The 55,734-nt window shown below is 71.7% G+C and carries 53 protein-coding genes (1 of these 53 only partly in view); 24 read left to right on the top strand and 29 right to left on the bottom strand.

Going from position 1 to position 55,734, the window contains the following annotated elements:
- Positions 1-297: the final stretch of a TerD family protein gene (locus FGW31_RS24145; protein ID WP_142195596.1), read on the top strand. 645 nt of this gene lie to the left of the window's left edge; the window shows 297 of its 942 coding nt (coding positions 646-942); its start codon lies off the left edge, out of view; the stop codon is at positions 295-297.
- 251 nt (positions 298-548) lie between these two features.
- Here FGW31_RS24145 and FGW31_RS24140 read toward each other — a convergent pair whose 3' ends face one another.
- From FGW31_RS24140 to FGW31_RS24115, 6 genes are all read right to left on the bottom strand, one after another.
- Positions 549-1,286, bottom strand: a complete 738-nt coding sequence (locus FGW31_RS24140; RefSeq protein ID WP_142195595.1) for a TerD family protein — start codon at positions 1,284-1,286, stop codon at positions 549-551.
- Positions 1,287-1,423: 137 nt separating this feature from the next.
- Positions 1,424-2,563 carry a DUF475 domain-containing protein gene (locus FGW31_RS24135; protein ID WP_142195594.1) on the bottom strand — a complete coding sequence of 380 codons (1,140 nt, stop codon included), beginning with the start codon at positions 2,561-2,563 and terminating at the stop codon, positions 1,424-1,426.
- A 49-nt stretch (positions 2,564-2,612) separates the two neighbouring features.
- Positions 2,613-3,188: a TerD family protein gene (locus tag FGW31_RS24130; protein WP_142195593.1), complete on the bottom strand. Its 576-nt coding sequence runs from the start codon at positions 3,186-3,188 to the stop codon at positions 2,613-2,615.
- A gap of 126 nt (positions 3,189-3,314) precedes the next feature.
- The gene (locus tag FGW31_RS24125) at positions 3,315-3,890 is read right to left on the bottom strand and encodes a calcium homeostasis/redox stress adaptation protein (RefSeq protein WP_142195592.1); all 576 of its coding nucleotides are present in this window, start codon (positions 3,888-3,890) and stop codon (positions 3,315-3,317) included.
- A gap of 113 nt (positions 3,891-4,003) precedes the next feature.
- A complete protein-coding gene (locus tag FGW31_RS24120) occupies positions 4,004-4,462 on the bottom strand; it encodes a peroxiredoxin (RefSeq protein WP_142195736.1) in 459 nt (152 codons plus the stop codon).
- Between the two features lie 117 nt (positions 4,463-4,579).
- On the bottom strand, positions 4,580-5,017 hold the full coding sequence (locus FGW31_RS24115; protein ID WP_167530103.1) for a DUF3052 domain-containing protein: 438 nt from the start codon (positions 5,015-5,017) through the stop codon (positions 4,580-4,582).
- Between the two features lie 403 nt (positions 5,018-5,420).
- Between FGW31_RS24115 and aceE the strand changes: the two genes are divergently transcribed.
- On the top strand, positions 5,421-8,168 hold the full coding sequence (aceE, locus tag FGW31_RS24110; protein WP_142195590.1) for a pyruvate dehydrogenase (acetyl-transferring), homodimeric type: 2,748 nt from the start codon (positions 5,421-5,423) through the stop codon (positions 8,166-8,168).
- 253 nt (positions 8,169-8,421) lie between these two features.
- Here the strand turns inward: aceE and FGW31_RS24105 are convergent, their stop codons facing one another.
- Complete coding sequence (locus FGW31_RS24105) at positions 8,422-10,041, bottom strand: MFS transporter (protein ID WP_142195589.1); 1,620 nt, start codon at positions 10,039-10,041, stop codon at positions 8,422-8,424.
- A 112-nt stretch (positions 10,042-10,153) separates the two neighbouring features.
- Between FGW31_RS24105 and FGW31_RS24100 the strand changes: the two genes are divergently transcribed.
- From FGW31_RS24100 to FGW31_RS24090, 3 genes are all read left to right on the top strand, one after another.
- Entirely contained in the window at positions 10,154-10,816 is a 663-nt protein-coding gene (locus FGW31_RS24100) for a TetR family transcriptional regulator (RefSeq protein ID WP_142195588.1), read from the top strand.
- Positions 10,817-10,897: 81 nt separating this feature from the next.
- A complete protein-coding gene (locus FGW31_RS24095; RefSeq protein ID WP_142195587.1) occupies positions 10,898-12,115 on the top strand; it encodes an alpha/beta hydrolase in 1,218 nt (405 codons plus the stop codon).
- A gap of 66 nt (positions 12,116-12,181) precedes the next feature.
- Entirely contained in the window at positions 12,182-13,030 is an 849-nt protein-coding gene (locus tag FGW31_RS24090; RefSeq protein ID WP_142195586.1) for a DUF4429 domain-containing protein, read from the top strand.
- Positions 13,031-13,039: 9 nt separating this feature from the next.
- Here FGW31_RS24090 and FGW31_RS24085 read toward each other — a convergent pair whose 3' ends face one another.
- On the bottom strand, positions 13,040-14,056 hold the full coding sequence (locus FGW31_RS24085; RefSeq protein WP_142195585.1) for an aldo/keto reductase: 1,017 nt from the start codon (positions 14,054-14,056) through the stop codon (positions 13,040-13,042).
- Entirely contained in the window at positions 14,053-14,517 is a 465-nt protein-coding gene (locus FGW31_RS24080) for a MerR family transcriptional regulator (protein WP_142195584.1), read from the bottom strand. The genes FGW31_RS24085 and FGW31_RS24080 overlap by 4 nt, the downstream gene beginning before the upstream one ends.
- A 160-nt stretch (positions 14,518-14,677) precedes the next feature.
- Here FGW31_RS24080 and FGW31_RS24075 point away from each other — a divergent pair, with 160 nt between their 5' ends.
- Positions 14,678-15,499, top strand: a complete 822-nt coding sequence (locus FGW31_RS24075) for a serine hydrolase domain-containing protein (protein ID WP_142195583.1) — start codon at positions 14,678-14,680, stop codon at positions 15,497-15,499.
- Positions 15,500-15,550: 51 nt separating this feature from the next.
- Here FGW31_RS24075 and FGW31_RS24070 read toward each other — a convergent pair whose 3' ends face one another.
- Positions 15,551-16,207, bottom strand: coding sequence for a pirin family protein (locus tag FGW31_RS24070; protein ID WP_142195735.1), 657 nt, complete (start codon positions 16,205-16,207; stop codon positions 15,551-15,553).
- A gap of 62 nt (positions 16,208-16,269) precedes the next feature.
- On the opposite strand from FGW31_RS24070, the gene fasR reads away from it, so the two are divergent.
- From fasR to fabF, 5 genes are all read left to right on the top strand, one after another.
- Positions 16,270-17,475 carry a fatty acid biosynthesis transcriptional regulator FasR gene (fasR, locus tag FGW31_RS24065; protein ID WP_142195582.1) on the top strand — a complete coding sequence of 402 codons (1,206 nt, stop codon included), beginning with the start codon at positions 16,270-16,272 and terminating at the stop codon, positions 17,473-17,475.
- A gap of 89 nt (positions 17,476-17,564) precedes the next feature.
- Positions 17,565-18,476, top strand: coding sequence for an ACP S-malonyltransferase (locus tag FGW31_RS24060; RefSeq protein ID WP_142195581.1), 912 nt, complete (start codon positions 17,565-17,567; stop codon positions 18,474-18,476).
- A gap of 22 nt (positions 18,477-18,498) precedes the next feature.
- Positions 18,499-19,500, top strand: a complete 1,002-nt coding sequence (locus FGW31_RS24055) for a ketoacyl-ACP synthase III (protein ID WP_142195580.1) — start codon at positions 18,499-18,501, stop codon at positions 19,498-19,500.
- 80 nt (positions 19,501-19,580) lie between these two features.
- Positions 19,581-19,829 carry an acyl carrier protein gene (locus FGW31_RS24050; protein WP_004931691.1) on the top strand — a complete coding sequence of 83 codons (249 nt, stop codon included), beginning with the start codon at positions 19,581-19,583 and terminating at the stop codon, positions 19,827-19,829.
- A gap of 84 nt (positions 19,830-19,913) precedes the next feature.
- The gene (fabF, locus tag FGW31_RS24045) at positions 19,914-21,185 is read left to right on the top strand and encodes a beta-ketoacyl-ACP synthase II (RefSeq protein WP_142195579.1); all 1,272 of its coding nucleotides are present in this window, start codon (positions 19,914-19,916) and stop codon (positions 21,183-21,185) included.
- A gap of 58 nt (positions 21,186-21,243) precedes the next feature.
- Here the strand turns inward: fabF and FGW31_RS24040 are convergent, their stop codons facing one another.
- The gene (locus tag FGW31_RS24040; RefSeq protein ID WP_142195578.1) at positions 21,244-21,738 is read right to left on the bottom strand and encodes a DUF3145 domain-containing protein; all 495 of its coding nucleotides are present in this window, start codon (positions 21,736-21,738) and stop codon (positions 21,244-21,246) included.
- A gap of 269 nt (positions 21,739-22,007) precedes the next feature.
- Between FGW31_RS24040 and FGW31_RS24035 the strand changes: the two genes are divergently transcribed.
- The 3 genes from FGW31_RS24035 (at position 22,008) to FGW31_RS24025 (ending at position 25,430) form a co-directional block, all read left to right on the top strand.
- Entirely contained in the window at positions 22,008-22,910 is a 903-nt protein-coding gene (locus FGW31_RS24035; RefSeq protein WP_142195577.1) for an SGNH/GDSL hydrolase family protein, read from the top strand.
- 15 nt (positions 22,911-22,925) lie between these two features.
- Complete coding sequence (locus tag FGW31_RS24030) at positions 22,926-23,897, top strand: aldose epimerase family protein (protein ID WP_142195576.1); 972 nt, start codon at positions 22,926-22,928, stop codon at positions 23,895-23,897.
- 288 nt (positions 23,898-24,185) lie between these two features.
- Positions 24,186-25,430, top strand: coding sequence for a pyroglutamyl-peptidase I (locus tag FGW31_RS24025; protein ID WP_142195575.1), 1,245 nt, complete (start codon positions 24,186-24,188; stop codon positions 25,428-25,430).
- Here the strand turns inward: FGW31_RS24025 and FGW31_RS24020 are convergent.
- Entirely contained in the window at positions 25,402-26,016 is a 615-nt protein-coding gene (locus tag FGW31_RS24020) for a LysE family translocator (RefSeq protein ID WP_142195574.1), read from the bottom strand. The two genes, FGW31_RS24025 and FGW31_RS24020, sit on opposite strands and share 29 nt — an antisense overlap.
- Positions 26,013-26,807: an EI24 domain-containing protein gene (locus tag FGW31_RS24015; RefSeq protein ID WP_142195573.1), complete on the bottom strand. Its 795-nt coding sequence runs from the start codon at positions 26,805-26,807 to the stop codon at positions 26,013-26,015. The genes FGW31_RS24020 and FGW31_RS24015 overlap by 4 nt, the downstream gene beginning before the upstream one ends.
- Before the next feature lie 63 nt (positions 26,808-26,870).
- On the opposite strand from FGW31_RS24015, the gene FGW31_RS24010 reads away from it, so the two are divergent.
- Positions 26,871-27,464, top strand: coding sequence for a hypothetical protein (locus tag FGW31_RS24010; RefSeq protein ID WP_142195572.1), 594 nt, complete (start codon positions 26,871-26,873; stop codon positions 27,462-27,464).
- A 103-nt stretch (positions 27,465-27,567) separates the two neighbouring features.
- Here the strand turns inward: FGW31_RS24010 and FGW31_RS24005 are convergent, their stop codons facing one another.
- Positions 27,568-28,590 (bottom strand): NADP-dependent oxidoreductase, encoded by a 1,023-nt coding sequence (locus FGW31_RS24005; protein ID WP_142195571.1) that lies wholly within the window; start codon positions 28,588-28,590, stop codon positions 27,568-27,570.
- Positions 28,591-28,683: 93 nt separating this feature from the next.
- Between FGW31_RS24005 and FGW31_RS24000 the strand changes: the two genes are divergently transcribed.
- Positions 28,684-29,124, top strand: a complete 441-nt coding sequence (locus FGW31_RS24000; protein ID WP_142195570.1) for a MarR family winged helix-turn-helix transcriptional regulator — start codon at positions 28,684-28,686, stop codon at positions 29,122-29,124.
- Between the two features lie 491 nt (positions 29,125-29,615).
- On the opposite strand, the gene FGW31_RS23995 is transcribed toward FGW31_RS24000, so the two are convergent.
- Positions 29,616-30,674 carry an SCO2400 family protein gene (locus tag FGW31_RS23995; RefSeq protein WP_142195569.1) on the bottom strand — a complete coding sequence of 353 codons (1,059 nt, stop codon included), beginning with the start codon at positions 30,672-30,674 and terminating at the stop codon, positions 29,616-29,618.
- A gap of 240 nt (positions 30,675-30,914) precedes the next feature.
- Between FGW31_RS23995 and FGW31_RS23990 the strand changes: the two genes are divergently transcribed.
- From FGW31_RS23990 to FGW31_RS23950, 8 genes are all read left to right on the top strand, one after another.
- On the top strand, positions 30,915-32,078 hold the full coding sequence (locus tag FGW31_RS23990; RefSeq protein ID WP_142195568.1) for a mandelate racemase/muconate lactonizing enzyme family protein: 1,164 nt from the start codon (positions 30,915-30,917) through the stop codon (positions 32,076-32,078).
- Between the two features lie 34 nt (positions 32,079-32,112).
- The gene (locus FGW31_RS23985) at positions 32,113-33,117 is read left to right on the top strand and encodes a zinc-dependent alcohol dehydrogenase (RefSeq protein ID WP_142195567.1); all 1,005 of its coding nucleotides are present in this window, start codon (positions 32,113-32,115) and stop codon (positions 33,115-33,117) included.
- Positions 33,118-33,332: 215 nt separating this feature from the next.
- On the top strand, positions 33,333-34,301 hold the full coding sequence (locus FGW31_RS23980) for a glycosyltransferase family protein (protein WP_142195566.1): 969 nt from the start codon (positions 33,333-33,335) through the stop codon (positions 34,299-34,301).
- A 138-nt stretch (positions 34,302-34,439) separates the two neighbouring features.
- On the top strand, positions 34,440-35,552 hold the full coding sequence (gene chvE, locus FGW31_RS23975; protein ID WP_182674577.1) for a multiple monosaccharide ABC transporter substrate-binding protein: 1,113 nt from the start codon (positions 34,440-34,442) through the stop codon (positions 35,550-35,552).
- A gap of 32 nt (positions 35,553-35,584) precedes the next feature.
- On the top strand, positions 35,585-37,135 hold the full coding sequence (mmsA, locus tag FGW31_RS23970; protein WP_142195564.1) for a multiple monosaccharide ABC transporter ATP-binding protein: 1,551 nt from the start codon (positions 35,585-35,587) through the stop codon (positions 37,133-37,135).
- Complete coding sequence (gene mmsB, locus FGW31_RS23965) at positions 37,132-38,376, top strand: multiple monosaccharide ABC transporter permease (protein ID WP_142195563.1); 1,245 nt, start codon at positions 37,132-37,134, stop codon at positions 38,374-38,376. The genes mmsA and mmsB overlap by 4 nt, the downstream gene beginning before the upstream one ends.
- 55 nt (positions 38,377-38,431) lie before the next feature.
- The gene (locus FGW31_RS23960; protein ID WP_142195562.1) at positions 38,432-39,577 is read left to right on the top strand and encodes an aldose epimerase family protein; all 1,146 of its coding nucleotides are present in this window, start codon (positions 38,432-38,434) and stop codon (positions 39,575-39,577) included.
- Between the two features lie 515 nt (positions 39,578-40,092).
- Positions 40,093-41,739, top strand: coding sequence for a pyridoxal phosphate-dependent aminotransferase (locus FGW31_RS23950; RefSeq protein WP_142195561.1), 1,647 nt, complete (start codon positions 40,093-40,095; stop codon positions 41,737-41,739).
- A 192-nt stretch (positions 41,740-41,931) separates the two neighbouring features.
- On the opposite strand, the gene FGW31_RS23945 is transcribed toward FGW31_RS23950, so the two are convergent.
- The 14 genes from FGW31_RS23945 to FGW31_RS23880 all read right to left on the bottom strand — a co-directional run bounded on the left by FGW31_RS23945 (position 41,932) and on the right by FGW31_RS23880 (position 55,687).
- A complete protein-coding gene (locus FGW31_RS23945) occupies positions 41,932-43,212 on the bottom strand; it encodes a lytic transglycosylase domain-containing protein (protein ID WP_142195560.1) in 1,281 nt (426 codons plus the stop codon).
- 74 nt (positions 43,213-43,286) lie between these two features.
- On the bottom strand, positions 43,287-44,117 hold the full coding sequence (locus FGW31_RS23940; protein WP_142195559.1) for a hypothetical protein: 831 nt from the start codon (positions 44,115-44,117) through the stop codon (positions 43,287-43,289).
- A gap of 56 nt (positions 44,118-44,173) precedes the next feature.
- The gene (locus tag FGW31_RS23935) at positions 44,174-44,722 is read right to left on the bottom strand and encodes a nuclear transport factor 2 family protein (RefSeq protein WP_142195558.1); all 549 of its coding nucleotides are present in this window, start codon (positions 44,720-44,722) and stop codon (positions 44,174-44,176) included.
- 254 nt (positions 44,723-44,976) lie between these two features.
- Positions 44,977-45,561 carry a hypothetical protein gene (locus FGW31_RS23930; RefSeq protein WP_233452568.1) on the bottom strand — a complete coding sequence of 195 codons (585 nt, stop codon included), beginning with the start codon at positions 45,559-45,561 and terminating at the stop codon, positions 44,977-44,979.
- On the bottom strand, positions 45,558-46,073 hold the full coding sequence (locus tag FGW31_RS23925) for a hypothetical protein (RefSeq protein WP_142195557.1): 516 nt from the start codon (positions 46,071-46,073) through the stop codon (positions 45,558-45,560). Before FGW31_RS23925 ends, FGW31_RS23930 begins: the two co-directional genes overlap by 4 nt.
- Entirely contained in the window at positions 46,070-47,347 is a 1,278-nt protein-coding gene (locus FGW31_RS23920; protein ID WP_142195556.1) for an MCE family protein, read from the bottom strand. Before FGW31_RS23920 ends, FGW31_RS23925 begins: the two co-directional genes overlap by 4 nt.
- Positions 47,344-48,693: an MCE family protein gene (locus tag FGW31_RS23915; protein ID WP_142195555.1), complete on the bottom strand. Its 1,350-nt coding sequence runs from the start codon at positions 48,691-48,693 to the stop codon at positions 47,344-47,346. The genes FGW31_RS23920 and FGW31_RS23915 overlap by 4 nt, the downstream gene beginning before the upstream one ends.
- Positions 48,690-49,730, bottom strand: coding sequence for an MCE family protein (locus FGW31_RS23910; RefSeq protein ID WP_142195554.1), 1,041 nt, complete (start codon positions 49,728-49,730; stop codon positions 48,690-48,692). Before FGW31_RS23910 ends, FGW31_RS23915 begins: the two co-directional genes overlap by 4 nt.
- Positions 49,731-49,734: 4 nt before the next feature.
- Positions 49,735-50,805 carry an MCE family protein gene (locus FGW31_RS23905; protein ID WP_142195553.1) on the bottom strand — a complete coding sequence of 357 codons (1,071 nt, stop codon included), beginning with the start codon at positions 50,803-50,805 and terminating at the stop codon, positions 49,735-49,737.
- Positions 50,802-51,860, bottom strand: a complete 1,059-nt coding sequence (locus FGW31_RS23900) for an MCE family protein (RefSeq protein WP_142195552.1) — start codon at positions 51,858-51,860, stop codon at positions 50,802-50,804. The genes FGW31_RS23905 and FGW31_RS23900 overlap by 4 nt, the downstream gene beginning before the upstream one ends.
- Positions 51,857-53,107 carry an MCE family protein gene (locus FGW31_RS23895; protein WP_142195551.1) on the bottom strand — a complete coding sequence of 417 codons (1,251 nt, stop codon included), beginning with the start codon at positions 53,105-53,107 and terminating at the stop codon, positions 51,857-51,859. Before FGW31_RS23895 ends, FGW31_RS23900 begins: the two co-directional genes overlap by 4 nt.
- A gap of 1 nt (position 53,108) precedes the next feature.
- Positions 53,109-53,915, bottom strand: coding sequence for an MlaE family ABC transporter permease (locus FGW31_RS23890; protein ID WP_142195550.1), 807 nt, complete (start codon positions 53,913-53,915; stop codon positions 53,109-53,111).
- Positions 53,916-53,921: 6 nt separating this feature from the next.
- Positions 53,922-54,686 carry an MlaE family ABC transporter permease gene (locus FGW31_RS23885; protein ID WP_142195549.1) on the bottom strand — a complete coding sequence of 255 codons (765 nt, stop codon included), beginning with the start codon at positions 54,684-54,686 and terminating at the stop codon, positions 53,922-53,924.
- On the bottom strand, positions 54,683-55,687 hold the full coding sequence (locus FGW31_RS23880; RefSeq protein ID WP_167530101.1) for an ABC transporter ATP-binding protein: 1,005 nt from the start codon (positions 55,685-55,687) through the stop codon (positions 54,683-54,685). Before FGW31_RS23880 ends, FGW31_RS23885 begins: the two co-directional genes overlap by 4 nt.
- Positions 55,688-55,734: the final 47 nt, after the last annotated feature.

Raw genomic sequence — 55,734 nt, 5'->3', positions numbered from 1 at the left:
CACCCCCCGGTCGTCCCGCCGTCACCCGAGGTGTCCCGGCCGCTTCCGCCCGAGCAGCCGCCGGGCGTGCCCGCACAGCCCGCGTACGGCTACCCGCCGCAGCAGCCCCCGGCCGTCCAGCCGGCCTACGGCTATCCGCACCCGGCCGCGCAGCCCGCCTACGGCTATCCGCCGGCGCCCGCCGCCCCGGCCGCCACGGCCGCGCCGTCCGGCTACGGCTTCCCGCCGCCGCCCACCGCCGCCCCCGACCCGGACTTCCGGCTTCCGCCGCAGGGGCCGCAGTTCATCGGGCGCTAGGGTCTGTCGTTTGGATCAGGTCGGCTGGGAGACGCAGCGCTTCTCAGCCCACCCGAGCGGGGCGTGGTGCGTGCAGCTGCAAGGCGGAGGAGGGCGGCGACGCGGAGCGTCGACAACCGACGACAACGCAGCAGATGTGCGTGCCACGCCCCGCGAAAACCGACATGATCCAAACGACAGGCGCTAGCCGGGCAGACACCGCTGCGCGGGCTCGGCCTCCGTCCCGGAAGGGAGCGGAGGCCGGGTGCTCCTCAGCGATCGGCCTTCGTCTTGAAACCGCGGCCCCACTGCAGGCCCCACCCGTACAGCCGGTCCAGCTCCGCCTGGAAGCCGTAGACGAACTTCACCTCGCGCCGCACGATGATCTCGTTCTTGACGTTCTCGATCATCACTACCGCGCAGGAGCGGGCCTGCGGATGGCGCTCGTCGAGGCCGATCTCGATCCGCGGGCCGTTGCTGGGGTAGAGCGTGACCATGGCGTGCGTGCGGTCGAAGGCGGGCGTCTGGTCGTAGATGTAGGCGAAGACCAGCAGGCGTTTGATGTTCTCCCGGTGGTCCAGGTTGACGTACATCGTCTCGCCGGAGCCCGAGCCGAACCGGTCGTCGCCGCTCAGCTTGACGTACGGCGGTTCGTTGACGTCGCCGAGGAAGCCGCCGAGGGGCTGCACCACGCCCTTGGTGCCGTCCTGCAGCTCGTACAGACAGCCCAGGTCGAGGTCGACGTTGACCATGCTCTGGCTGTGCCCGACGACCTCCGGCGGCTTGAGCGCCTTGAGCGGGTGGCGCAGCAGGCTCTCCCGCTGGGTGCCGCCGAAGTCGGAGGTGCGCATCCGCCAGCTCAGGTTGATCCGCAGGTGGCCGGTGGCCGCGCTCTGTTTGGTCAGGGATATCTGACCGTGCCGTTTGGTCAGTTCGATGGCGTTGGTGGCCGCGTTGCCCGAGTCGAAGGCGCTCTCGCGGCCGCCCCGCAGTCCGTCCAGGAAACCCATTCCCGCCCCAAGTCCAGTTGCCGAACCCCGCCCGGGCCGGCCGGGGACCGTGTGGTCCCGGACGGCCGACGGGGCGGCTGCCGAGGAGTGGTCCTCGGTGGCCGCCCCGTCGAGAGCGTTCCTCACGCCGAGGGCTGTCACACCCCGGAGGAGACCTCAGTCTTGTCGTCGGCGTTTCCCTCGGCCGCCGCCAGCCTCTTGTTGCGGCGGACGGAGGACCAGAAGGAGGCGCCGATCAGGATGACGCCGATGGAGCCGGTGATGAGCTCGTGGATCTCGTACCGGATGGTGACGAGCAAAATCATCGCCAGCGCGCCGATGGCGTAGTGCGCACCGTGCTCCAGGTAGACGTACTCGTCCAGGGTGCCCTGGCGGACCAGGTAGACGGTGAGCGACCGGACGTACATGGCGCCGATGCCCAGGCCCAGGGCCATCAGGACGATGTCGTTGGTGATGGCGAAGGCGCCGATCACGCCGTCGAAGGAGAAGGACGCGTCCAGGACCTCGAGGTAGAGGAACATGAAGAACGCGGCCTTGCCGGCCAGGGCGACCGCCGAGCGGGGCTTGCCCTCGCGTGCGGCCTTCTCCTCCTCGTCGTGTTCGCGTTCCTCCTCCTCTTCGAGCTTGTCCTCGAAGTAGCCGGACAGACCGCCCACGATCATGTAGGTGATCAGACCGGCGACACCGGACAACAGGACCGTGGACGACTTGTCGACGTGCGCCCCGCCGTGCTGGTGGGCGTGGGTCGCGAACGCCATGGCGGCGATCATCAAGAAGATCAGCGCGATGCAGACCGACAGCATGTCGACCTTGCCGAGCTTGGCCAGCGGGCGCTCCAGCCAGCCGAGCCACTTGATGTCCCGGTCCTCGAAGATGAAGTCCAGGAAGATCATCAGCAGGAACATGCCACCGAACGCGGCGATCGCCGGGTGGGCGTCGGTGACGAGCTCCTGGTAACGGTCCTTGTCACTGAGCGCGAGGTCGACCGCCTCGATCGGACCGAGCTGAGCACTGACGGCGACGATCACGACGGGGAAGACCAGTCGCATACCGAAGACGGCGATCAGGATGCCGATGGTGAGGAAGATCTTCTGCCAGAAGGCATTCATCTTCTTCAGGATTCCGGCGTTGACCACCGCGTTGTCGAAGGACAGCGAGATCTCGAGGATGGAGAGGATCGCCACGATGCCGAAGGCGGTCCACCCCCCGAAGAGAACCGCTGCGACCAGGCCGAGCGCGGTGACCGCGAACGACCAGCCGAAGGTTTTCAGAACCACTGGCTACCCCAGGTGTGTTAACGGGTCTCCCCCGCTGCCGTGATCGGCTTTACGAAACGTTGACTCCGAAGTCTAGAGCGATGCCCCGCAGCCCCGACGCGTACCCCTGTCCCACTGCACGGAACTTCCACTCTGCCTGATAGCGGTACAGCTCGCCGAAGATCATCGCCGTCTCGGTGGAGGCGTCCTCGCTCAGGTCGTAGCGGGCCAGCTCCTGGCCGTCGGCCTGGTTCACCACGCGGATGAAGGCGTTGCTGACCTGTCCGAAGGTCTGACCCCGCTCGTCGGCCATGTGGATGGAGACCGGAAAGACGATCTTGTCGCACTGGGCCGGCACCCTGGACAGGTCGACCAGCAGGGACTCGTCGTCGCCGTCGCCCTCGCCGGTGAGGTTGTCGCCGGTGTGCTCCACCGAGCCGTCCGGGCTCGTGAGCTGGTTGTAGAAGACGAAGTACTCGTCCCCCATGACCCGGCCGCCGGTGCACATCAGCGCACTGGCGTCGAGGTCGAAGGGGGCTCCGGTGGTGGAGCGCGCGTCCCAGCCGAGCCCGACCATCACCTGCGTGAGGTTCGGTGCGGCCTTGGACAGGGAGACATTGCCCCCCTTGGCGAGCGTGACGCCCATTCTGGTCCCTCCCCAGGTGATGTTTCTCTGCTCGTACTGCGCGTCCGGCGCCGCACGTAAACGTGCGGCGCCGGGCGGTGCGGCCGTGCGGCCGTGCTCGGGCGTGGCCGCCCGGGCGTGGCCGTCTCAGACGTTCACGCCGAAGTCCTGCGCGATGCCGCGCAGGCCGGAGGCGTAGCCCTGGCCGATGGCGCGGAACTTCCACTCCGCGCCGTGCCGGTACAGCTCGCCGAAGACCATGGCGGTCTCGGTGGAGGCGTCCTCCGACAGGTCGTAGCGGGCGATCTCGGCGCCGCCGGCCTGGTTGACGACGCGGATGAACGCGTTGCGCACCTGGCCGAAGGACTGCTGGCGGGTCTCGGCGTCGTAGATGGAGACCGGGAAGACGATCTTCTCGATGTCCGCCGGGACGCCGGCCAGGTTGACCTTGATCTGCTCGTCGTCGCCCTCGCCCTCACCGGTGAGGTTGTCACCGGTGTGCTCGACCGAGCCGTCGGGGCTCTTCAGGTTGTTGAAGAAGATGAAGTGCTGGTCGCTGGAGACCTTGCCCGAGCTGTTCAGCAGCAGGGCGCTGGCGTCCAGGTCGAAGTCGGTGCCGGTCGTGGTGCGGACGTCCCACCCCAGTCCGACGATGACCGCGGTCAGGCCGGGCGCCTCCTTGGTCAGCGATACGTTGCCGCCCTTGCTGAGGCTGACTCCCACGAGTCCTCCATTGGTGTCCAGGGGCGGGAAGCCCCGTAGTGCGTTGGATGTCGGATCAACGAGTCGATCCTAGTGACGGGTTCCCGGCGCCCGCAGGCCCTGGAACCGAACAATCACAGGGTGTCGAGCGCCTTGACGTACTCGTTCAGGTCACGGGCGTCCGGCAGGCCGTTGACGACGGTCCAGCGCACGACGCCCTCCTTGTCGATGACGAAGGTCCCGCGCACCGCGCATCCCTTGTCCTCGTCGAAGACGCCGTAGGCACGCGAGACGTTGCCGTGCGGCCAGAAGTCGCTGAGCAGCGGGTACTCGAGGCCCTCCTGCTCACCGAAGACGCGCAGGGTGTGGATGGAGTCGTTGGAGACGGCGAGCACCTGGGTGTCACGGTCGGAGAACCGCGGCAGGTTGTCGCGCAGCTCGCACAGCTCGCCGGTGCACACGCCGGTGAAGGCGAACGGGTAGAAGAGCAGCACCACGTTCTTCTGTCCGCGGAAGTCGGACAGCTTCACGGTGGCGCCGTGGTTGTCCTTGAGCTCGAAGTCGGGGGCCTTGTCGCCGACCTGGATCGCCATCGTCGTGTTCATCCCTTCGGAGGGTGGTTCGCTCGGAAACACCCTACGCAGGGGGTACGACAGGCCGGCGGACGGGCCGACGCGCGATGCGGCCGGCCCGTCCCGACGACGTACTGCCTACCGCTTCGACTTGGCGGCCTTCGGCGTCGCCAGGCGGCTGCCGCTCCAGTCCTTGCCCACACTGACGCTCTTGGACGCCGTCAGGCCGGCCGTGGTGGCCGCTTCCGAGATGTCGCTCGGCTCGACGTATCCCGAACGGCCGGTCTTCGGCGTCAGCAGCAGGATCGCGCCGCCCTCTTCGATGTACGTGGTGGCATCCACCAGCGCATCCGTCAGGTCGCCGTCGTCGTCGCGGAACCACAACACAACGGCGTCGGCCACGTCGTCGTAGTCCTCATCGACAAGATCGCTCTCGATGACGCCCTCAATGGCCTCGCGGAGCTCCTGGTCGACGTCGTCGTCGTAGCCGATCTCCTGGACCACCTGCCCGGGCTGGAACCCCAGCCTGGCGGCAGGGTTCGTCCGCTCCTCCGCGTGGTCCGCGGTCGCGCTCACGGGTTGCCTCCTGATCATGTCTTGGGAATAACTCAGCCACGCGCGTGCGCGAAGCATTGGCCGTAGTCCACACGGGCGGGACGGATCGCGCAAGTACCCGGCCGTCCAGACCGCCGAACCGGTGACGATCCCCGCCGGGTCACCGCGACTCCAGGCACACCATGATGGCCCGCAGTGACGTGCACCACACCTTTGTGCCCCGTTTGGGCGTTTGGGAACCGTCTGTGGGTACGAGACTCGATGGTATTCGCCCCATGCGTCACCGTACCGGTCCCGCCTGCGGATTACCTCCCGGTAGAGATGACGTCCGCGGCCCCGGGGTGGACCATGGGGAGCGGCGCAAATCCGGCCGTATCAGCGAAACAGCGGCCCCCTCACGGCCCTCTGACAGGTAAGGAACAGCGTGGCTTCCGCATCAGATCGCAACCCGATCATCATTGGCGGCCTTCCGAGTCAGGTTCCTGACTTCGATCCCGAGGAAACGCAGGAGTGGCTCGACTCCCTCGACGCCGCGGTGGACGAGCGCGGCCGGGAGCGGGCCCGCTACCTGATGCTGCGACTGATCGAACGTGCCCGCGAGAAGCGTGTGGCCGTGCCCGAGATGCGCAGCACGGACTACGTCAACACCATCCCGACCCGGGCCGAGCCGTTCTTCCCGGGCAACGAGGAGATCGAACGCAGGATCCTCAACGCGACCCGCTGGAACGCCGCGGTGATGGTCTCGCGCGCGCAGCGGCCGGGCATCGGCGTCGGCGGCCACATCGCCACCTTCGCCTCCTCCGCGTCGCTGTACGACGTGGGCTTCAACCACTTCTTCCGCGGCAAGGACGAGGGCGACGGCGGCGACCAGGTCTTCTTCCAGGGGCACGCCTCGCCCGGCATCTACGCCCGCGCGTACCTGCTGGACCGGCTCAGCGAGCGGCACCTGGACGGCTTCCGCCAGGAGAAGTCGAAGGCGCCGTACGCGCTGTCGTCGTATCCGCACCCGCGGTCGATGCCGGACTTCTGGGAGTTCCCGACGGTGTCGATGGGGCTCGGCCCGATCGGTGCGATCTACCAGGCGCGGATGAACCGCTACATGCACGCGCGCGGGATCGCGGACACGTCGAAGTCGCACGTGTGGGCGTTCCTCGGCGACGGCGAGATGGACGAGCCGGAGTCGCTGGGCCAGCTGACAATCGCCGCGCGGGAGGGCCTGGACAACCTGACCTTCGTCGTCAACTGCAACCTCCAGCGGCTCGACGGGCCGGTCCGCGGCAACGGCAAGATCATCCAGGAGCTGGAGTCGGTCTTCCGGGGCGCCGGCTGGAACGTGATCAAGCTGATCTGGGACCGCAGCTGGGACCCGCTGCTCGCGCAGGACCGGGACGGGATCCTGGTCGACCGGATGAACACCACGCCGGACGGCCAGTTCCAGACGTACGCCACCGAGTCCGGCGCGTACATCAGGCAGCACTTCTTCGGCGACGACCACCGGCTGCGCGCGATGGTCGAGGGCATGACCGACGACCAGATCCTGCACCTGGGCCGCGGCGGCCACGACCACCGCAAGATCTACGCGGCGTACAAGGCGGCGGTCGAGCACAAGGGCCAGCCGACGGTGATCCTCGCCAAGACGGTCAAGGGCTGGACGCTGGGCCCGAACTTCGAGGGCCGCAACGCCACGCACCAGATGAAGAAGCTGACGGTCGACGACCTCAAGCGCTTCCGGGACCGGCTGCACCTGCCGATCCCCGACAAGGACCTCGAGTCCGGTGTGCCGCCGTACTACCACCCGGGCCCGGACACCGAGGAGATGCAGTACATGCACGACCGCCGCAGGTCGCTCGGCGGCTACGTGCCGACGCGGGTGGTGCGGTCGAAGCCGCTCGCCCTGCCGGACGACACGGCGTACGCGACCGTGAAGAAGGGGTCGGGTCAGCAGTCCATCGCGACCACCATGGCCTTCGTCCGGCTCCTCAAGGACCTCATGCGGGACAAGGAGATCGGCAAGCGGTTCGTGCTGATCGCACCGGACGAGTACCGCACGTTCGGCATGGACTCGTTCTTCCCGAGCGCGAAGATCTACAACCCGCTCGGCCAGCAGTACGAGGCGGTGGACCGGGATCTGCTGCTCGCCTACAAGGAGGCGCCGAACGGTCAGATGCTGCACGACGGCATCTCCGAGGCCGGCTGCACGGCCTCGCTGATCGCCGCCGGATCGGCGTACGCCACGCACGGCGAGCCGCTGATCCCGGTGTACGTCTTCTATTCGATGTTCGGTTTCCAGCGCACCGGCGACCAGTTCTGGCAGATGGCCGACCAGCTGGCGCGCGGTTTCGTCCTGGGCGCGACCGCGGGACGTACGACGCTGACCGGCGAGGGGCTCCAGCACGCGGACGGGCACTCGCAGCTGCTGGCGTCCACGAACCCGGCCTGCGTCGCCTACGACCCGGCCTTCGGCTTCGAGATCGCGCACATCGTCAAGGACGGTCTGCGCCGGATGTACGGCTCCGACGAGAAGCACCCGCACGGCGAGGACGTCTTCTACTACCTGACCGTCTACAACGAGCCGATCCAGCACCCGGCCGAGCCGGAGAACGTCGACGTCGAGGGCATCCTCAAGGGCCTGTACCGCTTCAGCGAGGGCCCGGCGGGCGCACTGCCGGCGCAGATCCTGGCCTCCGGTGTCGCGCTGCCGTGGGCGATCGAGGCGCAGCAGATCCTCGCCGAGGAGTGGAACGTCAAGGCGGACGTCTGGTCGGCGACCTCCTGGAACGAGCTGCGGCGCGACGCGGTGGCCTGCGAGGAGCACAACCTGCTGCGTCCCGAGGAGGAGCAGCGCGTGCCGTACGTGACGCGCAAGCTGGCGGGGGCGCAGGGGCCGGTGGTGGCGGTGTCCGACTGGATGCGGTCGGTTCCGGACCAGATCGCGCGCTGGGTGCCGGGGACGTACCAGTCGCTGGGCGCGGACGGTTTCGGGTTCGCGGACACGCGCGGGGCGGCGCGGCGGTTCTTCCACATCGACGCGCAGTCGGTGGTGGTCGCGGTCCTCACCGAGCTGGCCCGGGAGGGCAAGGTCGACCGGTCGGTGCTGAAGCAGGCCGTCGACCGCTACCGGCTCCTCGACGTCGCCGCGGCCGACCCGGGCGTGGCGGGCGGGGACGCGTAGGGCTGTCCCGAAGGTCGCAGTGGCGGCCCTGACGCGGACGGGCCCCCGGCGCACTCGCCGGGGGCCCGTCCGTGTCGGAACGTCCGCCTGCTGCCGGCGCGCTGCCCCCCTCCGGCAGCGCGCCGCAGCCCGCGTCCTCCGCGTCCCCCGTGTCCTGCGGAGGACGTGACCCACTGTGACCTGCGGTGCCTTCCGGAGGGGAGGGATCACCGCGCCGGTTCACCCTGATGAGGGAACTCGGCCACCGGGTCCGTCAGATGTGGCCGACGCCCGCGCCGGCCTCCGCGTTCTCACCGCGCTTGGTGAGGAACGCGACCAGCACCGCCACCGCGGCGACACCGGCGGCCGTGAGGGACGCCAGGCTCATGCCGGAGATGAAGGTGTCGTGGGCGACGTCGGTGATCTTCGCGGCGATCTGTGCCGGAGTGCCCTCGGCCACGGGCGCCACACCGACCTGGACGGCCTCGGAGGCCTGGCCGGCCTGCTCCGGGGTGAGCGGCGGAAGACCCGCCTTCGCCCAGTTGCCCTCGAGGTCGCTGTCGACCTTGGAGGCCATCACGGCGCCGAGCACGGCCGTGCCGAGGCTGCCGCCGATCTGCATGGCGGCCTGCTGGAGACCGCCCGCGACACCGGAGAGCTCCATCGGCGCGTTGCCGACGATGACCTCGGTGGCGCCGACCATCACCGGGGCGAGGCCGAGGCCGAGCAGCGCGAACCACAGGGACATCACGCCGCTGCCGGTGGTCTTCTCCAGCGTCGACATGCCGTACATGGCGAGCGCGGTGAAGGCCATGCCGCCGGCCAGCGGGATGCGCGGGCCGACCTTGGTGATCACCGCGCCGGCCAGCGGCGAGCCGACGATCATCATGCCGGTGAGCGGCAGCAGGTGCAGACCGGCGTCGACCGGGCTCATGCCGTGCACGTTCTGCAGGTAGAAGGTGACGAAGAACAGGCCGCCCATGAAGGCGATGGCCATCAGGACCATCAGCACGACACCCGCGGACAGCGGGACGGAACGGAACAGCCCCAGCGGGATCAAGGGCTCACCGACCTTGGTCTCCCAGAAGGCGAAGAGCGCGAACCCGACGGCCGAGACGGCGATGAACGTCCACGTGGTGAGGTCGCCCCAGCCCCATTCGGGCGCCTTGATCAGGGCCCAGACGAGGCAGAACATCGCGGCCGACAGCAGGGCTATGCCGAGGATGTCGAAGGAGCGCGGGGCGTTCTCCGCGCGGTGGTCGAGCAGGATCCACACACCGAGGGCGACGGCGAGGACACCGACCGGCACGTTGATGAAGAACACCGACTGCCAGTTGACGTGCTCGACGAGGACACCGCCGAGGATCGGGCCGCCCGCGGTGGAGGCACCGATGACCATGCCCCAGATGCCGATCGCCATGTTGAGCTTCTCGGCCGGGAAGGTCGCCCGCAGCAGGCCGAGCGCGGCCGGCATCAGCAGTGCGCCGAACAGGCCCTGCAGCACACGGAAGACGATGACCAGCGCGATGCTGTCGGACAGGCCGATGGCGCCCGAGGCGGCGGCGAAGCCGACGACGCCGATGAGGAAGGTCTGGCGGTGTCCGAAGCGGTCACCGAGCTTGCCCGCGGTGATCAGGGAGACCGCGAGGGCGAGGAAGTACGCGTTGGTGATCCACTGCACCTCGGCGAACGTGGCGCCCAGGTCGCTGGCGATGGCGGGGTTCGCGATGGCCACGATGGTGCCGTCGAGGGCCACCATCATGACCCCTACGGCGACGGTGAAGAGGGTGAACCAGGGGTGCCCGCGCAGCCCCTTGCCCGGCGTCGCGTCCGACGGGGCGGCCGGTGTCCCGTCCCCCGGCCCCGCCTTGTCGATGGTGGTCTGACTAGTCATGTGTTCGAGGCTAATGACAGCCACTGACAGTTGACAAACCAATTCACTAGTCGGTAACTGACACGACATCCGCCTATAGCCTGAACTGGAGAAACAGTTCGAGGAGGACCCAATGGAGACGGTCGGGACCGTCGTGGGCGCGCCGCCGCGGCCGGGTCTGCGGGAGCGCAAGAAGCAGCGCACCCGGGACGCGCTGGTCCGCACCGCTCTGGAGCTGATCGCCACGCGCGGGTACGAGGGGACGACCGTCGACGACATCGCCGAGGCCGTCGACGTCTCGCAGCGCACCTTCTTCCGCTACTTCGCCAGCAAGGAGGAGGTGGCCCTGTTCGTGCCCCGGCTCGCCGAGTCGCACGTCGTCGACGCCGTGCACCGGCGCCCGCCGGACGAGGTCCCGCTGGAGGCGCTGCGCCGGGCCGTGCTGGACAGCTGGGACGGGATCACCGAGGCCGTCGAACGGCTCGTCCCGCTGGAGCTGCACATGCGGGTCTACCGGGTGATCGAGTCGACGCCCGCCCTGCTCGCCGCGCATCTGCGCCGCGCGACGGAACTGGAGGAGGAGCTGGCGCGGATCATCGCCGAGCGGGAGGGCCTCGACGTGGACGCCGACCCCCGGCCGCGCATCCTGCTGGCCGCGTTCGGCGGGGTGGTCCGGGTGGCGGAACGGCAGTGGTCGACCGGGGACGACTTCGGGGTCGACGCGATGCGCGAGCTGCTGGCGACCTACCTGGACCATCTGGGACCGGCCCTCGCGGGGAACTGGCGTACGGAGTGATCCCCGAAGCGACGCACCAAAACGTGATCCCGGTCACTTGATTCACGCGAGACCCGCTCGTTCTCCTAGTGTGTCCTCCCAGTGACTTCCTTCGACACCTCCCCGCAACTGAACGTCTGGCGGGCGCTGCTCGCGCTCGCCGTCGTGTTCGTGATGCTGGCGACCACCGGCTGGACGGCACTGCGCCACCAGCGCCACCCCGCTCCGCTGCAGGCGTCGCTCAGCGCCTGGGAGCACGGCCGGATAGCCGGTCACCGGCTGCCGGACCCGCAGTCGGCGCCCGCGCGGCTGGCCCGGTTCTTCGCCTCGCTCACCGAGGGGCAGCGCGCGTCGCTCGCCCGCCGCTATCCGCTGGCGGTCGGCAACATGAACGGCGCGCCGGTCGAGCTGCGCTACCTGGCCAACCGCATCGCGCTGGGGCAGGCCCGCCAGGTCGAGGTCAAACGCGTGCACGACAAACGGCTCACGGCCGCGGGCCAGCACCAGGCGGGCCGCCGGATGAACCGCCTCGACGCGCTGATGCACCCGGGCCGGAAGATCCTCGCCTTCAACCCGTCCGGCGGCGGCCGGGTCGCCGAGGTCTTCGGCGACCTGCGCACGGCGCAGCGGGTCTCGGTCGTCGTCCCCGGCGTCGACACCGATCTGCTCACCTTCCAGCGCACGCAGCGCAAGTACTCGGCGCCCGTCGGCATGGCCGAGTCCCTGTACGCCGCGGAGCGCGACGCCGCCCCCGGCACCCGTACCGCCGTGATCGCCTGGGCCGACTACACCGCCCCCAGCGGGCTCGGCATGGACGCGGCGACGGCGATGCGCGCCGAGGACGGCGCGGTGCGGCTGGAGGCGCTGGTGCGCGCGCTGCCGGGCCGGGCGCCCGTCTCGCTGTTCTGCCACAGCTACGGCTCCGTGGTGTGCGGGGTCGCCGCGCCCGCGCTGCCGGAGCGGGTGTCCGACATCGCGGTGGCCGGCAGCCCCGGCATGCGCGTGGAGAAGGCGTCCCAGCTGCGCACCGGCGCACGGGTGTGGGCGATGCGGGACGCGGACGACTGGATCCAGGACGTGCCCTATCTGGAGCTCGGCGGTCTGGGGCACGGCGCGGACCCGGTGGCCACCGGGTTCGGTGCGCGGGTGCTGTCGGCGCGGGAGGCGAAGGGCCACGCCGGGTATTTCGAACCGGGCACGGACAGTCTGCGGAACTTCGCCGAGATCGGCGTTGGCGCATACCGCGCGGTTTCCTGCGCGGGCGGGAACGACATGTGCCGGGCGGATCTGTCCGGTACGACGGCTATCGGACGCGCGTAGAAGCGGAGATACTGCGGTATGCGCGGGGAGGGGACGAGGAAGCTCATGCCGCATACGATGAGCCGCATGGGTGACGTACTGGCCGGATTTCATGCCGCCTGGGAGTTCGAGTCCGACTCCGTGCTCATCCGTTACGAACGAGGAATCCGAACACCCAAGCTGTTCCAGGCGCTCGGTGAGCGGCGTGTTCCGCTGGAGGCGATCGAGGCTGTGACCCTCGCGCCCGGCAAGCGCGGCACCGTGGTCCTGCGGATCGAGCCCCGGCCCGGCGCGGATCCGCTCATGGAGGCCGCCGCCGGGCAGCTGAAGGAGAGCGGCGACCCGTACCGGCTGGTGCTGCCCGCCGAGCGCGAGACCCTCGCCGAGTACTACGCCGACGAACTGCGCGCCCTGCTCACCGAGTCCGGCCCCGCCGAACGCCACCTCGTGCCCGCGCCCGAGGCGCCGCTGCAGTTCAAGGCGTACGACGGCAAGGCCGTGTTCGACGGTACGTCGGTGTCGTTCCGCTGGTTCTGGACCGGCGCCTCGTCGGCGAAGTGGAAGGCCGGCGACCAGCGGTTCCCGATCGGCGAGCTGAGCGGGGTGGAGTGGCGGTCGCCGGAGGTGTTCGAGGGACATCTGCGGCTGCTGCGGCGCGACGCGGCAGTACCGCCGCCCGCGCAGGCCGACCAGGATCCGGCGGCGGTGGTCTTCGGGCTGGGCTACGGGCCCGTGCACGAGTCGCTGCCGTTCGCGGCGGCGGTGCTGGCGGCGGTGCGCAACTGTGCGCCGGTGCCGGCGATGTCCGCGGTCACGCGTCGCGATCCCGCGGACATCGCCGAGCGGATCCGGCACCTCGGGGAACTCCACCAGGCGGGCCTGGTGACGGACGAGGAGTTCGCCTCCAAGAAGGCGGAACTGCTGGCGGAGCTGTAGCGGTGTCCGCTACTCGCGGCCCGCGGAGGTGAAGGACATGTCCGGGTAGCGGGTGCCGGCCACCTGGGCGGCGATCGGCTCCAGCAGGGCCAGCTGCTCCTCGGTCAGGGTGATGCGAGTCGCCGCCGTGTTCTCCTCCACCCGGTCCGGCCTGCGGGTGCCCGGGATCGGGACGACGGGAAGGCCGTGGACCTGCGCCCGCTGCTGCACCCAGGCCAGGGCGATCTGGCCGAGGGAGGCGCCGTGCGCGTCGGCGACCGCACGGACCGGTTCCAGCAGGGCCGCGTTGGCCGCCGCGTTGTCGCCGGTGAAGCGGGGCTGCCGGCGGCGGAAGTCGTCGTCCGTCAGCTCCTTCTCGGCGTTGACGAAGGCGCCCGTGAGGAAGCCGCGGCCGAGCGGCGAGTACGGCACCAGGGTCACGCCCAGCTCACGCGCGGCCGGCACCACCTTCGCCTCGATGTCCCGGCTGAACAGCGACCACTCCGACTGCACGGCGGCGATCGGGTGCACGGCGTGCGCGGCGCGCAGCTCGTCGGCCGTGACCTCGCTCAGCCCCAGCTGCTTGACCTTGCCCTGGCGCACCAGGTCCGCCATGACTCCGACGGTCTCCTCGATCGGCACGTCCACGTCGCGCCGGTGCATGTAGTAAAGGTCGATCACGTCGACGTCGAGGCGCTTCAGGCTCGCCTCGACGGCCTCGCGGATGTAGGGCTCGTCGTTGCGGATGATCCGCCGGGTGGGGTCGTCCGGCGGGATGGACAGGGCGAACTTGGTGGCGACGGCCACCTCGTCGCGGTGCGCCTTGAGAAACGGCGCCAGGAACCGCTCGTTCTCGCCCGCGCCGTAGGCGTCCGCCGTGTCGTACAGCGTGACGCCGAGTTCCAGGGCCCGCTCCAGGGTCGCCCGGGAGGCGTCCACGTCCACCGGGCCGTAGGCGAAGCTCATGCCCATGCAGCCGAGGCCCTGCACGCCCACCTGGGGGCCGCCGTCGCCGAGAGCCGCCGTACCGATCCTGCCGTTGGTCATCGTGTCCTCTCCGAAGCCAGGGCGCGCCCGGCGTCCGCGTAGAAGCTGATCTTGCGGTCGAGCACGGCGAGCGTGCCCTGCAGTTCGGCGATCCGGGACAGCACGTCCTCCCGGGTGCGCTGGAGCAGTTCGAAGCGCTCGCCGTAGGTGTGGTCGCCGGCGCGGACCAGTTCCGCGTACCGCACCATGTCCGCGACCGGCATGCCGGTCAGGCGGAGCTTGCCGACGAGGGCCAGCCAGTCCAGGTCGCGGTTGGTGTAGCGCCGCTGCCCGGTGTGGGAGCGGTCGATGTGCGGCATCAGCCCGATGCGCTCGTACCAGCGCAGGGTGTGCGCCGTGAGGCCGGTGAGGGCGGCCACCTCGCTGATCGTGTACTTGTCGGCGCCGTCCGGCCGCCGGTTGCCCTGCGGCGGTCCGGCGCAGGTGTCGGTTGGGGTACCCGTGGTCTCCATCACCGTCATGGCCCTTACGCTAGAACGCTGGAGTGCACTCCAAGCAAGCGACATCGGTGGGAAAGCGGCCGACATGACGGCCGGTCGCCAACGGGCCTGTCCGTCCCGCGGGGCTCCCCGGGCCCTCCCCCTGCCGGAGCCGTCCCGGTGACCGCTTAGGCTCGACGGCATGTCGCTGAAGAGCCTCGCGCTGATCGAGAACTGGCCGGTTCCCACCGCCGCGACGGGTGTCGTCCGGGCGGACGGCACGGTACTCGGCACCCACGGGCCGGTCACCCACCGCTTCCCGCTCGCCTCGGTCACCAAGCCCCTCGCCGCCTACGCGGTGCTCGTGGCGTACGAGGAGGGCGCGATCGAGCTGGACGAGCCGGCGGGCCCGGACGGCTCGACGGTCCGGCACCTGCTCGCGCACACCTCGGGCCTCGCCTTCGACGAGCACCGGGTGCAGTCCGCGCCCGGGGAGCGGCGGCTGTACTCCAACGCCGGTTTCGAACAGCTCGGCGACCACGTCGCGAAGGCGACGGAGATCCCGTTCGGCGAGTACCTGCGGCAGGCGGTGCTGGAGCCGCTGGGGATGACGTCGACGTCGCTGGAGGGCTCCCCGGCGAAGGACGCCGTCTCCACGGTGGACGACCTGCTGCGGTTCGCGGCCGAGGTGCAGGCGCCGCGCCTGCTCGACCCGCGCACGGTCGCCGAGGCGATGACGGTGCAGTACCCGGGCACCAAGGGCGTCCTGCCGGGCTACGGCCACCAGAACCCCAACGACTGGGGCCTCGGCTTCGAGATCCGCAACGCCAAGTCCCCGCACTGGACGGGCGCGGCGTCCTCGCCGCGCACCTTCGGCCACTTCGGCCAGTCGGGCACGTTCCTGTGGATCGACCCGGACGCGGGCGTGGCCTGCGCGGCCCTCACCGACCGCGCCTTCGGCCCGTGGGCGGCCGAGGCGTGGCCACCGCTCACGGACGCGGTCCTGACGGAACTGCGCGGCTGAGCCCCGGGCGCCCCGTCGAAGCCGGGCCGTGCCGGCGCCGGCGGGGCCGCGTCACCTCGCCGTCATCTCCCACACGAGCAGTTCCGCCTCCGTCGCCGCGGTCGCGTCCACTCCCTCGGCGTCCGTGAGGCGGGCCGCGTCGCCCGGGCCCAGGTCCTCGCCGTCCAGGCGGACGGTGCCGCGCACCACATGGACGTACGCGTACGCGGCGTCCGGCACCGCCGTGCGCCCGCCCGCCGCCAGTCGCCGCACGTGGAGCATCGCGCCCGCCTCCGGGAGGGCGTACGGGGTGGAGTCGGCGATGCCGCGGACGACCTCGTAGGACGGCTCGCCGCCCGGTTGCAGCGGGGCCAGCCACATCTGGAGGAAGGTGAGGGGGGCCGGGCCCGCGTTGCGTTCCACGTGGCGGATGCCGGACGCGGCGCTCAGGCGCTGCACGTCGCCGGGGCGGATCACCGTCTCGCGGCCCGTGGAGTCGCGGTGGGTCAGCTCGCCCTCCACCACCCAGGTCACGATCTCGGTGTGGCTGTGCGGGTGCTCGTCGAATCCGGCGCCGGGGGCCAGCCGCTCCTCGTTGCAGGCGATCACCGCGCCGAAGCGCAGGTTGTCCGGGTCGTAGTGCGGGCCGAAGGAGAAGGCGTGCCACGTCTCGATCCCGGCCGCCGGATCACCGCCCTGGTAGCGCCGGTGCGCGCGCCGTACGTCCATCACACCGTCCACCGTAGGCCCTGCGGCACGGACTCCCGTCCGGATAAGGCAGTCTTGTCCCCGTGCCCGAACCAGAAACCAGCACCGGTAAAGCCGCAGCACGCTCCGCCCATCCCCATACCGCGACGCTGAAGCGGCTGGAGAAGTCGTCCGGCAGTCTCGCCGCGCAGGCGATCGCGCGGATGGACGAGACGCTGCCCTGGTACCGGGCGATGCCCCCGGAGAACCGTTCCTGGATCGGCCTGGTCGCCCAGGCGGGCATCGCCGCCTTCACCGAGTGGTTCCGGCGCCCGGACGCCCCACAGGCCATCTCCACGGACGTCTTCGGCACCGCGCCGCGCGAACTGACCCGGGCCATCACCCTGCGGCAGACCGTGGAGATGGTGCGCACCACCATCGAGGTGATGGAGTCCGCCATCGACGAGGTGGCCGCGCCGGGTGACGAGTCCGTGCTGCGCGAGGCGCTCCTCGTCTACGCGCGGGAGATCGCCTTCGCCACCGCCCAGGTGTACGCGCAGGCCGCCGAGGCACGCGGTGCCTGGGACGCGCGGCTGGAGTCGCTGGTGGTGAACGCCGTGCTGAGCGGCGAGGCCGACGAGGGCGCCGTGTCGCGGGCCGCCGCGCTGGGCTGGAACTCGCCGGAGCACGTGTGCGTGGTGCTGGGCACCGCCCCGGACGGCGACTCGGAGCTGACCGTGGAGGCCATCCGGCGCGCCGCCCGGCACGCCAAGCTGCAGGTGCTGACCGGGGTGCTCGGGGACCGGCTGGTGGTGATCGCCGGCGGCAGCGACAACCCGCTGGCCGTGGCGAAGTCGCTGATCGGGCCGTACGCGGCGGGCCCGGTGGTGGCCGGCCCGGTGGTGCCGGACCTGCTGGCCGCGACCCGGTCCGCGCAGGCCGCCGCGGCCGGCCTCAAGGCGTGTTCCGCCTGGCAGGACGCCCCGCGTCCGGTGCTGGCGGACGATCTGCTGCCGGAGCGCGCGATCGCCGGAGACCCCTCCGCCCGCGAGCAGTTGGTGGAGGAGATCTACAGACCGCTGGAGGAGGCGGGTGCGGCGCTGCTGGAGACGCTCAGCGTGTATCTCGAACAGGCGAGCAGTCTCGAGGGCGCGGCGCGCATGCTCTTCGTGCATCCCAACACCGTCCGCTACCGGCTCCGACGTGTGACTGATGTCACCGGTTGGTCGCCGTCCGATGTACGCTCGGCGTTCACACTGCGCATCGCGCTGATCCTGGGACGTCTGGCCGACGGCGATCTTCATCTCTAACCTTTTGTCGGGGCCCAACAAAACCCTTTCCGGTTCTTCGTCCTTGTCCCCACGGGCGGCCGTGGCCGTCCCCAAGAGAGAGTGTGAGAGTGCTCGTACTCGTCGCTCCCGGCCAGGGCGCCCAGACGCCCGGCTTTCTGACCGAATGGCTCGACCTCCCCGGTGCCGCGGACCGCGTCGCCGCGTGGTCCGACGCCATCGGACTCGACCTCGTCCACTACGGCACGAAGGCCGACGCGGACGCGATCCGCGACACGGCCGTCGCGCAGCCGCTGCTGGTCGCGGCCGGACTGCTGTCCGCCTCCGCGCTCGGGGACGTGGCACCCGGTGCCGTCGCCGGTCACAGCGTCGGTGAGATCACCGCGGCCGCCTTCGCGGGCGTCCTCGACGACACCGCCGCGCTCGGTCTGGTCCGCAAGCGGGGTCTGGCCATGGCCGACGCCGCCGCGATCACCGAGACCGGCATGGCGGCGCTGCTCGGCGGCGACCCCGACGTGACCGTGGCGCACCTGGAGAAGCTCGGCCTGACCCCGGCGAACATCAACGGCGCCGGGCAGATCGTCGCGGCCGGCACCAAGGAGCAGCTCGCCGCGCTGGAGGCGGACAAGCCCGAGGGCGTGCGCAAGGTCGTCGCGCTCAAGGTGGCCGGCGCCTTCCACACCTCCCACATGGCCCCCGCGGTCGACACCCTCGCGCGGGCCGCCGCGGACCTGACGCCGGTCGACCCGAAGGTCACCTACGTGTCGAACAAGGACGGCAAGGCCGTCGCGACCGGCGACGAGGTGCTCCGGCGCCTGGTCGGCCAGGTCGCCAACCCGGTCCGCTGGGACCTGTGCATGGAGACCTTCAAGGAGCTCGGCGTCACCGCCCTCCTGGAGGTCTGCCCCGGCGGCACCCTGACCGGTCTCGCCAAGCGCGCGCTGCCCGGGGTCAGGACGCTGGCCCTGAAGACCCCCGCCGACCTCGACGCGGCCCGCGAGCTCGTCGCAGAGCACGTCTGACGCCCTTAAGGAGCCGACCCGCATGGCGAAGATCAAGCCCAGCAAGGGCGCCCCGTACGCGCGCATCCTCGGCGTGGGCGGCTACCGTCCCACCCGGGTCGTGCCGAACGAGGTGATCCTGGAGACGATCGACTCGTCGGACGAGTGGATCCGCTCCCGCTCCGGCATCGAGACCCGGCACTGGGCGTCGCCCGACGAGACCGTCGCGGCGATGTCGCTGGAGGCGTCCGGCAAGGCCATCGCGGACGCCGGGATCGACGCCGAGCAGATCGGCGCCGTGGTCGTCTCGACCGTGTCCCACTTCAGCCAGACCCCGGCCGTCGCCACGGAGATCGCCGACAAGCTGGGCACGGACAAGGCCGCCGCCTTCGACATCTCCGCGGGCTGCGCGGGCTTCGGCTACGGGCTGACCCTCGCCAAGGGCATGGTGGTGGAAGGTTCCGCCGAATACGTCCTGGTCATCGGCGTGGAGCGGCTGAGCGACCTGACCGACCTGGAGGACCGGGCCACGGCCTTCCTGTTCGGCGACGGCGCGGGCGCGGTGATCGTCGGCCCGTCGCAGGAGCCCGCGATCGGCCCGACCGTGTGGGGCTCGGAGGGCGACAAGTCCGAGACCATCAAGCAGACCGTGCCGTGGACGGACTACCGCGACGGAACCGTCGAGAAGTTCCCCGCGATCACGCAGGAGGGCCAGGCGGTGTTCCGCTGGGCCGTGTTCGAGATGGCGAAGGTCGCCCAGCAGGCGCTGGACGCGGCCGGGATCACCGCGGACGACCTGGACGTCTTCATCCCGCACCAGGCCAACGTGCGGATCATCGACTCGATGGTGAAGACGCTGAAACTGCCGGAGCACGTCACGGTCGCCCGTGACATCCGCACCACCGGCAACACCTCGGCCGCCTCGATTCCGCTCGCGATGGAGCGGCTCCTGGCGACCGGCGAGGCGAAGAGCGGCGACACCGCGCTCGTCATCGGCTTCGGGGCGGGTCTCGTCTACGCCGCGACTGTCGTTACCCTCCCCTAGGCACTCCGTGCCGGATCATGCGTCCGGTACGCGAGGAAACACCGCCACATCCTCTGGAATCACAAAGAAGGAGCGCCATCATGGCCGCCACTCAGGAAGAGATCGTCGCCGGTCTCGCGGAGATCGTGAACGAGATCGCCGGCATCCCGGTTGAGGACGTCCAGCTGGACAAGTCCTTCACCGACGACCTGGACGTCGACTCGCTGTCCATGGTCGAGGTCGTCGTCGCCGCCGAAGAGCGCTTCGACGTCAAGATCCCGGACGACGACGTCAAGAACCTCAAGACCGTCGGCGACGCGACCGACTACATCCTCAAGCACCAGGCCTGAGCCCTGCTCGGCCGGGGCTCCCGGCCCCGCCACCCGGCGGTGGCGCCGTACGAATCCTCGTAATCCGTTGGAGAAAGAATTCCGATGAGCCCGACCAATCGCACCGTGGTCGTCACCGGTATCGGCGCAACCACACCGCTGGGTGGCGACGCAGCCTCTACCTGGGAGGGCCTGGTCGCCGGACGTTCCGGCGTCAAGCCCCTGGAGCAGGACTGGGCCGCCGAGCAGGCGGTCCGCATCGCGGCCCCGGTGGCCGTGGAGCCCACCGAGGTCATCCCCCGGCCGCAGGCCCGCCGCCTGGACCGCTCGGCGCAGTTCGCGCTGGTCGCGGCCAAGGAGGCGTGGGCCGACGCCGGTTTCGAAGCCAAGGCCGGTGAGGACCCGAACGTCGACCCGGACCGGCTCGGCGCGGTCATCGCCTCCGGCATCGGCGGCGTGACGACCCTGCTGGACCAGTACGACGTGCTGAAGGAGAAGGGCGTCCGCCGCGTCTCCCCGCACACCGTGCCGATGCTGATGCCGAACGGCCCCTCGGCGAACGTGGGCCTGGCCGTGGGCGCCCGTGCGGGCGTGCACACGCCGGTCTCCGCCTGCGCCTCGGGTGCGGAGGCCATCGGCTACGCCATCGAGATGATCCGCACCGGCCGTGCCGACGTCGTCGTCGCGGGCGGCACGGAGGCGGCGATCCACCCGCTGCCGATCGCCGCGTTCGGCAACATGATGGCGATGTCCAAGAACAACGACGACCCGCAGGGCGCCTCGCGTCCGTACGACACCGCCCGGGACGGCTTCGTCCTCGGTGAGGGTGCGGGCGTCATCGTGCTGGAGTCCGCCGAGCACGCCGCCGCGCGCGGTGCCCGCGTCTACGCGGAGGCGGTCGGCCAGGGCATCTCGGCCGACGCGCACGACATCGTGCAGCCGGAGCCGGAGGGCCGCGGCATCTCGCACGCCCTGCAGAACCTGCTGGACCGCACCGACCTGGCGCCGTCCGAGATCGTGCACGTCAACGCGCACGCCACCTCGACGCCGGCCGGTGACATCGCCGAACTGAAGGCGCTGCGCAAGGTCTTCGGTGACGACGCGGACCACATGGCGGTCTCCGCGACCAAGTCGATGACGGGTCACCTCCTCGGTGGCGCGGGCGGCGTGGAGTCGGTGGCGACGGTGCTGGCGCTGTACCACCGGGTGGCTCCGCCGACCATCAACGTGGAGAACCTGGACCCGGAGGCGGAGGCGAACGCCGACGTGGTCCGCGGTGAGGCGCGGAAGCTGCCCGCCGAGGGCCGGATCGCCGCGCTGAACGACTCGTTCGGGTTCGGCGGGCACAACGTGGTGCTGGCGTTCCGGACGGTGTGACCGCCGTAGTTCGTCGCGAGGGCTCTCACCCTGTCGGGGTGGGAGCCTTTTCGCTTCGCTAGACGACCTGGTGCAGCCAGCGGACCGGGGCGCCCTCGCCCGCGTACCGGAAGGGTTCCAGTTCGTCGTCCCAGGGCTTGCCGAGGAGCTTGGCGATCTCGGCCTCCAGGTCGGTCTCGCCGGCCCGGGAGCGGACCAGCGCGGCGCGCAGCCGGTCCTCGGGGATCAGGATGTCGCCGTGGATGCCGGTGACGGCGTGGAAGATGCCGAGGTCGGGGGTGCAGCTGTAGCGCTCGCCCTCGGCGCCGGGGCAGGGCTCGGCGGTGACCTCGAAGCGGAGCATCTGCCAGCCGCGCAGCGCGGAGGCGAGCTTGGAGGCGGTGGCGGCCTGGCCCTGCCACGAGAACTCCGAGCGCCAGGTGCCGGGCGCGGCGGGCTGGCGGATCCAGTCCAGGCTGACACGCGTGCCGAGCACCCCGGCGACGGCCCACTCGACGTGCGGGCACAGCGCGCGCGGCGCGGAGTGCACGTACAGAACTCCACGAGTCGTCACCGGAACCTCCGGGCTGAGCGGGTCGTCTTGACAGGGGTGGATCGGCCGCGGCCCGGGCGGGTCGCGTTGATGGCGAGGCTACCGTGCGACGGCGCAAGGAGTGTGACGTACGGTCGGTCCCGGTGCCGGGAAACTGCCGCCATTCACCCGGCAGGACGCCTGTGCGGGTGTGGGACGTTCCTCCGGAGGGGCCCGTGCGGGGGCGGGAACCCTTGTGCGTTGTTCATGGTTGGGGGACGGACACACCACGACGCGCGGGGAGGCGACCGATGGCGCAGGCGATGCGGAGGCGGGCCCGCCGTGCGCGGGCGGTGCTCGCCGTGGTGACGGCGGCCGCGCTGGGCGTGGCCGGCTGCGACGCGGTCGGCGGTGACTCCCCCGCCCCGTCCGGCTCGCAGGCCCGTCCCTCGCCGAGGCCGACGCCGCTGTGGGACACCCGCCCGGACTCCGTCGCCGCGGTCGGGGACTCCATCACGCGGGGTTTCGACGCCTGCGCGGTGCTGACGGACTGTCCCGAGGTGTCCTGGGCGACGGGTGACAGCGAGCGGGTGGACAGTCTGGCCGTGCGGCTGCTCGGGCGGGCGGGTGCGGCCGAGCGGAGCTGGAACTACGCGGTGACCGGGGCGCGGATGGCCGACCTGCCCGGTCAGATGGCGCGGGCGGTGCGGCGCGGCCCGGAGCTGGTGGCGGTGATGGCCGGGGCGAACGACGCCTGCCGGGAGACCACGGCGGCGATGACACCGGTGGCGGACTTCCGCGCCGACTTCCGGGAGGCGATGCGCACGCTGCGCGCGGCGCTGCCGAAGGCGCAGGTGTACGTGGCGAGTGTGCCGGACCTGAAGCGGCTGTGGTCGCAGGGGCGGACCAGCGCGCTGGGCAGACAGGTGTGGAAGCTGGGCATCTGCCCGTCGATGCTGGGCGACGCGGACGCGCTGGACGCGGCGGCGACGCTGCGGCGCGAGACGGTGGACCGGCGGGTGGAGGACTACAACGAGGTGCTGGAGGAGGTGTGCGCCGAGGACCGCCGCTGCCGTTACGACGGCGGTGCGGTCCACGCGTACCGTTTCGGCACCGGGCAGTTGAGCCGCTGGGACTGGTTCCACCCGAGTGTCGACGGGCAGGCCAGGCTGGCCGAGATCGCGTACCGGACGGTCACCGCGAAGCGACCGTGACCTATTGTTTCGCACATGAACGAACTCTTCGGCACACTTTCCGACGGCACCGAGGTGCACCGCTGGACCCTGGAGCGGGCGGGCGTACGGGTGCGGGTCCTGTCGTACGGCGGGATCGTGCAGGCCGTCGAGGTGCCGGACCGGGACGGGCGGGCCGGGAACGTGGTGCTGGGGTTCTCCGACCTGGACGGTTACCTCCGGCATCCGGAACCCTTCCTGGGCGCCCTGATCGGCCGGTACGCCAACCGGATCGCGGGCGCCCGCTTCTCCCTGGACGGGCGCTCCTACGCGCTGGAGCCGAACGACGGCCCCAACTCGCTGCACGGTGGCGCCCGGGGCTTCGACAAGCGCGTGTGGGACGTGACGCCGGTCGAGCACGGGCTGCGGCTCTCCCTGGTCGGCGCGGACGGCGAGGAGGGCTTCCCGGGCCGTCTGGAGGTCTCCGTGACGTACTCGCTGGACGAGCGGGGTGCGCTGGGGATCGCGTACGAGGCGGTGGCGGACGCCCCGACGCATGTGAACCTGACGAACCACTCGTACTGGAACCTGGCCGGCTCCGGCAGCGCGGGCGGACACGAACTGCGGCTGGCCGCCTCGCGCTTCACCCCGTCCGACGCGGAGCTGATCCCGACCGGTGAGCTGGCGGACGTCTCCGGCACCCGCTTCGACTTCCGCACGGCGCGCACGGTGGGCGCCGGGTACGACGACAACTTCGTGCTCGACAAGGGGGTGACGGAGCGGCCGGTGGAGGTGGCCGAGCTGCACGACCCGGCGTCGGGCCGGGTGCTGACGGTGGCGACGACCGAGCCGGGCATCCAGCTGTACACCGCGGACCAGATCACGGAGCCGTTCACGCCGGGCGCCGGCATCGCCCTGGAGACCCAGCACTTCCCGGACTCGCCGAACCGGCCGCAGTTCCCGAGCACGGTCCTGCGCCCGGGCGACACCTTCCGCTCGGCGACGGTCTACGGCTTCGGCGTGCGGTAGGCCGCCGCGTCGGCCGCACATGAGCGGCCCCGGTCCGGGGTCAGGGTCCCGGGCCGGGGCTGCTCATGTGGGTGATACCCGTACCAGACGTTAATCGCTGCGGTGACCCGGCGGCCGGTGATGGAGGGCCCCGCGTGGATTCCGTACGAACCCTTCACATGTGGCCAAGCCGGCGCGCACCGAGGGCGGACGGGCGGCCGGGGACCATGGCGTGGCCGCCCGCCGGCGGGTGATACTGCCGCCTCCGGCATCCCCCGTGCCCCACGACGAACGGAAGGCCCGAACCCCTTGAGATCCCTCAGTGTGCGCATCGGCGTCCTCGGTCTGGCCCTGCTGACCGCTCTCACCGCCCCCACGACCGCGACCGCCGCCGAGCCGACGGCCCCCACCGTCGAGGAACGCCGTCTGGACGGGGCGGTCCCGCAGGAGATACTGCGCCGCTCCGGTTTCGACTCGGTGGCGCCCGACTTCGCCCGTGCCCTGGACCGGGCACGTTCCTACGCCGAGGCGCGCCGTGCCGTGGTACGCGGGGGCGGGGAGGTGTGGCGCAGGGCCGTGGACCGGGCGCAGGGGCGTGGTCCGGCGGGCGGTGACCTCAGCCGGGACGACGACCGGCCGCTGTACTGGGCGCGGCTCGGGATGACCCGTGAACTGCGCGCCTGGCAGCCGGAGTTCGCGCTGGACGAGGCGCGGCGGGCGCGGCTGCTGGAGGAGCTGGAGCGGACCTCGCGCGGGCAGGACGCGATCCGGTACCCGCAGGGCGGGGCCGTGAAGCGGATCCTGGTGACCGGTTTCGACCCGTTCACCCTGGACCGGGACATCCGCATCTCCAACCCGTCCGGTGCCGTCGCGCTGGCCCTGGACGGCACGGTGATCGAGACGGCGGACGGTCCGGCGCGCATCGAGACGGCCGTCTTCCCGGTGCGCTGGCGGGACTTCACGGACGGCGCCGTGGAGCGGGCGCTGCGCCCGCACCTGCCGGAGGTGGACCTGTTCACGACGGTGAGCCAGGGCCGGGTGGGCCGCTTCGACATCGAGCGGACCAACGGGGCGTGGCGGGGCGGCTTCGGCGACAACGAGAACGTGGGCCGCACGGAGACCGTCCCGGTCACCGACCCGGCCACGCAGCCGCAGTGGACGTCCACGACGCTGCCGTACGCGGAGATCGTCGCCGCGGACAGCGGCCGGTTCCCGGTGTACGACAACACCAGTGTGACGGAGATCCCGGCGGGCGGCACCGAGCCCGTCGTGCGGCCGGAGGGTCCGACGCCCGGTTCGACGGCGCGGGCCGGTGGCGGCGGCGACTACCTGTCCAACGAGATCGCCTACCGGGCGACGCTGCTGCGGGACCGGCTCGGGCTGCACGACACGCTGCCGGGCGGCCATGTGCACACGCCCGTCCTGCAGTTCGGCGCCGGCAACACCACCGAGGTCACCGATCCGGAGTTCGTGCGGAACCGGCTGGACATCATCGGCCAGGTGCGGTCGATCGTGACCGTGGCGGTCAGTGCGACGGAGCGAACGCGAGGCTGACGCCGAGGCCGGCCAGGGCGGTTCCGATCACCTTGTTGAGGACCTTCTGGCCGCGCAGCATCAGGCCGCGCATCCGGTCGTGGCCGAAGAACACCGCGACGACACCGAACCACAGCAGGTGGGCCAGCGACATGAACAGCCCGTAGCCCACCTGCTGGAGGACCGGGGTGTCGGGGCCGACGACCTGGGCGAAGGTCGAGACGACGAACAGGGTCGTCTTCGGGTTGAGGACGTTGGTGAGGAAGCCGGTGCGCAGCGCCGCGAACGGGGTCAGGCCGGTCCTGTGCTCCAGGTCGACGGTGACCTCGCCGCGGGTGCGGAAGGTGCGGACGCCGATGTACACGAGGTAGGCGGCGCCGACCAGTTTGACGACGGTGAACAGGAAGGCGGAGGACGCGATCAGCAGTCCGACGCCGAGCATGGTGTAGGTGACGTGCACCAGCACGCCGGCGGCGACGCCGAGCGCGCCGAGCAGTCCGGTGCGGCGGCCGTAGAGGTAGCTGTTGCGCACGATCATGGCGAAGTCGGCGCCCGGTGCGATCACCGCGAGGACGGTGATGACGGCGACGGCGGCCACCTCGCTCATGGCGTGACGCCCTCCTGCTCGGTCTCCTCGGCGCCGTCCCCGACGGTCTCCTCGCCCAGCAGTTCACGCGCCATGAGGGTGGCTCCGGCGACCGCGCCCGGCATCAGGAACACGGCGACGAACGGCACCAGGAAGGCCACCGCCAGCGGTGTGCCGAAACCCCAGACGAGCATCCTGCGGGACCGCAGCAGCCGCAGCCGCTCGCGCAGTTCGACCCCGCGCCGCTGGAGCGCGACGGCGGCGAGCTCCTCGGTGAGGAAGAACCCGGTGACGAAGAAGCCGATCACCGGTACGACGGTCTGGCCGGCGACCGGGATGAAGCCGAGCGCGAAGAGCAGCACGCCCCACACCAGGGCACGGAGGACGATGCGGAGGCTGTCGCGGCCGGAGATCCACAGCTCGCGCCAGAGCGGCAGGTTCGACTCGGGCGCGGTGCCGTCCGGCGACACGTCCCGGTCGACTTTCTCGGAGAGGCTCTCGTAGAAGGGCTGTCCGACGAGCAGGGTCACGGCCGTGAAGGTGAGCACGGACAGCAGGAGTGCGAGCGCGAACAGCACCACGGTGAGGAAGCCGCGGAACAGGCCGGCCCAGGTGTCGGACCAGTCGTCGGCGAACGGTGTCGCCCACGTGACGACGTCCTGCCCCCACAGGGCCAGTGCGACGAGCGCCGCCGCGTACAGCACCAGCGTGATCAGCCCGGGCAGCAGCCCGAACCCGTACTGCTTGCCGTGCCGGGCCACCCAACGCTGGCCCTTCGTCAGAAACTTGAAACCCGCCCCGAGATCGCGCATGAGGAAGACTGTAGCGGGGGCGGGGCAGGCGGCCTCGACCCGCGTCCGGCACGGGGGAGACAGATGACCACCAGGCAGTTCCGGCTCGTCCACGCGGGTGCGTCCCACGGGCGGCTGCGCCGTCGGCCGACGTACACCTGGGCCGGGTCGCTGCCCGGTCTCGGGGCGGTCGAGCTGGTGTGCCCCGCGGAGGAGCACATCGAGCGGGAGTCTCTCGTCGCATGGGTGTCGGGCCCGGTCGTGCCGCCGATGTCCTTCACCGGCATCGCGTTCCGCGGCCTCCCGCGCATGGCCGGCATGCAGCTCACCGCCGACGGCTGGACGGCCCGGCTGCGCCGCCGCCACCTCGCCGTCACCGAGCGGGGCCGTGCCCTGCGGATCGAACTCTCCGGGCGCTCCTACCGGTACCGGGTGCTGGGCGGCAAGCTCCGGCACGAGCTGCGGCGCGAGGGGGCCGTCGTGACGACGACGCGCTCGGAGTGGCGGTTCCCGCAGACGATCTCCGGCGTCTCGGAGGGCGACGCCGACGCGCTGGACGTCGGGCTCGTGATCCTCATGGAGGGCGTCTACACGCGCAATCTCTCCTTCGGCGGGGCCGTGTACTCCTGGCCCGGGCGTTTCCTGAGCCGGGTGGACGACCTGGACTTCGGCGTCTGATCCGGCCCGGCACGGGACGGGGCCGCATCCCACGTCCAAGGATGCGGCCCCGCCGTGGGCAACGACCCGGTCGGGCCGGCGTCACGGTAAGGGTGCCGAGGCGTCAGAGCTTGACGATCATCTTCCCGGTGTTGTCGCCGCGCAGGACGCCGAGGAACGCCTCCAGGTTGTTCTCGATGCCCTCCACGACGGTCTCGCGGTACTTCAGCTCGCCCGAGCGCACCCAGGGGCCGACCTCCTGGACGAACTGCGGCTGGAGGTCGTAGTGGTCGCCGACGAGGAAGCCCTCGATGCGGCCGCGGGTCTGGATCAGACGGGCGAGGTTCTTCGGGCCGGGCGCGGGCTCGGTGTTGTTGTAGACGGAGATCATGCCGCAGACGGCGATCCGGCCGTCCCGGTTGAGCGATCCGATGGCGGCCTCCAGGTGGTCGCCGCCCACGTTGTCGAAGTAGACGTCGATCCCGTCCGGGGCGGCGGCGCGCAGCTGCTCGCTCACGGGGCCGTTGCGGTAGTTGAAGGCGGCGTCGAAGCCGTACTCCTCGACGAGCAGCTTCACCTTCTCGTCGGACCCGGCGGAGCCGATCACCCGGGAGGCGCCCTTGAGCTTCGCGAGCTGCCCGACCTGGCTGCCGACGGCACCGGCGGCACCGGAGACGAATACCGCGTCGCCCTCCTGGAACGCGGCGGTGCGCAGCAGACCGGCGTAGGCGGTGAGCCCGGTCATGCCGAGCACGCCCAGGTACGCCGAGAGGGGCGCGGCCTCCGGGTCGACCTTGACGGCGTTCCTGGCGTCCACGACGGCGTACTCCCGCCAGCCGAAGAAGTGCAGCACGTGGTCGCCGACGGCGATCCCCTCGGCGTTCGACGCGACGACCTCGCCGACGGCGCCGCCCTGCATGACCTTGCCCAGCTCGAACGGGGCGACGTAGGACTTGGCGGCCGACATCCTGCCGCGCATGTACGGGTCGACGGAGAGGTAGGCGTTCCGTACCAGCACCTGTCCCTCACCCGGGGTGCGGACCTCCGCCTCGACCAGGGCGAAGTCCTCCGGCTTCGGCCAGCCGACGGGCCGGCTCAGCAGATGCCACTCGCGGCCGGTGGTGGGGAGCGTGGGGGCGTCGGACATGACCTGGCACCTTTCCTCGTAATACTTCATTACCTGAAACAACCATGCGGCTGAATATTTCAGGATGTCAAGCAAGTGGGTACCCTGGAGACCATGGCCACACCGCACACGTCCCGCCGCCCCGACGCCCTCACCCTGGAGGTCGTGGAGCTCATCGGCTCGGTGGTGGCCCGCTACCACGAGGAGTACGAGGAGGCCGCCGCCGGCCATGCGCTGACCGGCGCGCAGGCGAGGCTGCTGAGCCTGCTGTCCCTCGAACCGCTGCCCATGCGGAGGCTGGCGCAGCGGCTGAAGTGCGAGCCGTCGAACGTCACGGGCATCGTCGACCGGCTGGAGTCCCGGGGCCTGGTGGAGCGCCGCCCGGACCCGGCGGACCGGCGGGTGAAGCTGGCGGCGGCGACGGACGAGGGGCGGCGGGTGGCGCGGAGCCTTCAGGACTCGCTGCGGTTCGCGCGCGAGCCGCTGGCGGGGCTCTCGGACGAGGAGCGGGTGGCGCTGCGGGACGCGCTGCGGAGGATGCTCGGCGAGGAGTGAGCGGGCCCGCCGGGCGGTCCGAGGGCCGCAGTGCCAGCGGATGCCGGGCGATCCGTGCGCGGCGGTAGCGGCGGATGCCGGGCGGCCCGTGCGCCGACGTAGCGGCGAACGCCGGGCGATCCGTGCGCCGCCGTGCCAGCGGATGCCGGGCAGCTCGTGCGCCGACGTAGCGGCGAATGCCGGGCGGTGCGAGGGCGGCCGTAGCGGCGGATGCCGGGCGGTCCGTGCGCCGACGTTCCGGCGGATGCCGGGCGGTCCGTGCGCCGACGTGCCAGCGGATGCCGGGCAGCTCGTGCGCCGACGTTCCGGCGGATGCCGGGCGATCCGAGGGCCGCCGTGCCAGCGAATGCCGGGCGGTGCGAGGGCGGCCGTAGCGGCGGATGCCAGGCGGCCCGTGCGCCGCCGTGCCAGCGGATGCCGGGCAGCTCGTGCGCCGCCGCTCCGGCGGATGCCGGGCGGTCCGTTTCAGCTGGGAGCGGGTCGGCCGGGCGTTACGTGCACCACCACAGGAACCGCTCGCACGTCGGTGTGGGCTCGGGCTCCGGTTCGGGCTTCTCGGTGGTCGGTTCCGGCTGCGGGGGATCCGGTTGCGACGGGGGCTGCTCGGGCTGGGGCGGTGCCTCGTCGGTCGTGGGCGGTTCCGCCGGGGCGGACGAGGTGCTCTCTTCCTTGTCGTCCTCGGCGTCCTTGTCGTCCTTCGCCTTGCCGGACTCCTTGTCGTCGGGTGACCCGGAGGCCGACGGGGAGCCGGAGGTGTGTGCGCCGGGCGACCTGCCGGGCGCCGGTGCGCCCGCGCCCGGCGTCCGGGTGTCCTCCAGTTCCGTGCCACCGCCGTCCGCCGTCTCGTCCCCGGAGGCGGACGGTTTCGACGCCGATCCGGGCGCGTCCATCCCGAGTTCCGCCAGGCTCAGTCCGCCCGCGGCGAGGACGAAGCCGCCGACGACCAGCAGCGCCCGCCGGCGCCGGCGCCGGTGCGCGGCGGCCTTGCGGTCCCGGCGGCTCGCGCCCGCCGCCCGGCCCTCGTCGCCCGCCTCGCGCCCCCGCCGGGCCGCACGCCGCCCCGGCGGCTCCTCCTCGCCCTGCGCGCCCTCGTACGCGTCGCCTCGGTCGTCGCCACGCGCGTCATCCCGGTCGTCGCCGTACGCGTCGCCCCGGTCGTCGCCGTACGAGGCCCGGCGGTCGCCGTCGTACGCGCCCCCGGGGTCGTCGCCGTACGCGTCGCCGGGTCCCTCGCCGTACGCACCGCCGTAGCCGTGCGCGTACCCGTCGCCGGGTCCCTCGCCGTACGCACCGCCGTACCCGTGCGCGTACCCGTCGCCGTGCCCGGCCGTGTACGCGTGGCCGGGATGTGCGGTGTACGCGGTGCCGGGTCCGTCGCCGGGTTCCTCGCCGCCGTCCTCGGCGGCCCCGGCGGTGCCCCCACCGCCCCCGTACGCCGACGGCGCGGCAGGCTCTCCCGACCGGGCGCGGACCGCCTCGACGGGCGAGCCGCACCCGGGGCAGGCGAGGGCGCCGTTGAGGTGCCGTCGGCACGGGTGGCAAAAGTCCATGACGCGGGAAGGTTAGGTTCCGTTCGGGTCCGAGTCATAGGCCTTGCGGTGAAGGTTTGGTGCGGACCGGCACTCATTGGTTTCGAAACTGCCGAAACCGATTATGTGCGTGACCCATTGACACCCCCGCCACCCCGTCCTTACTGTCACGCCAGCATTTCGAACGTGTGCCGAAATATCGAACGCGTCGAACTGCAGACACCGATGAAGGGTCCACTACCGCAGCGAGGGGCAACTGCCGTGCGCATCACCGGAATCAGCACACACGTGGTCGGGACGCCGTGGCGCAACCTGACGTACGTCCAGGTGCACACCGACGAGGGGATCACGGGAGTCGGCGAGACCCGGATGCTCGGACACACCGACGCACTCCTGGGTTACCTGAAGGAGGCCGAGGTCAACCACATTCTCGGCTCGGACCCGTTCGCTGTCGAGGACCTCGTCCGCCGGATGAAGTACGGCGACTACGGGCGCGCCGGCGAGATCGTGATGTCCGGTATCGCCGTCGTCGAGATGGCCTGCTGGGACATCAAGGGCAAGGCGCTCGGCGTGCCGGTCTGGCAGCTGCTCGGCGGCAAGGTGACCGACAAGGTGAAGGCGTACGCCAACGGCTGGTACACCACCGAGCGCACCCCGGAGGCGTACCACAAGGCCGCGCAGGCGGTGATGGAGCGCGGCTACCGGGCGCTGAAGATCGACCCCTTCGGCACCGGGCACTTCGAACTCGACCACCAGGAGAGCCTGTACGCCGTCTCCCTGATCGAGGCGGTCCGCGACGCGATCGGCCCCGACGCGGAGCTGATGCTGGAGATGCACGGCCGCTTCTCCCCGGCGACCGCCGTCCGCCTGGCCAAGGAGCTGGCGCCGTTCAAGCCGGCCTGGCTGGAGGAGCCGGTGCCGCCGGAGAACCTCAAGGCGCTGGAGAAGGTCGCCGCGAAGGTCGACATGCCGGTGGCGACCGGTGAGCGCATCCACGACCGGATCGAGTTCCGCGAGCTGTTCGAGAACCAGGCGGTCGACATCCTCCAGCCGGACGTCGGTCACATCGGCGGCATCTGGGAGACGCGCAAGCTCGCCGCGACCGCGGAGACCCACTACATGCTGGTCGCGCCGCACAACGTCGGCGGCCCCGTGCTGACCGCCGCCTCGCTCCAGGTCGGCTTCACCTCCCCGAACTTCAAGATCCTTGAGCACTTCAACGACTTCGCGGACGCGGAGATCAAGAAGGTCGTCAAGGGCGCGCCCCAGGTGAACCCGGAGGACGGCTGCTTCCACCTGTCCGACGCGCCCGGCCTCGGCGTGGAGCTGGACGTCGATGCGGCGGCCGAGTTCCCGCAGCAGCAGGCCCGGTTCGACCTGTGGGCCGAGGGCTGGGAGCAGCGCAAGCCCAAGGGCACGAAGTGAGCGCCGCCGGTCGCCTGCGACGCGGGGAGGCGCGATGAGCACCGCCGTCGTCGTCGAGGGCCCCGGTGAGCACCGTCTCGTGCCGCACGAGCCGCGCGAGCCCGGCGCGGGCGAGGCCCTGATCCGGGTGCACGCGTCCGGCATCTGCGGCAGCGACCGCGAGGTGTACCAGGGCAACCGGCCCGAGGGGTACGTGCGGTACCCGCTGACGCCGGGCCACGAGTGGTCCGGGACCGTGCAGCGGGTGGGCGCGGGCGTGCCGGAGTCGCTCGTCGGCCGGAAGGTGGTCGGCGAGGGCTTCCGCAACTGCCAGGTCTGCGACCGCTGCCACGCCGGTGAGACGACGCTGTGCTCGGCCGGCTACGAGGAGACCGGCTTCACGCAGCCGGGCGCGATGGCCGCCACGCTGACCCTTCCGGCGCGTCTGCTGCACGTCCTCCCGGACGACGCCGACCTCGGTGCCGCCGCACTGCTGGAGCCGGCCGCCTGCATCGCCGCCGCCGCGCTGAAGGCGAACGCCGTGCCCGGTGAGCGGGTGGCCGTGGTCGGCACCGGCACCCTGGGCATGTTCGCCGTGCAGTTCCTGCGGGCCGGCTCCCCCGCCGACCTGCTGGTGGTGGGCACCCGGCGGGACCGCGAGGCGCTGTCCCGGCAGTTCGGCGCGACCGGCTTCCGCACCAAGGACCAGGACCTGCCGGGCGGTTTCGACGTGGTGATCGAGACCGCCGGGTCGGCCGACGCGGCCCGCACGGCGGCCTCGCTGCTGCGGCGCGGCGGGCGGCTGGTGCTGACCGGCATCCCGGCGCCGGGCGCCGACGGCCTCGACCCCACGGACCTGGTCGTACGGCAGCTGGAGGTGCACACCGTCTTCGGCGCGCCGCCGGACGCCTGGGCGCACACGGTGCGGATGTTCGCCGCCGGACTGCTCGACCCGCTGCCGCTGGTGACCCACGAACTGCCGCTCGCCGAATTCCCGCAGGCCATCGAGCTGGTGGGGTCCGGCGACCCGAAGGTGGGCAAGGTCCTGCTGCGGCCCTAGCGTCTGCCGTTCGGACCAGCCCGGCCGCGAGGTGCGGTGCCTTGCGACCCCGGGATGATCCAGACGACAGCCTTCAGCCGTACGCCGGTACGGGGGCGACCTGACGGCCCCCGTACCGGTGTGCACCCGGGACACCGGCCTGCACTGCTCGCTCCGCCCGACTCGCACCCCGAGCCGCGAACTTCGTCCGATATTTCGAACACTAAGGACACCTTGTGACCGACGCTTCCGCCACGGCGCCCCGCAGGCCCGGTGAGCAGGCGCTCACCGCCCTCGGTCTGGGCGCACCCGCCCTCGACCCCGCCGACGCCTCGCCGCACACCTTCCCCGGCGGTGGCCGCTGGCGCACCGAGATCCCCTCGTGCGAGGGTCCCGAGGCGCTGGCGGTGGTACTGAAGGAGGCCTCCCGCCTCGACGTGCCGGTCCACCGGATCAGCCAGGGCAGCGGTGTCTGGATGCTGACCGACGCCGAGATCACCGAGATGGTCGAGGCCACCGCGGAACGGGACATCGAGCTCTGCCTGTTCACCGGCCCGCGCGGCACCTGGGACATCGGCGGCTCCACCCGTACCGACTCGCACGGCGCCGGACTGCGCGCGCGGGGCCACGACGCGGTGGCCGGCTGCGTCGAGGACGCCGTGCGCGCCACGGAGCTGGGCGTGAAGTGCCTGCTCGTCGCGGACGAGGGCGTGCTGTGGACGCTGCACCGGGCACGGGCGGCCGGCATCCTGCCCGCCGACACCACGCTGAAGGTCTCGGCACTCGTCGGGCCGGTCAACCCGGCCTCGTACGCGGTCTACGAGCGGCTCGGCGCGGACTCCATCAACGTGCCCAGCGACCTGACACTGGATCACCTCACCGAGATACGACGGGTTTCGGCCACCCCGATGGACATGTACATCGAGGCCCCCGACGACCTCGGCGGCTATGTGCGGATGTACGAGGTCGCCGAGCTGATCCGGCGCGGCGCCCCGCTGTACCTGAAGTTCGGCCTGGCCAAGGCGCCCGGGATCTACCCGTACGGACACCACATGCGGGAGCTGACCCTGGCGACCGCGAAGGAGCGCGTGCGCCGCGGCCGGCTGGCCCTGGATCTGCTGGCCCGGCACGGCGCGGACGGCGAGATGGCACCGCTCGGTTCGCGGCTTCCGGGCGATCTGAGCCGGTTCGAAATTTCGTCATAACGTTCCGGAAACTCAGCTTCACACAAGTAGACACAGCCGCGCACAATCGCACACACCTCTCTCGGTCTCTCCTGGTTCCCTCCCGGAAGCGTCCTCGCTCGACCGGACCGACCTGCCCACACATCAAGGATGATGATCATGCGTAATCGCAGAGCCGCCATCGCCGCCGTGGCCACAGCCGCCTCCCTCGCCCTCACCCTGACCGCCTGCGGCCAGAACAGCGAGGGCGGCAGCGAGGAGGGCAAGGGCGGGTCCGACGGGGCCACGATCGGCATCGCGATGCCGACGAAGTCCTCCGAGCGCTGGATCGCCGACGGCAACTACGTCAAGAAGGACCTGGAGTCCAAGGGCTACAAGACCAAGCTGGTCTACGGCGAGGACGACCCGGACCAGCAGGTCTCGCAGATCGAGAACCTGATCACGCAGGGCGTCGAGGCGCTGATCGTCGCGGCCATCGACAACAAGTCGATGAACAACGTCCTGCAGCAGGCCAAGGACGCCGACATCCCGGTCATCTCCTACGACCGCCTCATCCTCGGCACGGAGAACGTCGACTACTACGCCTCCTTCGACAACGAGAAGGTGGGCGAGCTCCAGGGCACCTACATCGTCGAGAAGCTCGGCCTGAAGGACGGCAGCGAGAAGGGCCCCTTCAACATCGAGCTGTTCGCCGGCTCCAACGACGACAACAACACCCGCTACTTCTTCCAGGGCGCCATGAACGTCCTGCAGCCGTACATCGACAAGAAGCAGCTCGTCGTCCGCTCGAAGCAGACCGCCCTCAACCAGGTCACCACCCTGCGCTGGGACGGCGGCACCGCGCAGAAGCGCATGGACGACATCCTCACCTCGTCCTACAAGAGCGCCCGCGTCGACGCGGTCCTCTCCCCCTACGACGGCATCTCCATCGGCATCCTCTCCGCGCTGAAGTCCGACGACTACGGCTCCAAGAGCAAGCCGCTGCCGGTCGTCACCGGCCAGGACGCCGAGGTCGCCTCGGTGAAGTCGATCATCGCCGACGAGCAGGCGATGACCGTCTACAAGGACACCCGCGAACTCGCGAAGGTCGCCTCCAACATGGTCGACGCGCTGCTCAACGACAAGAAGCCCGAGGTCAACGACACGAAGACCTACGACAACGGCGCGAAGGTCGTCCCGGCCTACCTGCTGGAGCCGGTCGCCGTGGACAAGGCCAACTACCGGCAGACCGTGGTCGACTCCGGCTACATCAAGGAAAGCGACCTCAAGTAACCGCCGACCCCCACGGATTGGAAGGCACGACCATGGCGGGACCCGTCCTGGAAATGCGCTCGATCGTCAAGACCTTTCCCGGCGTCAAGGCGCTGTCGGACGTCACCCTGACCGTCCAGCGGGGCGAGGTCCACGCCATCTGCGGCGAGAACGGCGCCGGCAAGTCGACCCTGATGAAGGTCCTCTCCGGCGTCCACCCGCACGGCACCTACGACGGGGACATCCTCTTCGAGGAGGAGGTCTGCCGGTTCAAGGACATCCGGGCCAGCGAAGAGCACGGCATCGTGATCATCCACCAGGAGCTGGCCCTGGTGCCGTACCTGTCGATCGCGGAGAACATCTTCCTCGGCAACGAGCACGCCACGCGCGGGTTCATCAACTGGAACGAGACGCTCAGGCACGCCGCCGAGCTGCTGCGCCGGGTGGGCCTCGACGAGCACCCGGAGACCCGCGTCGCCGACATCGGCGTGGGCAAGCAGCAGCTGGTGGAGATCGCCAAGGCGCTGTCGAAGAAGGTGAAGCTGCTCATCCTCGACGAGCCGACCGCGGCGCTCAACGACGAGGACAGCGGCAAACTCCTCGACCTGATCCTCCAGTTGAAGGACCAGGGCATCACCTCGATCATCATCTCCCACAAGCTGAACGAGATCCGCCGGGTCGCCGACTCGGTGACGATCCTGCGGGACGGGCGGACCATCGAGACGCTCGACGTGAAGGCCCCGGAGACCAGCGAGGACCGCATCATCTCCGGCATGGTCGGCCGCGACCTGGAGCACCGCTTCCCGGAGCGCACCCCGCACCGGCCGGAGGAGGGCGTCGCACCGGCCCTGGAGATCCGCAACTGGACCGTGCACCACCCGATCGACCAGCAGCGCAAGGTCGTCGACGACGTGTCGCTGGAGGTCCGGCGCGGCGAGATCGTCGGCATCGCGGGCCTGATGGGCGCCGGCCGCACCGAACTCGCGATGAGCCTGTTCGGCCGCACCTACGGCCGGTACGCGGGCGGCACGGTCCTCAAGGACGGCACCGAGATCCGCACCAAAACCGTCCCGGAGGCGGTCGCGCACGGCATCGCGTACGTCACCGAGGACCGCAAGCACTACGGGCTGAACCTCATCGACACCATCAACCGCAACATCTCGCTCAGCGCACTGAAGAAGGTCGCCAGGCGCGGAGTGGTGGACGAGCACGAGGAGCGGCAGGTCGCCGAGGGCTTCCGCAAGTCCATGAACATCAAGGCGCCGACGGTCTTCGAGCCGGTGGGCAAGCTGTCCGGCGGCAACCAGCAGAAGGTCGTCCTCAGCAAGTGGATCTTCGCCGGTCCCGATGTGCTGATCCTGGACGAGCCGACGCGCGGCATCGACGTCGGCGCCAAGTACGAGATCTACACGGTCATCGACCAGCTGGCCGCCCAGGGCAAGGCGGTCGTCTTCATCTCCTCCGAGCTGCCCGAACTGCTCGGCATGTGCGACCGCATCTACACGATGGCCGCGGGGCGGCTGACGGGTGAGTTCTCGCGGGCCGAGGCCTCCCAGGAATCGCTGATGCGTCAGATGACGAAGGACAAAGAGGTATCCCGATGAGCACGGAAGTCACCGACACGACCCCGGCCGCCGCGCCGCCGGGCAAGAAGGGGGCGGGCAGCGGTGACGGCCTGCTCCGGCTGATGCTGGACGGCATGCGCCGCAACATGCGGCAGTACGGCATGCTGATCGCGCTCGGCCTCATCGTGGCGCTGTTCGCGGTGTGGACCGACGGCGACCTGCTGCTGCCGCGCAACGTCTCCAACCTGGTGCTGCAGAACAGCTACATCCTGATCCTCGCGATCGGCATGATGCTGGTCATCATCGCGGGCCACATCGACCTGTCGGTCGGCTCGCTGACCGCGTTCGTCGGCTCCATGGCCGCCGTCTTCATGGTCAAGAACGACATACCGTGGCCGGTCGCGGTGCTGCTGTGCCTGGCCGTGGGTGCCCTCGCGGGGGCGATCCAGGGCTGGTTCATCGCCTACGGCGGCATACCGTCGTTCATCGTGACCCTCGCGGGCATGCTGACCTTCCGCGGCCTGACGGAGATCTTCCTGGAGGGCCAGACCCTCGGCCCGTTCCCGAAGGGCCTGCAGAAGGTCGCCAACGGCTTCATGCCCGAGGTCGGCCCGGAGACCAACTACCACAACCTCACCCTGCTGCTCGGCTTCGCGCTGATCGCGCTGGTGGTCCTCCAGGAGGTCCGCGACCGCCGCCGGCAGAAGGAGTTCGACCTCGACGTCCTGCCCGCCAAGCTGTTCGCGCTGAAGCTGGTCGCGCTGGCCTCCGCCGTCCTCGTGGTGACGCTGCTGCTGGCCAGCTACAAGGGCGCCCCGATCGTGCTGCTGATCCTCGGCGCGCTGCTCGTCGGCTTCGGCTACGTGATGCGCAACGCCGTCATCGGCCGCCACATCTACGCCATCGGCGGCAACCTGCCCGCGGCGAAGCTGTCGGGCGTGCGGGACAAGAAGGTCACCTTCCTCGTCTTCCTGAACATGGGCATGCTCGCGGCCCTGGCGGGTCTGGTGTTCGCCGCCCGCTTCAACGCGGCCTCTCCCAAGGCCGGCCTCAACTTCGAACTGGAGGCGATCGCGGCCTCGTTCATCGGCGGCGCGTCGATGAGCGGCGGTGTCGGCACCGTCCTCGGCGCGATCATCGGCGGTCTGGTCCTGGGCGTGCTGAACAACGGCATGAACCTCGTCGGCATCGGCACCGACTGGCAGCAGGTCATCAAGGGCCTGGTGCTGCTGGCGGCGGTCGGGTTCGACGTGTGGAACAAGCGCAAGGTCGGTTCGTAAGTCGACTCGGGCCCCGCCGGACGGCGGGGCCCCTCCCCTTGTTGGAGCGGTTTTCGTGGAACTGAGCAGACGCACGGTCATCGCAGGAGCAGCAGCCGGGGTCACCGCCGCCGCGGTGGCCGGCACGGCACACGCCACGGGAGGCAGGAAGCCGGTGAAGACGCTGTTCGGCAAGCTCGCGGACGGCACGAAGGTCCACAGCTGGTCGCTGGAGAACGGCGGGACCCGGATGCGGGTGCTGTCCTACGGCGGCATCGTCCAGTCCCTGGAGGTCCCCGACCGCCGCGGCCGTCACGCCAACGTCTCCCTCGGCTTCGACGACCTGGCGGACTACGTCGCGTCCAGCCCGTACTTCGGCGCCCTGATCGGCCGGTACGGCAACCGCATCGACAAGGGCCGCTTCACCCTCGACGGCACGGACCACCAGCTGTCCGTCAACGACGGCGAGAACAGCCTGCACGGCGGGGCCCGCGGCTTCGACAAGCGGGTCTGGGACGTCGAGCCGTTCACGGCGGGCCCGGACGTCGGTCTGCGGATGTACCACACGAGCGTCGACGGCGAGATGGGCTACCCGGGCACGCTGCGCGCGACGGTGACGTACACGCTCACCCGCGACGGCGACTGGCGGATCGACTACGAGGCCACCACCGACCGGGCCACCGTCGTCAACCTCACCAGCCACGTGTACTGGAACCTGGCCGGCGAGGGCAGCGGCGGCATCGAGGACCACGAGCTGACGATCGCCGCGTCCCGCTACACACCCACCGACGCGGGCCTGATCCCCACCGGTGAGCTCGCCCCGGTGGCGGGCACCCCGTTCGACTTCCGGCGGGCCAAGCCGATCGGCCGGGACATCCGCGCCGCCCACCCGCAGTTGATCACCGCGCAGGGCTTCGACCACAACTGGGTCCTCGACAAGGGGATCACCGACCGGCCCGAGCACGTCGCCACCCTGCGCGACCCGTCCTCCGGCCGCACCCTGCGGATCGCCACCAACGAGCCGGGCCTGCAGTTCTACTCGGGCAACTTCCTCGACGGCACCCTGACCGGCACCGGCGGCCGGGTCTACCGGCAGGGCGACGGGCTGTGCCTGGAGACCCAGCACTTCCCGGACTCGCCGAACCAGCCGTCGTTCCCGTCGACCGTGCTGCGCCCCGGCGAGACGTACCGGACGACGACGGTCCACTCGTTCGGCTCCTGAGCGCCGGCGGCCGGGCGGCTCCTGAGCGCCGGCGGGCCGGGAGGCTCCGGTGGCCCGGTGGTGGGGGCGGCTCCGGCGGCTCGGTGGTCAGGGCGGCTCCGGCAGCCTCTGCGGCTCCGGCGGCTCGGTGGTCAGGGCGGCTCCGGCAGCCTCTGCGGCTCCGGCGGCTCGGGGGTCAGGGCGGCTCCGGCAGCCTCTGCGGCTCCGGCGGCTCGGTGGTCAGGGCGGCTCCGGTCGTTCGAGGGCTCCTGAGCCCCGGCGGCTCCGGTGGTCCGGGCGGCTCCGGTGGTCCGGGCGGCTCCGGTGGTCCGTGCGGCTCCGGTGGTTCGGGCGGCTCCGGTGGTCCGGGCGGCTCCGGTGGTTCGGGCGGCTCCGGTGGTCACATTTTCCTCACATGAGCTGAACGGCCCCGTGCCGCGCTCCGTACCCCTGGGTGGCCCGCGTTCCCCCGCGCGGGCCACCCAGGCATGACGGGCCCGGACGTCCCCGGCGGGCCCGCCGCACACGGAGGTTCCATGGCCGACAACGTCACCTCGTTGTTCCGCAGTACCGCGGCGCACAGCCCGTCGATGGCGGCGCTGACACGGGAGAGCGACGGGGCCGGCCCGGTGGACTTCTGCATCCCCTGCAATCCGTACTTCCCCACCCCCGCCATGTTCGAGGAGATGGCGGCCAGGCTCCGCGACATCATCACGTACTACCCGAGCAGCGCCGACACCATCACCGCCGAGCTGTGCGGCCTGCTCCAACTCCCGCCGCAGTGCGTGGCGATGGGCAACGGCTCCACCGAACTCATCACCTGGATCGACCACCTGCTGGTCCGCGAGTCCCTCGCCGTCCCCGTCCCCACCTTCGGCCGCTGGACCGACCAGCCCATGGAGACCGGCAAGCGGGTCGACATGTTCCCGCTCCAGGAGTCCGGCGGCTTCGCCCTGGACCTCGCGCAGTACGCCGAGTTCATCCGCGCGCGCGGCACCCGGGTCGCGGTGATCTGCAACCCGAACAACCCCGACGGCGGCTTCCTGCACAAGCACGCGGTCGTGCAGTTCATGGACGCGATGGCGGACCTGGACCTGGTGGTGGTCGACGAGTCGTTCCTGGAGTTCGCCGACGCGGAGAACGAACCGAGCGTGGTGCAGGAGGCCATGCTGCGGCCCAACGTCATCGTGCTGCGCAGCCTCGGCAAGAACTTCGGCCTGCACGGCATCCGCTTCGGCTACCTGGTCGCCAACCCGGCGCTCGCGGGCCGGGTGAGGTCCATGCTCCCCAAGTGGAACCTCAACTCCTTCGCCGAGCACGTGGTGTTCATGCTGAAGGAGCACGGCGCCGAGTACGCGCAGAGCCTGCACCAGGTGCGCCGCGACCGGATGGACATGTCCGGCCAGCTCTCCGCACTGCCCGGACTGACGGTCTACCCGTCCCAGGGCAACTTCCTCTTCGTGCGCCTCCCCGTGGGCGCCGAGGGCACCGTGGTCCGGGACCGGATGCTCACCGAGCACCGGATCCTGGTCCGCGAGTGCGGCAACAAGATCGGCTCCTCCAGCCGCTTCCTGCGTCTCGTGGTACGTCCCCAGGTCGATGTGCGTCGCCTGGTGACCGGCCTGGAGCAGGTGCTCTACGGGACGGCCAGGAGGGGAGCCGCCGTGCCGGGGCCCGCGACCGGAACCGGCTACAGCTCGGGCACGGCGGCCGTCGACCGGCTGGTCAGCCAGACCAACGGGGCCGGCGTGCCGATGCCGCCGCCGGCTTCGGCGGGGGTTCCGGCGGGCGCACCGGCCGTACCGCAGCAGCCGGTGCCGCAGCCTCTTCCGCAGCCGCTGCCGCAGCCGTTGGCGCCGGCGGCCGCCACGGTGCCCGCCGCACCGGTGGCTCCCGCCGCGCCCATGGGGCCCATGGGGCCCGTGGCGCCGATGCCGGTGCCGATGCCCGCCGCGGCGGCCGTGGTCCCTCCTGTCGCCGCCCCTGTCGCCGCCCCTGTTCCCGGGGTCGCGCCCGCTCCCCTGCCGCAGCCGACCGGGCCCACGCCGCCCGGTGTCCCGGCCCGGGGCGGTCTGACGGCCGCGCAGGTCCGGGGCACCGACGGCCTCTCCGCCGCCCCGGCACCCGGCCGGCCCGGACCGCAGGGCTGGCCGTACGCGGCGGGCATGGGCCGGGCCGGCTGACCGCGGTCCGCACGGTGCACGGTCCCTCGCGGCGCGCAGCGCCTGTAGTGCGCAGCCCTCGTGGTGCGCGACGCGTGTGGTGCGCGGCCCTCGTGTGAACGACCGTCGTGTGAACGGCCCTTACGGTACGCCGCACTCACGGTGCGCGGTCGTCGCGGTACGCGGTCGTCGCGGTACGCGGTCGTCTCATGTTCAGGGAGCGGCGGCCGGGGGCGTCGGGCAGGGCGAGGCGGTCGGGGACGGTTCGGGGTCCGGGGACGGGGTCGCCGATTCCGAGGGGCAGGTGTCCGGGTCCGTGGGCGAGGGGGCCGGGTCGGTCGGTGTCGGAGTTGCCGTGGGGGATCCGCCGGGCGGCTGCGACGGGTCCTGGCTCGTCGGAGGGGCCGTCGGGGAGGAGGGGTCCGGGGACGGGGAGGTGGGCGCCGGAGTGGGTGACGGGGTGGGTGACGGGGTGGGTGACGGGGCGGACGGGGACGGTCCGGGGCTGACCGGGGTGCTCGGGTCCGGGCCGATGACGACGCCACCGCCGCCCCCGTTCCCGTCCCCCGTGCCGCCGTTCTGACCACTCCCGCGGTTTCCGCCGTCGACGGGCTCGGTCGCCGGGGTGTCGCCGCCCGCGCCGGGACTCCTCGGGACGACGCCGCTCCCGTCGGGGACGGTGTGCACGCCGCGGCGGTAGAACTCCAGCCAGTACCTGACCAGTCTCAGGTAGGCGCGGGAGTGGTTGTAGCCGAGGATCGCCCGGTCCAGGTCCGCGGCCCGGCCCAGGTCCCGGTCGCCCGCGCACAGGTAGTGCCCGGCGGCCAGGGCCGCGTCGAAGATGTTGTTCGGGTCGGCACGGCCGTCACCGTTGCCGTCCGTGCCCCACCGGGCCCAGGTCGACGGCAGGAACTGCATCGGCCCCACCGCACGGTCGTACACCGTGTCCCCGTCGTGGGCGCCTCCGTCCGTGTCCCGGATCAGGGCGAAGCCCCGCCCGTCGAGCGCCGGCCCGGTGATGCGGCCCCGCGTGGTGCCGTTCCGGTCGACCGCACCGCCGCGCGCCTGACCGGACTCCACCTTGCCGATCGCCGCGAGCAGCTCCCACGGCAGCCGGCAGCCGGGGTCGGTCCGGCCGACGGAGGTCTCGGCGGCACGGTAGGCGCGCAGCACGGTGGCCGGAATGCCGGACTGGGCCCGGATGGTGCGCACGAGCGCCGGTGCGTCCGACGCGGCGTCCGGGGACCGCAGGGGCGGGAGTTCGGTGTGGTAGGAGCCGTCCCCCGGCGGAGCGAGGTCGGCGTACGGGCCGCCGGCCGCCGGGGTGTGCGGGCCGTCGGCGGGCGGGGCGGCGTGGGCGTCCTGCGCGTCGCCGGTGAGGCCGGGCGCCTGGGAGGCGGTGAGGGCCGCCATGGCCGTCACCGCCACGGCGGTCGCCCGCAGTCCCCTGCGGGCCCGGCCGGCGTACGGACGTCGGGCGCGGCGTACGGACATGGCGGTCACTCCTGTCGGATCCGTCGGCGGTGCGGGAACGGGCAGGTGCCGGGGTGCGGGCGGGCGTACGGTGGTCAGCGGCCGAAGGTGTCGATGCCGGAGACCAGCCAGCGTCCGTCGCGGTGCACCACGTCGACGGCGAGCACGGCTCCCGCGTACACGCCCTCGTCCCGCGCGTCCGCCCCGTCCTCGCCCTTCGCGCCGCCGCCCGTGGAGGACTCGGCGCCGGCGGTGGCGACGCTGCTCTGGTCGGCGTAGACGAGGACCCGGGCCCGGTCGCCGTCGATCCGTTCGACCGCGCTCTCGGTGACCGTCGTGGTGATGACCGCCTTCCGCTCGTCGGCCCGCTTGCGGACGTCGGCCAGCAGCGCGGCGTGTTGGCCGACCGCCTTCCCCGTGAGGAGGTCCTTCGCGGCCTTGCCGAGGGCGTCGGGCTCGGTGTGGTCGTAGGAGAAGAGCAGGCCGACGGCCTTCGCCGTCTGTCCCTTGATCTCGCTGGTGCGGGCGACGTCGGTGAGGGCGGTGTTGCCGCGGGCGGGCTCGGCCCGCAGCGCCTCGGCCTGCGCGCGGGCCCAGCCGGCGAAGCCGCCGAGGAGCAGGGTCAGCGCGCAGAGCACGGCGAGGCCCGCGGTCCTGCCCGTCTTCCGCTCCCGCCGCCCGCCGTCCCTGGCGACCGGCCCGGCGGCCGGTCCGGCGGTCCGTGCGGCGGCCGGTCCGGCGGTCCGTGCGGCGGCCGGTCCGGCGGTCCGTGCGGCGGACGAGGCGCGGGGAGCGGGCAGGACGGCCGTGCCGCCCGCGCGGGTCCGGCCCCCGGCGCGCTCCGGGCTCGCGTCGACGGCGGCGGACCGGGTCTCGCGGTCCCGGCGGCGGCGCTGGCGGTTGATGTGGTGGCGGGTCGTCGACATCGTGCGGTGTCCTCCTCGGTGCACGGCAGGGGCGGCGTGGGCGGTACGGGCCCGGGTCAGCCGGCTGGTGTGCCGCCCACGGGTGCCTGGCCCAGGGCGCTCAGCTTCCACCGGCCCCCGGTCCGGGTGAGTTCGCCGAGCATGCGGCTGTCCTTGTCGGTCTTCGCGCCGTCGGACGCCCTGACGGTGACGCGCAGGGCGACCAGCACCCGGGCGCGGCCGGCGCGGTCGTCGAGCTCGGTGACGGCGCCCGACAGCACCCGGGCCGTGGTGACCGTCTTCGCCGCCTTCACCTGCTCCGCGAACTCATCGCGCCCAGAAGCGAGTTGGTCGTGCAGTTCGCCGGCCGTCGAGGACTCCCACAGGTCGAGGCCGCGGTCCAGGTCGCGGTGGTCGAGCGTGTTGAGGTTCTGCACGGCCTGCTCCCCGGCGGCGAGCGCCGCGTCCCGCTGCGCGGCGTACGCGGCCCGGTCGTCGTGGGCCGCGCGGTACCAGTCCTGACCGGTCCACGCGGCGAACCCGCCCGCGACGAGGGTGAGGACGAGGGCGAGGGCCGGCAGCGGCCGGGGCCGGGCTCCGGCGAGGACGCGGACCGCGCGTTTCATGGGGCGCTCCAGTCTCCCGCGCACGTGCGGCGGGTCAGTGGGGTTCTGCGGGTTCTCCGGTCGGTTCAGCGGGGGTTCTGCGGAGTTCTGCGGGTTCTCCGGTCGGATCAGCGGGGGTTCTGCGGGTTCTCCGGTCGGGTCAGCGGGGGTTCAGCGGGGTTCCGCGGGCTCTCCGGTCGGTGGAGTGGGGTTCTGCGGGCTCTCCCGTCGGGTCAGTGGGGTTCTGCGGCTCTCGGGTCGGAGGGCTTTCGGGTTCAGCGGGCCGTGATGTCGACGATCCGCCACCGGTCGTCCCGGAGCCGGGCCGTGACGGTGAGCTGGGCCGGCGCGGTGGTGGCAGCGTCCGTGCCGCGGCGGGAGGTCTGGTCGAGGAAGACCAGCAACCGCGCCCGGTCACCGTCCAGTTCGACCACCCCGGTGCGGACGGCCCGGGTGCTCAGGGTGACGCGCTGCTCGGCGACGTCGCCGCGGACCCGGTCGAAGAGGACGTCGTACTGGCGGGCGGCGCGACCGTCCAGCACGGTGCGGGCGGAACGCTCGGCGGCCGCGGTGCCGTCCGGCGTGTACGAGAAGACGCGGGCGAGGGCGTTGCCGACCTCGCCGGCGACGCGCGCGGTGGCCTCGGTGTCGGTGAGCGCGCGGTTCTCGGCGGACGGTGCGGAGTTCAGCCGGTGCGCGGCGTGCAGGAAGCCGCAGCCGCCGAGGACCAGCACCGCGGCGGTCCCGACGAGGAGAAGCCGGCGCAGGCCACGGCGCGAGGTGCCGCGGGTGCCGGCCAGGAGTTCCCCGCCGTCGTCGTCCGCCGCCTCCGTGGCGGGCTCCGCTGTTCTGCCTGTCATCGGTCCTCGCCTTCCTCCGCCGCCGTGAGCGGTACCGCGCTCAGGGCCCTGACCTTCCACTCGGCCTCGCCCGTGCGGGCCAGGACCGCCTCCAGTCGCTTGCGGTCGACGGCCGGCCTGCTCGACCCGGCGGAGGTGACCTCGACGCGGACGGTGGCGATGAGTTTCGCCGTGCCGGTCCGCGGGTCGAGCGCGGTGACGGCGGCCTCGGTGACGGTGCCGCGCGCCGAGGCACCCGACTCGGCCCCGGCGCGGCCCAGTTCCTCGCGCAGCGGCCCCGTGGACACGGCCCGCCAGGCCCGCACGCCGCGTTCCGCCCGCTGCCGGGTGGAGGCGTCGAGCGTGGTGAGCACGGCGACGGCGGCCCGTCCGTCGGCGAGCGCCTCGTCCCGCTCCCTGCCGTACGCGAGCGTGTCGTCGGTGCGTGCCTGTGCGTACGTCCACGCGCCCGTGCCGCAGAACCCGAGGGCCAGCACCAGCCCCGCTCCGGTGAGGATCCGGGCCCGTCTCATCGTGTGCTCCCGGTGGCCGGGGCGAGGAGTCCCGCCAGGTCCGCCGGTGCCTCGCCGTCCTGGCCGGGCAGGGCGAGCGCGCCGGGCAGCGCCTCGCGCCCGCCCTTCGGCGCCCCGCCGCTCCCCGAGGGCAGCGAGCCCGGCCTGGCGGGTTCGGGCACGGCGCCGCCCTTCGGGGCGTTCGCCGAGCCGCGCACGTTGGAGCCGGACGAGGCCGGGGCGGTGCAGGCGGCGCCGGTGTTGAGGGCGGGCGCGGTGCCGAGGTCGAGGCCGTTGCGGTAGCGGGTGCCGCCGTATCCGGTGGTGCAGGGCAGGGGCTGGAAGAAGGTGACGGCCATGCCGAGGTTCAGCTTCCCTCCGTCGACGGCGGTGGCGCCGGCGGCGACGGCCGCCGGGTAGGTCACGAGGAGTTCCTCCATGCCGCGCTGCCGGGTGACGGCGATCTCGGAGGTGGTGAGCAGGTTGGCGAGGACGACGCCGAGGCTCGGGTCGAGGTCCCGCAGGACGCCGCTGACCTGCGTGGCGGCCTCCGGGGTGACGGCGAGCAGGCGGCGCAGGTCGGCGTCGGAGCCCTTGAGGGTGCGGGCCAGTTCCCGCGCGCCGGTGGCGAAGTCCCGGATGGCCCGCGCCTCCTCGGCCTGGGTGCGCAGCACCGTCTCGCCGTCGGTGATGAGCCGGCTGGTGGACGGCAGGGCGCGGTCGGCGGCCGCCACGAACGCGCCGCCGCTGTCGAGCAGCACCCGGAGGTCGTCGCCGTGTCCTTCGAAGACCTCGCCGAACTCGTCGACGACCGTGCGCAGGTCCTCCAGCGGGACGGAGGTGACGAGGTCGTCGAGGCCGGTGAGGACGTCGGTGACGGGGGCCGGCACCTGGGTGTCGGACTGCGCGATGCGGGTGCCGTCGGCGAGGTAGGGGCCGCCGTCGCTCTCGGGCCGCAGGTCGATGTACTGCTCGCCCACGGCGGACAGCCCGGCGACGACGGCGCGGGTGTCTGCGGGGATGCGCGGGGCGGACTTCCTGATGCGCAGTTCGGCGACGACGCCGTCGGCGGTGAGGTCGATCGGGCCGACGCGTCCCACCGAGACGCCCCGGTAGGTGACGTCGGAGTGCGTGAACAGGCCGCCGGTGCGCGGGAGTCGGACGTCGACGGTGTAGTAGTCGGCGACGCCGACGTACCGGCCGAGGTCGGCGTAGCGGATGCCGAGGTAGGACAGGGCGAGGACGGCGACGAGGAGGAAGGCGAGGTTCTTCAGCCGTACGGCGAGGGTGATCATCCGTCGTCGCCCCCGTCCGGGGACGCGGCCGGTGCCGTGCCGGCCCCGGTGGTGGACACGGAGGGCAGCGGCAGCGGCGAGGTGTCCCGCGACGGGCTTCCCGACGGCGGGACGGACGACGACGTCTCCGGTCCGACGCCGGCACCCGGTGTGCCGCCGGTCCCCGACGCGTCTCCGTCCTTCCCGGCGGACCCCTTCCGCCCGGCCCCGCCCGGCTCGCCGCCCGCCGGGGCGGACGGGGAGGGTGTGCCCCGCGGCACCAGCGGCGGGATCACCTGGGTGCCGGGCACGGCGACCAGGTCCAGGTACACGTTGAGGTAGTCGCCCTTCACGCCGCGCAGCACCTCGTCGGTGAACGGGTACGTCAGCAGCACCTCAAGCGAGTCCGGCAGGTCGGTGCCCGCGTCCGCGAGCGCCTTCAGCGTCGGCGCGAGGGCCTTCAGGTCGGCGATCATGTCGTCCTTGCTCGCGTCGATGGTGGAGACGGCGACGCCGGAGAGCGTGTCGAGGGAACGCAGCATCGTCAGCAGCGAACCGCGCTGCTTCTCCAGCGTCTTCAGTCCGGGCGAGAGGTCGGTGAGGACGGTGCCGACGTCCTCCTTGCGGGTGGCGAGGGTCGCGGAGAGCCGGTTGACGGCGTCGAGGGCGTCGGTGATGTCGCCCCGGTGGTCGTCGAGTTCGCTCACCAGCGTGTCCACGCGTCGCAGGACGGAGCGGACCTCGGGTTCGCGGCCGCCGAGCGCCGCGTTGAGCTCCCGGGTGATCGTTCTGAGCTGGTTGACGCCGCCGCCGTTGAGCAGCAGGGACAGCGCGCCGAACACCTCCTCGACCTCGGTGCCGCGGCCGGTGCGCGAGACCGGGATGACGTCCCCGTCCGCCAGCCTCCCGGCCCCGGTCCGGCGGGCCGGCGCGACGAGCTGGACGTACTTCTCGCCGAGCAGGCCGGACTGCTCGATCCGCGCGCCGGCGTCGGCGGGCAGCCGCACGTCTCCGTTGATGCGCATGGTGACGCGGGCCGACCAGTCGTCGCGGCCGAGGTCGATGCCGGTGACCCGGCCGACGGCGACGTCGTTGACCTTCACCGCGGAGTGCGGGACGAGGCTGACCACGTCGTCCAGTTCCGCGGTGACGGTGTAGGGGTGGTCGCCGAGGTCGGCGCCGCCGGGCAGCGGCAGGTCCTCGATGCCGTCGAAGCGCGGCGGTCCGACGACGACCGCGCCGAGGGCCAGGGCGAAGCCGAGCCCGAGGGCGAGGAGCCCGCCCGCGGTGAGGCCGGCGGCGCCGCCCGCGGTCAGCACGCCCCGCCCGGCCCGCCGGGCCCCGGTGCGCCGGGTGCCGCGCTTCATCGCTGCCCCTTCCCGGGAGCCGCGGACCCGTCGCCGCCCGCGGCGGAGCCGTCCGTCGCGGGCAGCGGCAGCAGCGGACCGCCCATGCTGATCTCGTTGAGGTTGGCGCGTCCGTCGAGGGTGCGGGTGTCGGGGTTGTAGGCGCCGACGACGTTGGACGCGGCCAGCGGCGCCACGTCCAGCGCCTCGGCGAGCGAGGCCCGCTGCTCGACGAGGGTCCGGGTGAGCGGGACGAGCCGGTCGACGTTCTTCTTCAGCTCGCCGCGGTTGTCCTCGATGAACGTCTTGACCCGGCCGAGGGCGGTGCCGAGTTCCTCGAGGGCGCCGGCGAGGTCGTCCTTGTTGTCGGCGAAGAAGCCGACGACCTCGTCCAGGCGTTCCTGCGCGGTGCGCACGTCGGTGTCCTTCTCCTTCAGCATGGTGGTGAAGGTCTGGAGCCGGCGGAGCGTGCCGAACAGGTCGCCGCTGCCGGTGTCGAGGGTCTTCGCCGCCTTGCCGAACTCCTCGATGCTGTCGCCGATGGCCTCGCCGTTGCCGTCGAGGTTGGCGGCGCCGGTGCGCAGCAGTTCGGACAGGGCGCCCGCGGAGTTGGCGCCGTCCGGGCCGAGAGCGCGGGCCAGTTCGGTGGCGGACGCGTAGATCTGGTCGATCTCGACGGGGGTGCGGTTGCGGGAGGCGGGCAGGACGGCGCCGTCGGCGAGGGCGGGGCCCTTGCTGTGGGCGGGGGTGAGCTGCACGTAGCGGTCGGCGACGACGCTCGGCGCGACGACGACGGCCCGCGCGCCCTCGGGCACCTTGACGCCCTCGTCCAGGAGCAGGCCGACGCGGACCGTGGTGCCCTGCGGCCGCACCGACTCCACCTCGCCGACCCGGACGCCGAGGACACGCAGGTCGGATCCGGCGTGGATGCCGGTGGCGCGGTCGAAGTAGGCGGTGATGCGGGTGCCGTCGGAGTCGAGGACCCGGACGGTGGTCAGTCCGGCGGCGAGGACCGCGAGGGCGGACACGCCGGCGAGGATTCTTCCGCGTCTGTTCATCTCGTCACTCACCGCTCTGCCGGGCCGCCGGCGTCGTCTGCTTCGGCGGCATGCATCCGCTTTCCGGCAGGGACGTTGCGGGCAGGTAGTCGCGGGGCACGACGCCGCACAGGTAGCTGTCGAACCAGCGTCCGTTGCCCAGGGTGTTGCCGACCAGGCGGTAGTACGGGCCGACCAGTGCGAGGGTCTTGCCGAGCTGGGTGTTGTTCTTCTCCAGGACCGCGGTGACGCGGCCGAGTGCCTTCAGGGTGGGGCCGAGGTGCTTGTCGTTGTCGTCGACGAGGCCGCCGAGTTCGGTGCCGAGTTCACGGCTGCCCTTGAGCAGCGCGCGGATGGCGGCGCGGCGGTCCTTCAGTTCGCCGAGCAGGGATCCGCCGTCCTCGATGAGGGTCTCGAAGCCGGCCTGCTTGTTCTGCAGCGTCTTGGTGAACCGGGCGCTGCCCTTGAGGAGTTCGACGAGTTTCGCGTCGCGCTTGGAGAGGGACTTCGACAGGTCGGACAGGCCGCCGGCGGCCTTCCGCACGTGCGGCGGTGACTTCTCGAAGGTCTCGGAGAGGGTCTCGAAGCTCTCCGCGAGCCTGCGGGTGTCGAGGGCGTCGACGGTGCCGCCGAGGTCCTGGAACGCCTGCGTCACGTCGTAGGGGCTGGTGGTGCGGGACAGCGGGATGCGGCGGGCGGGGTCCTGCCGGCCGGCGCCGAGCGGGTCGAGGGCCAGGTACTTGTCGCCGAGGACGGTCCTGATGGCGATGGCGGCGGTCGTGCGGTCGCCGAGCCAGGCGTCCTCGACCTCGAAGGTGACCTTCACCTTGGCTCCGTCGAGGGCGACGCCGGTGACCTCGCCGACCTTGACGCCGGCGATGCGCACCTCGTCGCCGTCGTCGAGGCCGGCCGCCTCGGAGAAGTCGGCGCTGTAGGAGGTGCCGCCGCCGAACGGCAGCCGTTCCGCGTGGTAGGCGAGGGCGGTGAGCAGGGCGAGCGCGAGCAGCCCGGCCACGGCGACGGCGACGGGGTTGCGTTCCGCGACCGGTTTGATGCGCGGGCGCCTGGGGCCGCCCGGCCGGGTGAACGGGTTCATCCGCGGCACCTCGATTCGGTGATGGCGATGCCGGTCGGCGGTTCGGACCCGTCGGAGGTGGTCACTCCGCTCACCCGTGCCTCGCACAGGTAGAGGTTGAACCACGATCCGTAGGAGGACAGCCGGGCCAGCGCGGTCATCTTCGCGGGGGTCCGGTGGAGGAAGTCCTCGATCTGCGGGGTGTGCGCGCCGAGGTTCGCGGAGAGCCGGCCCAGTTCGCGGATGTCCCGCTTGAGGGGGGCGCGTCCGTCCTTGAAGAGGCCGGCGGTGACGGTGGTCAGGTCGCCCATGGCCTCGACGGCCTCACCGAGCGGTTCACGGTCGTCGTCGAAGCCGGTGACGAGGTCCCGCAGGGTGACGACGAGGTCGTCGAAGTCGGCCTCGCGGTCGTTGAGGGTGTCCAGGACGGTGGTGAGGTTGTCGACGACCTGACCGATCACCTCGTCCTTGGCGGCGACGGTCGTGCTGAGCGAGCCGATGTGGCGGATCAGGCTGTCGACGGTGGCGCCCTCGCCCTGGAGCACCTGCACGATCGACCCGGCGAGTTCGTTGACGTCCTTCGGGGACAGGCCTTCGAACAGCGGCTTGAAGCCGTTGAAGAGCAGGGTCAGGTCGAGGGCGGGCGTGGTGCGGTCGAGGGGGATGGTGTCGCCCGCGTCCAGGCTGCCGGTGAGGTCGCCGCTGCCGCGGCCGAGCGAGACGTAGCGCTGTCCGACCATGTTGAGGTACTTCACGGCGGCGGTGGTCGACCGGGGCAGTGTGCGGTCCTTCCGGACGGTGAAGGTGACCTCGGCGGTGCGCCGCTGCACGACGCGGACACCGGTCACCTCGCCGACCTCCACTCCGGAGATGCGCACGCTGTCGCCGTCCACGAGGCCGGTGACGTCGGTGAACAGGGCCTTGTAGGTGCGGGTGCCGGAGCGGACGCCGGTGTCGGCGACGCTCAGCCCGAGCACGGTCGTGGCGAGCGCGGTCACCACCACGAAGGCGAGGGACTTCCACAGCGGCCCGGTCAGCGGGCGGCGCCGGGTGTGCGCGTGGTCCGGGGCGGTCATCGAAGGGTCACCTCCGTCCCGCGGTAGAGCGGGCCGGCGAGCAGGCTGCTCCAGTCGGGCAGGTCGCCGGGGTGCTGTCCAGCGGCGGGCGCGAGCAGTTCGTTGACGAGGTCGTTCTCCTGCGGCGAGTTGGCGGGCCCGAGGTCCTGGCCGGCCGCGGCGGCGGTCTGCGCGGCGGGCCGGGTCAGGGAGCCGAGGTAGGGCACGGCGGGGCAGCGGGGTCCGCCGCCGGAGTCGTACACCGGGGTGTCGCGGCCGGGGCGGTAGGCGCCGCGTGAGGGGACGGTGGTGAGGTCGACGTGGATGCCGGGCCGGTCGGTGCCCTTGCCGAGCGCCTTGTCCATGGCGGGCACGAACTCGGCGAGGGTGCGCAGGGTGCACGGGAAGGCGGAGGAGTACTCGGCGAGCAGTTCCAGCGTGGGGCGGCCGGAGGCGCTGAGCCGGATGACGGTCTTCTTGTTCTTCTGCAGGAACGCCGTCATGTCCTCGGCCGTCCGGGTGGTGGCGCCGAGGGTGCCGGCGAGTGCGGCCTCCTGCTCGGCGAGGGTGCCGCTGGTGGTGGTGAAGTCGGTGAGCGCGGTGAGGATGTCGGGTGCGGCGTCGGCGTAGACGTGGCCGACCTTCACGAGTTCCCTGAGGTCGCGGTTGAGGGCGGGCAGGTGGGGGTTGAACTCCTCCAGGTGCTCGTCCAGTTGCGTCAGCGTGTCGCCGAGCTGCTCGCCGCGTCCTTCCAGGGCCCGGGAGACGGCCGACAGGGTCGCGGAGAGCTTGTGCGGCCGGACGGCGGTGAGCATCGGCAGGACGTTGTCGAGGACCTGCTGGAGTTCCACGGCGTTCGCGGATCGGTCCTGGGGGATGACGGCTCCGGCGGCCAGCGGTTTCGCCGACGGCCGCTCCGGCGGTACGAGCGCCACGTAGCGCTCGCCGAAGAGGGTGGTCGGCAGCATCTGCGCGCGCACGTCGGACGGCACGTGGTCCAGGGCGCCGGGTTCCAGGGCGAGGGTGAGCCGGGCGCCGTCGTCGGTGGCGTCGACGGCGCGGACCTCGCCGACGACGACGCCGCGCAGTTTCACCTCGGCGCCCGGGTGCATCTCGTTGCCGACGCTGCCGGTCTCGACGACCACCGGGTCGGAGTCGGTGAACCGCTTGTCGTAGACGGCGACGGCCAGCCAGACCAGCAGCACGGGCACCAGCAGGAACACCACGCCGGCGCACCGGCGGCGCAGCGTCTCGCCTCGTCCGCTCATCTCACCCCGCCACCTTCACGGTCGTGGTCGCGCCCCACAGGGCCAGCGACAGGAAGAAGTCGGTGACGCTGATCAGCACGATGGCGTTGCGCACGGACCGGCCGACGGCGACGCCGACGCCGGCGGGGCCGCCGGAGGCGCGGAAGCCGTAGTAGCAGTGGGCGAGGATCACCATCACGCTGAAGATCAGCACTTTCAGTACGGACAGCAGGACGTCCGTCGGGGAGAGGAACAGGTTGAAGTAGTGGTCGTAGGTGCCCCGGGACTGGCCGTTGAACAGGACGGTCACGTAGCGGGACGCCAGGTAGGAGGAGAGCAGCCCGATCGCGTACAGCGGGACGATGGCGACGACCCCGGCGATGATGCGCGTGGTGACCAGGTACGGCATGGAGCGGATGCCCATGCCTTCGAGGGCGTCGACCTCCTCGTTGATGCGCATGGCGCCGAGCTGGGCGGTGAAGCCGGCGCCGACGGTCGCGGAGAGGGCGAGTCCGGCGACGAGCGGGGCGATCTCGCGGGTGTTGAAGTAGGCGGAGACGAACCCGGTGAACGCGGCCGTGCCGATCTGGTCGAGGGCCGCGTAGCCCTGGAGTCCGACGACGGTCCCGGTGAAGAGCGTCATCGCGATCATCACGCCGATGGTGCCGCCGATGACGCCGAGCCCGCCGGAGCCGAAGGCGACCTCGGCGAGGAGGCGTTGCACCTCCTTGAGGTAGCGGCGCAGGGTCCGCGGGATCCACAGCAGCGCCCGGGCGTAGAAGAGCAGGTGGTCGCCGGAGCGGTCGAGCCGGGCGAGCGGCGAGGCCATCGTGGGTCAGCCTCCCTTCGGCGGGACGATCTGGAGGTAGACGGCCGTCATCACCATGTTGACGAAGAAGAGCAGCAGGAAGGTGATGACGACGGACTGGTTGACGGCGTCGCCGACGCCCTTGGGGCCGCCGCGCGGGTTGAGGCCCCGGTAGGCGGCGACGATGCCCGCGATGAAGCCGAAGACGAGCGCCTTGAGTTCGCTGATGTACAGGTCGGCCGGCTGGGCGAGGGCGGAGAAGCTGGACAGGTAGGCGCCGGGGGTGCCGCCCTGCAGGACGACGTTGAAGAAGTAGCCGCCGAGGGTGCCGACGACGGAGACGAGGCCGTTGAGCAGGACGGCCACGCCCATGGTGGCCAGGACCCGGGGCACGACCAGGCGTTGCACCGGCGAGACGCCCATGACCTTCATGGCGTCGAGTTCCTCGCGGATGGTGCGGGAGCCGAGGTCGGCGCAGATGGCGGAGCCGCCGGCGCCGGCGATCAGCAGGGCGACGATGAGCGGGCTGGCCTGCTGGACGACGGCGAGGACGCTGGCGCCGCCGGTGAACGACTGGGCGCCCAACTGCTGGGTGAGGGAGCCGACCTGGAGCGCGATGACGGCGCCGAAGGGGATGGAGACGAGGGCGGCGGGCAGGATGGTGACGCCCGCCACGAACCAGAACTGCTCGACGAACTCGCGGAACTGGAAGGGTCTTCGGAAGATGGCGCGGCTCACTTCGGCGGCGAGCGCGAAGAGCCGGCCGGTCTGCCGCAGCGCCGCGGTGATCATGCGCCGCTCCCGGCGGCGGGCGTCGGCAGTGCGGGCGCCTGGGCGCTTGCCGCGTAGGTGGCCCGGATGGCGGAGCGCGCCCCGGCGGGCAACTCGTCGATCATGCTCATGACACGCTGACGGCGGCGGGCGACGGCCCGGCGCGGCGGGAGGCCCGGCGAGGGCTCCAGCTGCGGGACGATCACGCGGGGCGCGACGGCCGTGGCGGCGGCCGCCTCGGCGGCGAGGGTGGCGGCGTCCTTCTCCTCGGACATCCCGATGGGACCCTCGCGCCGGCCGCCGAGGAACTGCGCCACGACCGGCTCGTCACTGGTGAGCAGCACCTCGCGCGGGCCGAAGGTGACGAGTTCGCGCCGGAAGAGCATGCCCATGTTGTCGGGGACGGTGGCGGCGATGTCGAGGTTGTGGGTGACGATCAGCATCGTCGCGTCGATCTGCGCGTTCAGGTCGATCAGCAGCTGGGAGAGGTAGGCGGTGCGGACCGGGTCGAGCCCGGAGTCCGGTTCGTCGCAGAGGATGATCTGCGGGTCCAGCACGAGCGCGCGGGCCAGGCCGGCCCGTTTGCGCATGCCTCCGCTGATCTCTCCCGGGAGCTTGCCCTCCGCGCCCAGCAGTCCGACGACCTCGATCCGTTCCATGACGATGCGGCGGATCTCCGACTCCTTCTTGCGGGTGTGCTCGCGCAGCGGGAAGGCGATGTTGTCGAAGAGGGACATGGAGCCGAACAGGGCGCCGTCCTGGAACATGAGCCCGAACAGTTTCCGGGTCTCGTAAATATCCCTCTCGGGACTGTTCACCATGTCCACTCCATTGATGAGGACACGGCCCTTCTCGGGTTTGAGCAGCCCTATGAGCGACTTCAGGAAAACCGTCTTCCCGGTGCCGGAAGGACCCAGCATCACACTCACTTCTCCGGCGGGAAGAGTAAGTGTCACGTCCCGCCAGATGTTCTGCTCACCGAAGGACTTGGTCAGGCCCTCGACCACCACTTCGATTCCCACAGCACCTCCGGAACTTGTCACCGCGCACACAATGCGCCCGGCCCGCA

It is taken from the genome of Streptomyces calvus, from assembly GCF_006782915.1.
Lineage (GTDB): Bacteria > Actinomycetota > Actinomycetes > Streptomycetales > Streptomycetaceae > Streptomyces > Streptomyces calvus.
The sequence above is the reverse complement of the archived record's forward strand: the minus strand, read 5'-3'. Positions and strand labels throughout refer to the sequence as shown.

Excerpts from the sequence above, each read along its gene's own strand:
- FGW31_RS23900 (WP_142195552.1), bottom strand. The coding sequence starts at position 51,860 with ATGACCGCCCCGGACCACGCGCACACCCGGCGCCGCCCGCTGACCGGG.
- mmsB (WP_142195563.1), top strand. The coding sequence starts at position 37,132 with ATGAGCACGGAAGTCACCGACACGACCCCGGCCGCCGCGCCGCCGGGC.
- FGW31_RS23925 (WP_142195557.1), bottom strand. The coding sequence starts at position 46,073 with ATGAGACGGGCCCGGATCCTCACCGGAGCGGGGCTGGTGCTGGCCCTC.
- FGW31_RS24140 (WP_142195595.1), bottom strand. The coding sequence starts at position 1,286 with ATGGGTTTCCTGGACGGACTGCGGGGCGGCCGCGAGAGCGCCTTCGAC.
- chvE (WP_182674577.1), top strand. The coding sequence starts at position 34,440 with ATGCGTAATCGCAGAGCCGCCATCGCCGCCGTGGCCACAGCCGCCTCC.
- FGW31_RS24005 (WP_142195571.1), bottom strand. The coding sequence starts at position 28,590 with ATGTCCGACGCCCCCACGCTCCCCACCACCGGCCGCGAGTGGCATCTG.
- mmsA (WP_142195564.1), top strand. The coding sequence starts at position 35,585 with ATGGCGGGACCCGTCCTGGAAATGCGCTCGATCGTCAAGACCTTTCCC.
- FGW31_RS24000 (WP_142195570.1), top strand. The coding sequence starts at position 28,684 with ATGGCCACACCGCACACGTCCCGCCGCCCCGACGCCCTCACCCTGGAG.
- FGW31_RS23995 (WP_142195569.1), bottom strand. The coding sequence starts at position 30,674 with ATGGACTTTTGCCACCCGTGCCGACGGCACCTCAACGGCGCCCTCGCC.
- FGW31_RS24075 (WP_142195583.1), top strand. The coding sequence starts at position 14,678 with ATGTCGCTGAAGAGCCTCGCGCTGATCGAGAACTGGCCGGTTCCCACC.
- FGW31_RS24130 (WP_142195593.1), bottom strand. The coding sequence starts at position 3,188 with ATGGGCGTCACGCTCGCCAAGGGGGGCAATGTCTCCCTGTCCAAGGCC.
- FGW31_RS23890 (WP_142195550.1), bottom strand. The coding sequence starts at position 53,915 with ATGGCCTCGCCGCTCGCCCGGCTCGACCGCTCCGGCGACCACCTGCTC.
- FGW31_RS23920 (WP_142195556.1), bottom strand. The coding sequence starts at position 47,347 with ATGATCACCCTCGCCGTACGGCTGAAGAACCTCGCCTTCCTCCTCGTC.
- FGW31_RS23930 (WP_233452568.1), bottom strand. The coding sequence starts at position 45,561 with ATGACAGGCAGAACAGCGGAGCCCGCCACGGAGGCGGCGGACGACGAC.
- FGW31_RS23895 (WP_142195551.1), bottom strand. The coding sequence starts at position 53,107 with ATGAGCGGACGAGGCGAGACGCTGCGCCGCCGGTGCGCCGGCGTGGTG.
- FGW31_RS24120 (WP_142195736.1), bottom strand. The coding sequence starts at position 4,462 with ATGGCGATCCAGGTCGGCGACAAGGCCCCCGACTTCGAGCTCAAGGAC.
- FGW31_RS23910 (WP_142195554.1), bottom strand. The coding sequence starts at position 49,730 with ATGAACAGACGCGGAAGAATCCTCGCCGGCGTGTCCGCCCTCGCGGTC.
- FGW31_RS23950 (WP_142195561.1), top strand. The coding sequence starts at position 40,093 with ATGGCCGACAACGTCACCTCGTTGTTCCGCAGTACCGCGGCGCACAGC.
- FGW31_RS24090 (WP_142195586.1), top strand. The coding sequence starts at position 12,182 with ATGGGTGACGTACTGGCCGGATTTCATGCCGCCTGGGAGTTCGAGTCC.
- FGW31_RS24030 (WP_142195576.1), top strand. The coding sequence starts at position 22,926 with ATGAACGAACTCTTCGGCACACTTTCCGACGGCACCGAGGTGCACCGC.
- FGW31_RS24055 (WP_142195580.1), top strand. The coding sequence starts at position 18,499 with ATGGCGAAGATCAAGCCCAGCAAGGGCGCCCCGTACGCGCGCATCCTC.
- FGW31_RS23905 (WP_142195553.1), bottom strand. The coding sequence starts at position 50,805 with ATGAACCCGTTCACCCGGCCGGGCGGCCCCAGGCGCCCGCGCATCAAA.
- FGW31_RS23885 (WP_142195549.1), bottom strand. The coding sequence starts at position 54,686 with ATGATCACCGCGGCGCTGCGGCAGACCGGCCGGCTCTTCGCGCTCGCC.
- FGW31_RS23940 (WP_142195559.1), bottom strand. The coding sequence starts at position 44,117 with ATGTCGACGACCCGCCACCACATCAACCGCCAGCGCCGCCGCCGGGAC.
- FGW31_RS24015 (WP_142195573.1), bottom strand. The coding sequence starts at position 26,807 with ATGCGCGATCTCGGGGCGGGTTTCAAGTTTCTGACGAAGGGCCAGCGT.
- FGW31_RS24010 (WP_142195572.1), top strand. The coding sequence starts at position 26,871 with ATGACCACCAGGCAGTTCCGGCTCGTCCACGCGGGTGCGTCCCACGGG.
- FGW31_RS23945 (WP_142195560.1), bottom strand. The coding sequence starts at position 43,212 with ATGTCCGTACGCCGCGCCCGACGTCCGTACGCCGGCCGGGCCCGCAGG.
- FGW31_RS23935 (WP_142195558.1), bottom strand. The coding sequence starts at position 44,722 with ATGAAACGCGCGGTCCGCGTCCTCGCCGGAGCCCGGCCCCGGCCGCTG.
- FGW31_RS24085 (WP_142195585.1), bottom strand. The coding sequence starts at position 14,056 with ATGACCAACGGCAGGATCGGTACGGCGGCTCTCGGCGACGGCGGCCCC.
- FGW31_RS24105 (WP_142195589.1), bottom strand. The coding sequence starts at position 10,041 with ATGACTAGTCAGACCACCATCGACAAGGCGGGGCCGGGGGACGGGACA.
- FGW31_RS24035 (WP_142195577.1), top strand. The coding sequence starts at position 22,008 with ATGGCGCAGGCGATGCGGAGGCGGGCCCGCCGTGCGCGGGCGGTGCTC.
- FGW31_RS24070 (WP_142195735.1), bottom strand. The coding sequence starts at position 16,207 with ATGGACGTACGGCGCGCGCACCGGCGCTACCAGGGCGGTGATCCGGCG.
- FGW31_RS24050 (WP_004931691.1), top strand. The coding sequence starts at position 19,581 with ATGGCCGCCACTCAGGAAGAGATCGTCGCCGGTCTCGCGGAGATCGTG.
- FGW31_RS24100 (WP_142195588.1), top strand. The coding sequence starts at position 10,154 with ATGGAGACGGTCGGGACCGTCGTGGGCGCGCCGCCGCGGCCGGGTCTG.
- FGW31_RS23915 (WP_142195555.1), bottom strand. The coding sequence starts at position 48,693 with ATGAAGCGCGGCACCCGGCGCACCGGGGCCCGGCGGGCCGGGCGGGGC.
- FGW31_RS23985 (WP_142195567.1), top strand. The coding sequence starts at position 32,113 with ATGAGCACCGCCGTCGTCGTCGAGGGCCCCGGTGAGCACCGTCTCGTG.
- FGW31_RS24020 (WP_142195574.1), bottom strand. The coding sequence starts at position 26,016 with ATGAGCGAGGTGGCCGCCGTCGCCGTCATCACCGTCCTCGCGGTGATC.
- FGW31_RS24080 (WP_142195584.1), bottom strand. The coding sequence starts at position 14,517 with ATGACGGTGATGGAGACCACGGGTACCCCAACCGACACCTGCGCCGGA.
- fabF (WP_142195579.1), top strand. The coding sequence starts at position 19,914 with ATGAGCCCGACCAATCGCACCGTGGTCGTCACCGGTATCGGCGCAACC.